The organism is Pelomonas parva, assembly GCF_043555835.1.
Taxonomy (GTDB): Bacteria; Pseudomonadota; Gammaproteobacteria; order Burkholderiales; family Burkholderiaceae_C; genus Pelomonas; species Pelomonas parva.
In genome coordinates, this window is record NZ_JBIGHV010000001.1 from 1 (window position 1) to 55,753 (window position 55,753).

51 protein-coding genes (1 of these 51 cut by a window edge) are annotated in these 55,753 nt (G+C 69.3%); 28 read left to right on the plus strand and 23 right to left on the minus strand.

Annotated features, from left to right (window positions below; all coding sequences use genetic code 11):
- Window positions 1-128: 128 nt before the first annotated feature.
- The 12 genes from pseC (at window position 129) to ACG00Y_RS00060 (ending at window position 13,487) form a co-directional block, all read left to right on the plus strand.
- Window positions 129-1,289: a UDP-4-amino-4,6-dideoxy-N-acetyl-beta-L-altrosamine transaminase gene (pseC, locus tag ACG00Y_RS00005; protein ID WP_394475200.1), complete on the plus strand. Its 1,161-nt coding sequence runs from the start codon at window positions 129-131 to the stop codon at window positions 1,287-1,289.
- A 1-nt stretch (window position 1,290) separates the two neighbouring features.
- A complete protein-coding gene (locus ACG00Y_RS00010) occupies window positions 1,291-2,145 on the plus strand; it encodes an aldo/keto reductase (protein ID WP_394475201.1) in 855 nt (284 codons plus the stop codon).
- 112 nt (window positions 2,146-2,257) lie between these two features.
- Window positions 2,258-3,028 carry a cytidylyltransferase domain-containing protein gene (locus tag ACG00Y_RS00015; RefSeq protein WP_394475202.1) on the plus strand — a complete coding sequence of 257 codons (771 nt, stop codon included), beginning with the start codon at window positions 2,258-2,260 and terminating at the stop codon, window positions 3,026-3,028.
- The gene (locus ACG00Y_RS00020; protein WP_394475203.1) at window positions 3,015-4,343 is read left to right on the plus strand and encodes an aminotransferase class III-fold pyridoxal phosphate-dependent enzyme; all 1,329 of its coding nucleotides are present in this window, start codon (window positions 3,015-3,017) and stop codon (window positions 4,341-4,343) included. The genes ACG00Y_RS00015 and ACG00Y_RS00020 overlap by 14 nt, the downstream gene beginning before the upstream one ends.
- Window positions 4,344-4,347: 4 nt before the next feature.
- A complete protein-coding gene (locus ACG00Y_RS00025; RefSeq protein ID WP_394475204.1) occupies window positions 4,348-5,325 on the plus strand; it encodes a class I SAM-dependent methyltransferase in 978 nt (325 codons plus the stop codon).
- Entirely contained in the window at window positions 5,322-6,737 is a 1,416-nt protein-coding gene (gene uxaC, locus ACG00Y_RS00030) for a glucuronate isomerase (protein WP_394475205.1), read from the plus strand. Before ACG00Y_RS00025 ends, uxaC begins: the two co-directional genes overlap by 4 nt.
- On the plus strand, window positions 6,731-7,567 hold the full coding sequence (locus tag ACG00Y_RS00035; protein WP_394475206.1) for an SDR family NAD(P)-dependent oxidoreductase: 837 nt from the start codon (window positions 6,731-6,733) through the stop codon (window positions 7,565-7,567). The genes uxaC and ACG00Y_RS00035 overlap by 7 nt, the downstream gene beginning before the upstream one ends.
- The gene (locus ACG00Y_RS00040; protein WP_394475208.1) at window positions 7,564-8,382 is read left to right on the plus strand and encodes a class I SAM-dependent methyltransferase; all 819 of its coding nucleotides are present in this window, start codon (window positions 7,564-7,566) and stop codon (window positions 8,380-8,382) included. Before ACG00Y_RS00035 ends, ACG00Y_RS00040 begins: the two co-directional genes overlap by 4 nt.
- Window positions 8,383-8,395: 13 nt before the next feature.
- Window positions 8,396-9,613, plus strand: a complete 1,218-nt coding sequence (locus tag ACG00Y_RS00045; protein ID WP_394475209.1) for an ATP-grasp domain-containing protein — start codon at window positions 8,396-8,398, stop codon at window positions 9,611-9,613.
- 42 nt (window positions 9,614-9,655) lie between these two features.
- Complete coding sequence (locus ACG00Y_RS00050; protein WP_394475210.1) at window positions 9,656-10,516, plus strand: N-acetylneuraminate synthase family protein; 861 nt, start codon at window positions 9,656-9,658, stop codon at window positions 10,514-10,516.
- Window positions 10,516-11,508, plus strand: coding sequence for a hypothetical protein (locus ACG00Y_RS00055; RefSeq protein WP_394475211.1), 993 nt, complete (start codon window positions 10,516-10,518; stop codon window positions 11,506-11,508). Before ACG00Y_RS00050 ends, ACG00Y_RS00055 begins: the two co-directional genes overlap by 1 nt.
- Before the next feature lie 2 nt (window positions 11,509-11,510).
- A complete protein-coding gene (locus ACG00Y_RS00060) occupies window positions 11,511-13,487 on the plus strand; it encodes a hypothetical protein (RefSeq protein WP_394475212.1) in 1,977 nt (658 codons plus the stop codon).
- 13 nt (window positions 13,488-13,500) lie between these two features.
- On the opposite strand, the gene ACG00Y_RS00065 is transcribed toward ACG00Y_RS00060, so the two are convergent.
- The 6 genes from ACG00Y_RS00065 to ACG00Y_RS00090 all read right to left on the minus strand — a co-directional run bounded on the left by ACG00Y_RS00065 (window position 13,501) and on the right by ACG00Y_RS00090 (window position 22,908).
- Window positions 13,501-15,192: a hypothetical protein gene (locus ACG00Y_RS00065; RefSeq protein WP_394475213.1), complete on the minus strand. Its 1,692-nt coding sequence runs from the start codon at window positions 15,190-15,192 to the stop codon at window positions 13,501-13,503.
- Window positions 15,193-15,310: 118 nt separating this feature from the next.
- A complete protein-coding gene (locus tag ACG00Y_RS00070) occupies window positions 15,311-16,651 on the minus strand; it encodes a TolC family protein (protein WP_394475214.1) in 1,341 nt (446 codons plus the stop codon).
- A 123-nt stretch (window positions 16,652-16,774) separates the two neighbouring features.
- Window positions 16,775-17,956, minus strand: coding sequence for an HlyD family type I secretion periplasmic adaptor subunit (locus ACG00Y_RS00075; protein ID WP_394475215.1), 1,182 nt, complete (start codon window positions 17,954-17,956; stop codon window positions 16,775-16,777).
- Between the two features lie 51 nt (window positions 17,957-18,007).
- A complete protein-coding gene (locus ACG00Y_RS00080; RefSeq protein ID WP_394475216.1) occupies window positions 18,008-20,350 on the minus strand; it encodes a type I secretion system permease/ATPase in 2,343 nt (780 codons plus the stop codon).
- A 22-nt stretch (window positions 20,351-20,372) separates the two neighbouring features.
- The gene (locus tag ACG00Y_RS00085) at window positions 20,373-22,235 is read right to left on the minus strand and encodes an O-linked N-acetylglucosamine transferase, SPINDLY family protein (RefSeq protein ID WP_394475217.1); all 1,863 of its coding nucleotides are present in this window, start codon (window positions 22,233-22,235) and stop codon (window positions 20,373-20,375) included.
- Between the two features lie 163 nt (window positions 22,236-22,398).
- A complete protein-coding gene (locus ACG00Y_RS00090) occupies window positions 22,399-22,908 on the minus strand; it encodes a DUF1993 domain-containing protein (protein ID WP_394475218.1) in 510 nt (169 codons plus the stop codon).
- 82 nt (window positions 22,909-22,990) lie between these two features.
- On the opposite strand from ACG00Y_RS00090, the gene ACG00Y_RS00095 reads away from it, so the two are divergent.
- From ACG00Y_RS00095 to ACG00Y_RS00105, 3 genes are read left to right on the plus strand one after another with little or no spacing between them, the layout of a single operon-like run.
- Window positions 22,991-23,998: a D-2-hydroxyacid dehydrogenase family protein gene (locus ACG00Y_RS00095; protein WP_394475219.1), complete on the plus strand. Its 1,008-nt coding sequence runs from the start codon at window positions 22,991-22,993 to the stop codon at window positions 23,996-23,998.
- Complete coding sequence (locus ACG00Y_RS00100; protein WP_394475220.1) at window positions 23,995-24,543, plus strand: chromate transporter; 549 nt, start codon at window positions 23,995-23,997, stop codon at window positions 24,541-24,543. The genes ACG00Y_RS00095 and ACG00Y_RS00100 overlap by 4 nt, the downstream gene beginning before the upstream one ends.
- Window positions 24,540-25,082, plus strand: coding sequence for a chromate transporter (locus ACG00Y_RS00105; RefSeq protein WP_394475221.1), 543 nt, complete (start codon window positions 24,540-24,542; stop codon window positions 25,080-25,082). Before ACG00Y_RS00100 ends, ACG00Y_RS00105 begins: the two co-directional genes overlap by 4 nt.
- Here the strand turns inward: ACG00Y_RS00105 and ACG00Y_RS00110 are convergent.
- Complete coding sequence (locus ACG00Y_RS00110; protein ID WP_394475222.1) at window positions 25,079-25,543, minus strand: hypothetical protein; 465 nt, start codon at window positions 25,541-25,543, stop codon at window positions 25,079-25,081. The genes ACG00Y_RS00105 and ACG00Y_RS00110 overlap by 4 nt on opposite strands.
- Window positions 25,544-25,647: 104 nt before the next feature.
- Window positions 25,648-26,625, minus strand: coding sequence for a GlxA family transcriptional regulator (locus tag ACG00Y_RS00115; RefSeq protein WP_394475223.1), 978 nt, complete (start codon window positions 26,623-26,625; stop codon window positions 25,648-25,650).
- A gap of 109 nt (window positions 26,626-26,734) precedes the next feature.
- Here ACG00Y_RS00115 and ACG00Y_RS00120 point away from each other — a divergent pair, with 109 nt between their 5' ends.
- Window positions 26,735-27,337: a DJ-1/PfpI family protein gene (locus tag ACG00Y_RS00120; RefSeq protein ID WP_394475224.1), complete on the plus strand. Its 603-nt coding sequence runs from the start codon at window positions 26,735-26,737 to the stop codon at window positions 27,335-27,337.
- Window positions 27,334-28,515: an acetylornithine transaminase gene (locus tag ACG00Y_RS00125; protein WP_394475225.1), complete on the plus strand. Its 1,182-nt coding sequence runs from the start codon at window positions 27,334-27,336 to the stop codon at window positions 28,513-28,515. Before ACG00Y_RS00120 ends, ACG00Y_RS00125 begins: the two co-directional genes overlap by 4 nt.
- 3 nt (window positions 28,516-28,518) lie before the next feature.
- Here the strand turns inward: ACG00Y_RS00125 and upp are convergent, their stop codons facing one another.
- The 5 genes from upp to ACG00Y_RS00150 all read right to left on the minus strand — a co-directional run bounded on the left by upp (window position 28,519) and on the right by ACG00Y_RS00150 (window position 32,237).
- A complete protein-coding gene (gene upp / locus ACG00Y_RS00130) occupies window positions 28,519-29,151 on the minus strand; it encodes a uracil phosphoribosyltransferase (protein ID WP_394475226.1) in 633 nt (210 codons plus the stop codon).
- 34 nt (window positions 29,152-29,185) lie between these two features.
- A complete protein-coding gene (rlmB, locus tag ACG00Y_RS00135; protein ID WP_394475227.1) occupies window positions 29,186-29,923 on the minus strand; it encodes a 23S rRNA (guanosine(2251)-2'-O)-methyltransferase RlmB in 738 nt (245 codons plus the stop codon).
- A 138-nt stretch (window positions 29,924-30,061) separates the two neighbouring features.
- Complete coding sequence (locus ACG00Y_RS00140; protein WP_394475228.1) at window positions 30,062-30,853, minus strand: polysaccharide deacetylase family protein; 792 nt, start codon at window positions 30,851-30,853, stop codon at window positions 30,062-30,064.
- Between the two features lie 10 nt (window positions 30,854-30,863).
- Complete coding sequence (locus tag ACG00Y_RS00145) at window positions 30,864-31,580, minus strand: acetyltransferase domain-containing protein (protein ID WP_394475229.1); 717 nt, start codon at window positions 31,578-31,580, stop codon at window positions 30,864-30,866.
- Window positions 31,581-31,583: 3 nt separating this feature from the next.
- A complete protein-coding gene (locus ACG00Y_RS00150) occupies window positions 31,584-32,237 on the minus strand; it encodes a hypothetical protein (RefSeq protein ID WP_394475230.1) in 654 nt (217 codons plus the stop codon).
- Window positions 32,238-32,261: 24 nt separating this feature from the next.
- Between ACG00Y_RS00150 and ACG00Y_RS00155 the strand changes: the two genes are divergently transcribed.
- From ACG00Y_RS00155 to ACG00Y_RS00185, 7 genes are all read left to right on the plus strand, one after another.
- Window positions 32,262-33,341 carry a S1C family serine protease gene (locus ACG00Y_RS00155; protein ID WP_394475231.1) on the plus strand — a complete coding sequence of 360 codons (1,080 nt, stop codon included), beginning with the start codon at window positions 32,262-32,264 and terminating at the stop codon, window positions 33,339-33,341.
- Window positions 33,341-33,670 carry a hypothetical protein gene (locus ACG00Y_RS00160; protein ID WP_394475232.1) on the plus strand — a complete coding sequence of 110 codons (330 nt, stop codon included), beginning with the start codon at window positions 33,341-33,343 and terminating at the stop codon, window positions 33,668-33,670. Before ACG00Y_RS00155 ends, ACG00Y_RS00160 begins: the two co-directional genes overlap by 1 nt.
- A gap of 43 nt (window positions 33,671-33,713) precedes the next feature.
- Window positions 33,714-34,427: a YebC/PmpR family DNA-binding transcriptional regulator gene (locus tag ACG00Y_RS00165; RefSeq protein ID WP_394475233.1), complete on the plus strand. Its 714-nt coding sequence runs from the start codon at window positions 33,714-33,716 to the stop codon at window positions 34,425-34,427.
- Between the two features lie 7 nt (window positions 34,428-34,434).
- Window positions 34,435-35,451, plus strand: coding sequence for a cupin-like domain-containing protein (locus ACG00Y_RS00170; protein ID WP_394475234.1), 1,017 nt, complete (start codon window positions 34,435-34,437; stop codon window positions 35,449-35,451).
- A gap of 142 nt (window positions 35,452-35,593) precedes the next feature.
- Window positions 35,594-36,952, plus strand: coding sequence for a type II toxin-antitoxin system HipA family toxin YjjJ (yjjJ, locus tag ACG00Y_RS00175; protein ID WP_394475235.1), 1,359 nt, complete (start codon window positions 35,594-35,596; stop codon window positions 36,950-36,952).
- A complete protein-coding gene (locus ACG00Y_RS00180) occupies window positions 36,949-37,854 on the plus strand; it encodes an alpha/beta hydrolase (RefSeq protein ID WP_394475236.1) in 906 nt (301 codons plus the stop codon). The genes yjjJ and ACG00Y_RS00180 overlap by 4 nt, the downstream gene beginning before the upstream one ends.
- Window positions 37,851-38,840, plus strand: a complete 990-nt coding sequence (locus ACG00Y_RS00185) for an LLM class flavin-dependent oxidoreductase (RefSeq protein ID WP_394475237.1) — start codon at window positions 37,851-37,853, stop codon at window positions 38,838-38,840. The genes ACG00Y_RS00180 and ACG00Y_RS00185 overlap by 4 nt, the downstream gene beginning before the upstream one ends.
- A gap of 85 nt (window positions 38,841-38,925) precedes the next feature.
- On the opposite strand, the gene bla is transcribed toward ACG00Y_RS00185, so the two are convergent.
- Window positions 38,926-39,825 carry a class A beta-lactamase gene (gene bla / locus ACG00Y_RS00190; RefSeq protein WP_394475238.1) on the minus strand — a complete coding sequence of 300 codons (900 nt, stop codon included), beginning with the start codon at window positions 39,823-39,825 and terminating at the stop codon, window positions 38,926-38,928.
- Between the two features lie 96 nt (window positions 39,826-39,921).
- On the opposite strand from bla, the gene ACG00Y_RS00195 reads away from it, so the two are divergent.
- Both ACG00Y_RS00195 and ACG00Y_RS00200 read left to right on the plus strand, forming a co-directional pair.
- Window positions 39,922-40,818, plus strand: coding sequence for a LysR family transcriptional regulator (locus ACG00Y_RS00195; RefSeq protein ID WP_394475239.1), 897 nt, complete (start codon window positions 39,922-39,924; stop codon window positions 40,816-40,818).
- Between the two features lie 11 nt (window positions 40,819-40,829).
- A complete protein-coding gene (locus ACG00Y_RS00200; protein ID WP_394475240.1) occupies window positions 40,830-42,122 on the plus strand; it encodes an NAD(P)/FAD-dependent oxidoreductase in 1,293 nt (430 codons plus the stop codon).
- On the opposite strand, the gene ACG00Y_RS00205 is transcribed toward ACG00Y_RS00200, so the two are convergent.
- Genes ACG00Y_RS00205 through cyoA form a run of 7 tightly spaced genes read right to left on the minus strand, consistent with a single transcriptional unit; the run spans window position 42,115 to window position 48,834 of the window.
- Window positions 42,115-42,669 (minus strand): response regulator transcription factor, encoded by a 555-nt coding sequence (locus tag ACG00Y_RS00205; RefSeq protein WP_394475241.1) that lies wholly within the window; start codon window positions 42,667-42,669, stop codon window positions 42,115-42,117. The two genes, ACG00Y_RS00200 and ACG00Y_RS00205, sit on opposite strands and share 8 nt — an antisense overlap.
- Window positions 42,662-44,002 (minus strand): ATP-binding protein, encoded by a 1,341-nt coding sequence (locus ACG00Y_RS00210; protein ID WP_394475242.1) that lies wholly within the window; start codon window positions 44,000-44,002, stop codon window positions 42,662-42,664. The genes ACG00Y_RS00205 and ACG00Y_RS00210 overlap by 8 nt, the downstream gene beginning before the upstream one ends.
- Entirely contained in the window at window positions 43,999-44,700 is a 702-nt protein-coding gene (locus ACG00Y_RS00215) for an SURF1 family protein (protein ID WP_394475243.1), read from the minus strand. The genes ACG00Y_RS00210 and ACG00Y_RS00215 overlap by 4 nt, the downstream gene beginning before the upstream one ends.
- Window positions 44,700-45,101, minus strand: coding sequence for a cytochrome o ubiquinol oxidase subunit IV (cyoD, locus tag ACG00Y_RS00220; protein WP_394475244.1), 402 nt, complete (start codon window positions 45,099-45,101; stop codon window positions 44,700-44,702). Before cyoD ends, ACG00Y_RS00215 begins: the two co-directional genes overlap by 1 nt.
- Window positions 45,101-45,724, minus strand: a complete 624-nt coding sequence (gene cyoC / locus ACG00Y_RS00225; protein ID WP_394475245.1) for a cytochrome o ubiquinol oxidase subunit III — start codon at window positions 45,722-45,724, stop codon at window positions 45,101-45,103. Before cyoC ends, cyoD begins: the two co-directional genes overlap by 1 nt.
- A 17-nt stretch (window positions 45,725-45,741) precedes the next feature.
- Complete coding sequence (gene cyoB / locus ACG00Y_RS00230; RefSeq protein WP_394475246.1) at window positions 45,742-47,745, minus strand: cytochrome o ubiquinol oxidase subunit I; 2,004 nt, start codon at window positions 47,743-47,745, stop codon at window positions 45,742-45,744.
- A 9-nt stretch (window positions 47,746-47,754) separates the two neighbouring features.
- Window positions 47,755-48,834, minus strand: coding sequence for a ubiquinol oxidase subunit II (gene cyoA, locus ACG00Y_RS00235; protein WP_394475247.1), 1,080 nt, complete (start codon window positions 48,832-48,834; stop codon window positions 47,755-47,757).
- Between the two features lie 114 nt (window positions 48,835-48,948).
- Between cyoA and ACG00Y_RS00240 the strand changes: the two genes are divergently transcribed.
- Window positions 48,949-50,277 (plus strand): MFS transporter, encoded by a 1,329-nt coding sequence (locus ACG00Y_RS00240; RefSeq protein ID WP_394475248.1) that lies wholly within the window; start codon window positions 48,949-48,951, stop codon window positions 50,275-50,277.
- Window positions 50,278-50,341: 64 nt separating this feature from the next.
- Window positions 50,342-51,010 (plus strand): glutathione S-transferase family protein, encoded by a 669-nt coding sequence (locus ACG00Y_RS00245; protein WP_394475249.1) that lies wholly within the window; start codon window positions 50,342-50,344, stop codon window positions 51,008-51,010.
- Here the strand turns inward: ACG00Y_RS00245 and purL are convergent.
- Both purL and ACG00Y_RS00255 read right to left on the minus strand, forming a co-directional pair.
- On the minus strand, window positions 51,007-54,960 hold the full coding sequence (gene purL / locus ACG00Y_RS00250) for a phosphoribosylformylglycinamidine synthase (protein WP_394475250.1): 3,954 nt from the start codon (window positions 54,958-54,960) through the stop codon (window positions 51,007-51,009). The genes ACG00Y_RS00245 and purL overlap by 4 nt on opposite strands.
- A gap of 91 nt (window positions 54,961-55,051) precedes the next feature.
- Window positions 55,052-55,753 carry the 3' portion of an ABC transporter permease gene (locus ACG00Y_RS00255; RefSeq protein WP_394475251.1) on the minus strand. Its footprint extends 246 nt past the window's final position, so only the last 702 of its 948 coding nucleotides appear in the window; its start codon lies beyond the right edge, outside the window — the gene reads right to left on this strand; its stop codon occupies window positions 55,052-55,054.

Below are 55,753 nucleotides of genomic sequence, written 5' to 3' on the forward strand. Positions count from 1 at the left end.
CGCGGGTCCAACTGAAATACGAGCTCGAAGCACCAAGTACGAACCGACCTCTGCGCCGGACGCCGCCCCTGAATTACACGCCCGTTTCATGGGTCGTGGGACGCGCGAAGCGCGGTGGAACAACTGAAATGAGCGTGCGCGCCCTGCCCTACAGCCGCCAGGACATTGACGACGACGACATCGCCGCCGTCACCGCGGTCCTGCGCTCCGACTTCCTGACGCAAGGCCAGCAACTGCCCGCCTTCGAGGCCGAGTTCGCCGCCGTGCACCAGGTGCCGCACGCACTCGCCGTGGGTAATGCGACGCAGGCGCTGCACATCGCCTGCCTGGCGCTGGGCGTGGGCCCCGGCAGCCGCGTGTGGACGTGCACCAACAGCTTCCTGGCGTCGGCCAACTGCGCACGCTACTGCGGCGCCGACGTGGACTTCGTCGACATCGACCCCGCCACGCGCCAGATCAGCCTGCCGGCGCTGGCCGCCAAGCTCGAAGCAGCGCAAGCCACCGGCACGCTGCCGCAGGTCGTCATCCCCATCGACTTCGCCGGCCTGCCCTGCGACTGGCCCGCGCTGCGCGCGCTGGCCGACCGCCACGGCTTCAAGCTGCTGCAGGACGGCTCGCACGCCACCGGCGCGACGCTGCACGGCCAGCCGATGGCGTCCGACTGGGCCGACATCAGCGTGTTCAGCTTCCACGCGGTGAAGGTGGTCACCACGGCCGAGGGCGGCATGGTCTGCACGCGCGACGCCGCGCTGGCGCGCACCATGGACAGGCTGCGCTCGCACGGCATGGTTCGCGACCCGGCGCAGATGCGGGCCGAGCCCGACGGCCCCTGGAGCTACGAGCAGCAGACGCTGGGCTACAACTACCGCATGACCGAGCTGCAAGCCGCGCTGGGCCGCTCGCAGCTGCGCCGCCTGCCCGGCATGCAGGCCCGCCGCGAGGCGCTGGCCACGCGCTACGACCAGATCCTTGCCGACCTGCCGCTGCGCCTGCCCCCGCGGCGCGACGGCGCGCAGTCGGCCTGGCACCTGTACGCCATCGAGCTGGACGACGCCACGCGCCGCAAGGCCGTCTTCGAAGGCCTGCGCGCGCAGGGCATCGGCGTGCAGGTGCACTACATCCCCATCCACACGCAGCCCTACTACCGCGCGCTGGGCTTCCAGCCGGGCGATTTCCCGGCTGCCGAGAACTACTATGCCAGCACGATCTCGCTCCCGCTGTTCCCGGCCATGAGCGACGCCGACCAGGACCGCGTCGCCGCCGCGCTGCGCGAACTGCTGAAGGACTGACGTGGAGCTGGCGCTCGGCACCGTCCAGTTCGGCCTGGCCTACGGCGCCGTGGGCAGCGGCCACATGGTGGAGCCCGCCACGGCCACCGCCATCCTGGAAGCTGCCTGGCAGGCCGGCGTGCGCTGCCTGGACACGGCCGCCGCCTATGGCGACATCGAGGCGCGGCTGGCTGCGCTGTGCGGGCCGCACCCGTTTCGCATCATCAGCAAGATCGCGCCGCTGGGCAGCATCCCTGCCGCCGACCGCGCGGAGGCGGTCACGGCCAGCGTGCAGCGCAGCATCGATCGGCTGGGCGACCGGCTGGACGGCCTGCTGTTCCACAGCGTGGCCGACCTGCAGGCCGAGGGCGGCGATGCGCTGTGGGCCACTGCCCGCGCGGCGCTGCGGGCAGCCGGCCGGCCGATGAAGCTGGGCGTGTCGGGCTACGCGCCCGAGGAGCTGCAGCGCCTGCGCCAGCGCCTGGACATCGAGCTGGCGCAACTGCCCGGCAATGCGCTGGACCAGCGGCTGGCCACCGGCCATGACTTCACCGGCATCGAGCTGCACCTGCGCTCGGCCTTCCTGCAGGGCCTGCTGCTGGCGCCCGAACGCGGCGCCCAGCGCGTGCCGGCGGCTGGGCCCGCCCTGGGCCGCTGGCGCCAGCGCTGCGACACGGCCGGCCTGGCGCCGGTGGAGGCGGCGCTCGGCGTCGTGCAAGGCCTGCCCGACGTGGCGGCCTGCGTCGTCGGCGTCGAGACCGTGGCGCAGTTCCAGGAGATTGCCGGCGCCTGGGCTCGCAGCCGGCCGCTGCACTGGCCCGAGGTGGCCAGCGCCGACCCCGACGCCTGGGACCCACGCCGCTGGCCGGCAGGCTGAACCACTGGCACGGCGCCGCATCGCAGCAAAACGGCGAGCTTTCGCCGTCAAATCCCGGCGCCCGGCGCGGCAAGGGCGGACATACTGGCCTTCCCGCCACTGTGTCCCCGCCATGAACGTCGTCGCCATCATCCAGGCCCGCATGAGTTCCACGCGCTTGCCCGGCAAGGTGCTGATGCCGCTGGCCGGCCGGCCGGTGCTGGCCCATGTCGTGGACCGGGTGCGCCACGCGCACCGCGTGAACGCCGTCGTCGTCGCGACCTCCACCGATGCCAGCGACGAGGCCATCCAGGCCTGGTGCGAATCGGCCGGCGTGGCCTGCTGGCGCGGCAGCCTGCACGATGTGCTGGACCGCTATCACCAGGCCGCCCAGGCCCACCACGCCGACGCCATCGTCCGCATCACCGCCGACTGCCCGGCGCTGGACCCGGCCATCGTCGACGAGGTGGTGGACGCCTTCATCGGCGGCGGCTTGGACTTTTGCAGCCTGGCCGGCGAGTTCCCCGACGGGCTGGACTGCTCGGTCTTCGCCGCCAGCGCCATCGCCCGCGCGCACCGCGAGGCCCGGCTGCCGTCCGAGCGCGAGCATGTCGGGCCCTACATCGAGCACCACCCCGAGTGGTTCAAGAACGGCGCCGTGCGCAAGTTCACCGGCCTGGCCCACCACCGCTGGACGCTGGACGAGCCGCGCGACTACGAGTTCCTGCAGGCCGTGTTCTCGCGGCTGTACCGCGACGGCGCCGCGCCCTTTGGCGCCGCCGACGTGCTGGCGCTGCTGGAGCGCGAGCCCGCGCTGGCCGGCATCAATGCCGACATCACCCGCAACGCGGGCTACCTGAAATCCCTGCAAGCCGACAAGCAACACGACCATGTTCAGCCTTGACGACCTGAAAAACAGCCGCGGCCCGGCTCTGTACCGCCACGCCAAGGAAATGATCCCGGGCGGCACGCAGCTGCTGTCCAAGCGACCCGAGATGTTCGCGCCGGACGTCTGGCCGTCCTACTACAGCAAGGCCAAGGGCTGCCGCGTCTGGGACCTGGACGGTCGAGAGTTCATCGACATGTCCATCATGGCCGTCGGCGCCTGCATCCTCGGCTATGCCGACGACGAGGTGGACGACGCCGTCGTGGCGGCCATCCGCAGCGGCGTCAACAGCTCGCTGAACTGCCCGGAGGAGGTGGAACTGGCCGAGGCGCTGATCGAGCTGCACCCCTGGGCCGGCATGGTGCGCTATGCGCGCAGCGGCGGCGAGGCCATGGGCATGGCCGTGCGCATCGCCCGCGCCCACACGCGGCGCGATGTGGTGCTGTTCAGCGGCTACCACGGCTGGAACGACTGGTACCTGGCCGCCAACCTCGGCGAGCGCGACGGCCTGGACGGCCAGCTCATGCCCGGCCTGCAGCCCAACGGCGTGCCGCGCGGCCTGACCGGCACGGCCATCCCCTTCCACTTCAACGACATCGACTCGCTGCGCGACACGATCAAGGGCAAGGAAGGGCAGATCGCCGCCATCGTCATCGAGCCTGCACGCGGCGAGGAGGCGCCCGGCGAGTACCTGCGCAAGCTGCGCGAGATCGCCGACGAGATCGGCGCCGTGCTCGTGTTCGACGAGATCACCAGCGGCTACCGCATGTGCGCCGGCGGTATCCACCGCCGTTACGGGCTGAACCCCGACATCGCGGTGTTCGCCAAGTCCATGGCCAACGGCTACGCCATGGCCGCCGTGCTCGGCACCGAACGCGTCATGCAGTCGGCGCAGACCACCTTCATCTCCAGCACCAACTGGACCGACCGTGTCGGCCCCGCAGCCGCACTGGCGACGCTGCGCAAGTACCGGCGCGAGCGCGCCGAGGAACGCCTCATCGCGATCGGCAACCAGACCAAGGCCATCTGGACCGCCGCTGCCGCCAAGGCCGGCCTGGCCATCAGCGTGTCCGGCCTGCCCACGCTGGCGGCCTTCGGCTTCCAGCACCCGCAGGCCGTCGCACTGAACACACGCTTCACGATCGAGATGCTGCAGCGCGGCTTCCTGGGCTTCCGCCAGTTCAAGGCCTCGCTGGCCCACGGCGACGCCGAGATGAGCGCCTACGCCCAGGCCTGCGACGAGGTCTTCGCGCGGCTGGCGACGCTGCCCGCCGAAGCCCTGCTGGAGACGCCGCCGCACCACGCCGGCTTCCAGCGCCTGACCAAGGAGTGAGGCCATGAGCGCCAGCTCGCCCCAAGAACTGCGCCAGTCCTGGCAGGACGCCCAGGGCTGCATCCATGCCGGGCCGGTGCGCCAGACGGCCAACGGCTTCACCGTGGTTGGCTGCGCGGCCTGCGGCTTCAGCCACACGCTGCCGCTGCCGACGCCGCAGGAGCTGGAGCACATCTATGCCCACGAGTACTACACCCAGGAAAAGCCGCTCTACATCGAGCGCTACCTGGAAGACAAGGCCTGGTGGGACGAGGTCTACGCCGAGCGCTACGAGCGCCTGGAGGCGGAACTGCCCGCCGGGCGCCGCCGCCTGCTGGACATCGGCTCCGGCCCCGGGCTGTTCCTGGCGGCCGGGCGCGAACGCGGCTGGGACGTGATGGGCGTGGAGCCCTCCGAGCGCGCCAGCAGCTACAGCCGCGACGTGCTGAAGCTCGATGTCCGTTCGATGTTCCTGACCGACGAGACGGCCGCAACGCTGGGGCAGTTCGACGTGATCAATCTCGGCGAAGTGCTGGAGCACCTGCCCGACCCTGCCGGCATGCTGCGGCTGGTGCATGGCCTGCTCGCACCGGGCGGCATGCTCGTGGTGCTGGTGCCCAACGATTTCAACCCGTTCCAGCGTGTGCTCAACGAGAGCATGGGCGTCGCACCGTGGTGGGTGGCGCCGCCCCACCACCTGAACTACTTCGACACCGACACCCTGCCCCGGCTGGTGGCGCGCTGCGGCTTCGAGGTGCGCCATGTCGAGACCACCTTCCCCATCGACATGTTCCTGCTCATGGGCCACCACTACATCGGCAACGACACGCTGGGCCGTCAGGCCCACGCCATGCGCAAGACTTTGGAGATGAACCTGCGCGCCGCAGGCGCCAGCGGGCGGGCGCTGAAGTCGCAGCTGCACCAGGCGTTCGCTGGCCTGGGCCTGGGCCGCGAGGTGCTAGCCTTCGCGCGCAAGACCGACGACACCTCTTCCCCAGCATGAGCGACACCTCCGACGACGACTTCCTGCTCGCCAGCCCGCTGGCCCGAGAGCTCTTCGCGCGCGTGCGGCACCTGCCCATCATCGACTACCACAGCCATCTGCCCGTGGATGTGCTGGCCGCTGACAAGCCGTTCAGCAACCTGACGGATCTGTGGATACGCGGCGACCACTACAAGTGGCGGGCCATGCGGCTCAACGGCATGCCCGAGGCCACCTGCAGCGGCGACGCCAGCGATGTCGACAAGTTCCAGGCCTGGGCGGCCACCGCCCCGCTGACGCTGCGCAACCCGCTCTACCACTGGACGCGGCTGGAGCTGCGCCATGCCTTCGGCATCACGCGCGAGCTCACGCCCGCCACCGCCCAGGGCATCTGGGAAGAGGCCAATGCCAAGCTGCAGACCCCGGCCTGCAGCCCGCGCGGCCTGCTGGCGCGCAGCGGCGTGCGGGTGCTGTGCACCACGGACGATCCGGCAGACTCGCTGACCCACCACCAGGCGCTGAGTGCTGACGCCAGCGTCGGCACGGCCGTCTATCCGACGTTCAGGCCCGATGCCGCATGTGCACTGCATGGCCCCGAGGCCTTCAACGCCTGGCTGGCTCGCCTGCGCGCGGCCACGGACCTGCCGGTCACCAGCCTGCAAGGTCTGCTCGACGCGCTGCTGCAGCGCCACGCTGACTTCCATGCGCAGGGCTGCCGGGTCTCGGACCACGGCCTGGAATCGGTGGACGCCATCGCCTGCAGCGAGGCCGAAGCCGCATCGCTTTTCGAGCGCCTGCTGCAAGGCCAGCCCTTGACGGGCGCGCAACTCGCGCAATGGCGCAGCTTCCTGATGCAGCGCTTCGGTGAGTGGAACCACCAGCGCGGCTGGGTGATGATGCTGCACCTGGGCGCCTTGCGGAACAACAACAGCCGCATCTTCGGCCGCGTCGGCCTGGACACCGGCTGCGACTCCATCGGCGACTTCGACCAAGCGCGCGGCCTGAACCGCTTCCTGGACGCGCTGGACCGCCGGGGCTGCCTGCCCAAGACCATCCTGTTCAACTCCAACCCGCGCGACAACCTGCTGTTCGCCACCATCGCCGGCAACTTCTTCGAAGACGGCGTGCCGGGCAAGGTGCAGTACGGCCCGGCCTGGTGGTTCCTGGATACCGCAGGCGGCATGCTGGCCCAGCTGGACGCCTTGTCGGCCGTGGGGCTGGCCCAGCACTTCGTGGGCATGGTGACCGACTCGCGCAGCTTCCTGTCGTTCTCGCGGCACGACTACTTCCGCCGGCTGATGTGCAACCTGTACGCCAGCGAGGCCCTGGCCGGCCTGATGCCGGACGACGCCGACCGGCTGGGCGGCGTGCTGCAGGCCATCTGCCACGGCAACGCGGCGAGCTACTTCCACTGGGCGCACCCGACGTGCTGAGCGACATGAACATGGTGCTGATCGGCGCCAGCGGCGCCATCGGCGGCAACTTTGTCGCGGCAGCCCTCGCGCACAAGGCAAGAGTGATCAATCTCGGCCGCCACGCGCCCACCGAAGCCGAGGTGCGTCACCTCTACGCCGACATCGGTTCACTGGCCTCGCTGCAGCAGGCCGCCGACCAGGCGAAGGCCGAGCTTGGCCGCGTCGATGTCGTCATCAATTTCGCGGGCACTCACCACAAGCCCATGGACTTCCTGCGGGATGACGCCGAAGCCCTGCTGAGCGAGTTCGACCGCGTCATCGCCGTCAACCTGCGCGGCGCCTTCGTGGTGACGCAGGTGTTCGGCCAGCGCCTGCTCGCACAGCGCCATGGGCATCTCATCCATCTTGCGTCCAACGCGTCGCGGCTGTCGCTGTACGGCTCCTACGGCTACAACGCCTCCAAGCACGGGCTCGAAGGCCTGATCAAGACCGCTGCCGCGCAGTTCGCACCCTATGGCGTGCGCGTCAACGGCGTGGCTCCCGGCACGGTCGAGACCGCGCTGAACCGGCACCTGCTGCGCAACCCGGACGACGGCCGCCCGACACCGCGCGCCGCCTCCATCCTGGCGCACACGCCCACCAAGCGGTTCGCGTCGCTGGACGGCATCACCGAAACCCTGCTGGCCACCTGCGTGCCGCAGCGCCACCTGACCGGCAACCTGATCTTCTGCGACGACGGCTACAACGTCGAAGGCCACTCCTGGCCCGAAGGCAACCGCGCCGTGTACGACAGCAGCGCGGCGGTCGATGCGCTGTACCAGCGGCTGAACGACGAGGAGCGGCCATGAGCGAGCATGACGCCTGGGCCTGCGCGCTTTGCGGGAGCGGCGACCACCGCGCGGTCTGTGAGAAGGCCGGCGCACGCTACGTGCAGTGCGCACGCTGCCAGGTGGTGCGTCAGCAGCCCTACCCGTCTGCCGCCGACATCGATGCCTACTACGCGAACTACCAATCGCACAAGAACGCGCAGTCCGACTACCTCAGCGACGCCGGCTACGCCGCGTTCAGCCGCGACAAGCGCTTCACCTTCGCCGACCTGGGGCTGCCCGCTGACGCTTTCACCGGCAAGACGGTGCTGGACGTCGGCTGCGCGACGGGGCAGTTCCTCACGCTGATGGCCGACAGCGGCGCTGCGAGGGTGCGCGGCATCGACGCCAGTGCCGAATGCATCGCCACCGCCAAGGCGCGTGGGCTGGATTGCGAAAGCATCGACTTCCTGGACGTCCAGGGCCAGCACGACGTCATCACGATGTGGCACCTCATCGAGCATCTGCCCCAGCCGCTCGACTACCTGCGCCACGCCCATGCACTGCTCGCGCCAGGCGGCTGGCTGTTGATCGAGACGCCCGTCATCGGCATGGTGTCGGAAGCCTTCGGCGCGAACTGGCGCTACTTCATGCCCACCGAACACATCAATCTGTTCACCATGGACGCCTTGGTGCGTCATGCCGCCGGCGTGGGCTTTTCGCTGCGCAGCCACATCCGCTTCGGCAGCGGCAACGACAGCGAGGCCGTACCCGCCCCCAACAAGCGGGCCATGGACCTCATCGCCAAGAAGGCCGGTTTCGGTGACACGCTGGCCCTGTGGCTGATCAAGAACTGACACATCGCAATCCATGACGACCCAACAGCAAGAAAGCATCCTCATCGTCAGCGCGGGGATGATGCAGATCCCCGCAATCAAGACCGCCAAGGCCCTGGGCCTGCGTGTGGTGGCCACCGACCGCAGCGCCGACGCGCCCGGCTTCGCGCTGTGCGACGAAGCCGTGGTGCTGGACTCCAAGGACGTCGACGGCCACGTGCGCTTCGCGCTGGCCGAGCGCGACCGGCTCAACCTGCGTGCCGCCTTCGCCGGCTCCGACATCGCCGTCACCGTCGCCGCCGTGACCAACGCGCTCGGCCTGCCGGGCATCCCGCTGGACGTGGCGCAACGCTCCAACAACAAGGGTCTGATGAAGGAGCGCTGGCTGCGCGACAACATCCCCACGCCCTTCGGCGCCGAGGTGCAGACGCTGGAAGAAGCCCGCCAGGTGCTGCGGCGCACGGGCTTCCCGGCCATCGTCAAGGCGGTCGACAACGCCGCCTCGCGCGGCAGCATGAAGATCGAATCGGATGCCGAACTGCCGCAGGCGCTGGAGCAGGCCCGCGCCGCCTCGCGCACCGGCACGGCCATCGTCGAGGAATACGTGGTGGGCGCCGAGCAGAGCGTTGAGACCATCGTCTGGCAGGGCCGCCACTACCACGTCGGCATGGCCGACCGCGAGTTCGGCTACCACCCCTTCCACATCGAGACCGCCCACGTCGACCCCTCGCTGCTGGGCAGCGACGCGCAACGCCGCATCTACGACGTCGTCGACGCGGCAGCCGACTCGCTGGGCATCGACTTCGGCCCGGCCAAGGCCGACATGATCATGACGGCGCGCGGCCCGATGATCCTGGAGATGCCCGCCCGCCTCAGCGGCGGCTTCCATTCGCAGTACACGACGCCGCTGTCCACCGGGCAGGACCCCATCCGCGCCGTGATGGAGATTTCGCTGGGCCGACCGCTGGACGAATCGCTGATCCGCCCACGCCAGCACCGCACGGCCGTCTGCGCCGGCATCTTCCCGCCGCCGGGCCGCATCCGCGCCATCCACGGCGTGGAGGAGGCCCGTGCGCTGCCGGGCATCGAGCAAGTCATCGTGACGCGCAAGCCGGGCGACGCCGTCACCGACTACATCGACAACGGTTGCCGCTTCTGCTGGGTCATCGGTGTCGGTGACGACAAGGCCCAAGCCCTGGCCGCCATCGAACGCGCCCGCGCCACCATCCGCATCGAGGTCGATCCGGCCTGACCGGCGCGCTTCGCCACCCCAACCGCCGCATCGGAGAGCCCCATGACCGTCTCTTTCATCGCCGAAGTCTCCAGCAACCACGCGCAAGACCTGCAGCGCTCCTTCGACTTCATCGACCGCGCTGCCGACGTGGGCTGCGCGGTCGTCAAATTCCAGCTGTTCAAGGTCGAGTCACTGTTCTCGCCGGAAGCGCTCAAGAGCAAGCCCGACCTGCTCAAGCGCAAGGCCTGGGAGCTGCCGCTCGACTTCCTGCCCCAGCTCGCCCAACGCTGCCAGCAGCGCGGCATCGCCTTCAGCTGCACCCCCTTCTACCTGGAAGCGGTGGCCGAGCTGGCACCCTACGTGGACTTCTACAAGATCGCCTCCTACGAGCTGATGTGGGACGCACTGCTCGCCGCCTGCGCTGCCACCGGCAAGGGCGTGGTGCTGTCCACCGGCATGGCCACGATGGACGAGATCGTGCACGCCACCGGCGTGCTGAAGAAGAACGGCTGCGCCAACCCGACGCTGCTGCACTGCACCTCGGCCTACCCGACGCCCTACGAGGAGGCCAACCTGGCGGCGATCCAGACGCTGCGTGAGGCCACCGGCTGCGCGGTCGGCTGGTCCGATCACACGGTGCAGCCCGGCGTCATCCACCGTGCGGTGCACCGCTGGGGCGCCAGCATGGTGGAGTTCCACCTCGACCTGGACGGCCAGGGCGACGAGTACGCCGCCGGCCATTGCTGGCTGCCCGAGCAGATCGGCCCGGTCATCCGCGATCTGAGCATCGGCTTCGGTGCCGATGGTGACGGCGTGAAGGTGCCCGTGGCCTCGGAGTTGCCCGACCGGCTCTGGCGCGCTGACCCGAGCGACGGCCTGCGCCCGCTGCTGGAGATGCGGGCGCGGCTTCAGGCCGCCTGATGCCGACGGCCGGTCCGCTGCGCGTGCTGCTGGCCTGCCATGCCGGCAGCGGCGTGGGCCTGGGCCATCTGAGTCGCGTTCTGGTGGCGGCGCGCGCGATGCGCCGGCATCTGCAGGCCGAGGTGGCGCTGCTGGTGCAGGCCGACCCCATCGCGCATGCCGGCCTCGCCGCCTTCGAGCACCGCTTCATCGCACCGGGCGACGACCTGCTCCAGGCCATCGACAGCGCACGCGCCGACGTGCTGGTGCTGGATCTGCAAGCCCAGCGCCTGCCGGCGCTGCTGCCGCAGGCGCTGCGCCGCTGGCGCGCAGCCGGCCGCCTGGCTGTCGGCATCGATGCCCTGCTGCCGCTGCGCGCCGAGCTGGACCTGGTGCTGATGCCGACCTTCCACTTCGTGCCGCCTGCAGGGCTGCCCGAGGGCGCGCCCATCCTGCACGGCTGGGACTGCTACCTGATTGACGACAGCGGCCCGGCGCCGGCCTGGCGGCCTGGCTCGCGCGCGCTGGTGCTGACTGGCGGCAGCGACGCGACCCAGCTCGGCCAGCACTGGCCGGCACTGCTCGATCAGCAGCTGCCCGCCGACGCCGAACTGCACTGGGTGACCGGCCCCTACGCCCGCTCGCCGGCCCTGCCCATGCAGCCCCGGCTGACCTGGCGGCAACACCTGGCACCCAGCGGCCTGGATGCGCTGATGCGCGACTGCCAGTTTGCTGCCACGGTGTACGGCGTCAGCTTCTACGAGCTGCTGGCCCTGGGCGTGCCCACCGTGGTGTTCTCGCCCTACGGCAGCAAGGACGACGCCGAGCTGGCCGGCATCGCGGCCCTGGACATCGCTCTCGTGGCGCACGACGAATACGAGGCCACGCACTTGCTCGCCGCCCTCATGCAAGACCCGGCACGTGCCGCCGCGCTGTCGCGCAACGCGGCCCGGCAGCTCCATACTCCCGGCGGCGAGCGGCTGGCTCGTGCCATCCAGGACCTGCTCCACTGACCATGCCCCAAGGCTATTTGCTGTTCCACCTGAACCTGGCGTTCTCGTCCATCAAGACGGAGCTGCGCCCGCAGGTCATCGAGAAGTGCTACTGGCCGCTGCTGCGGCTGGCCGAGAAACGGACGCTGCCCGTGGGCATCGAGCTGACCGGCTGGACGCTGACGCAGATTGCCGCGCTGGACCCGCAGTGGGTGGTGAAGTTCGCCGCGCTGCTGAAGGCCGGCCGCTGCGAGCTCATCGGCAGTGGCTGGACGCAGATGATCGGCCCGCTGGCGGCGCACGAGGCCAACCGCTGGAACCAGCGCCTGGGCCTGCAGGCCTACCGCGAGCTGCTGGACGCGACGCCCGCCATCGTGCTGGTCAACGAGATGGCCTTCTCCACCGGCATGGTGGACGTCTATGCCGAGGCCGGCTACCAGGGCCTCGTCATGGACCGCGACAACGTGCGCCTGGCCCTGGGCCTGGCCGGCGCACCGCTGAGCGCCACGCCCACCCATGCGCTGGGCTGCGGCGATGCAGCCCAGGCCAGCACGCTGCCGGTGCTGTGGGGCGACTCCATCCTCTTCCAGAGCCTGCAGCGCGTCGTGCATGGCGACAAGCCCATGGCCGAGTACCTGGCCTATGTCGCCCGCCGCGCCGAACGCGACGGCACGGTGCTGCCCATCTACTGCAACGACGCCGAGATCTTCGACTTCCGGCCGGGCCGCTTCACCACCGAGGCGGTGCTGACGGGCGAGAGCGAATGGCGCAAGCTCGCGCAGCTGTGCGACCGGCTGGAGGCCGACCTGGGCCTGCAGTGGCTCAGCCCGTCGGCCGCGCTGGCCACAGTGCAGGCCAGCCTGCCGCGCCAGGCGCGGGTGCTGTCGTCCGTGGCCCACCCCATCCCGGTCAAGAAGCAGGCCAAGTACAACATCAACCGCTGGGCCGTCACCGGCCGGGACGACCTGGCGCTGAACAGCGACTGCCACCGCCTCTGCACAGCGCTGCAGGCCGCGGGCAACACGACGCCCGAGGACTGGCGCACGCTGTGCGAGTTGTGGGCCAGCGATCTGCGCACCCACATCACCGACCCGCGCTGGGCCGAGGCCCAGGCCCGGCGCCAGGCCTTGTTGCAGCGCCTGGGCCTGAGCGATGCGCCCACAGGCACGGCCCCGATCACCTGGCAGCCGCTGGCGTCCTTCGCAGCGCCGGCCGGCGTGCAGCTGGACAGCGACGACTCCGGCATCCTGCTCAACCTGCGCACTGCGCACACCGCGCTGACGCTGAACCAGCGCCGCGGGCTGACGCTGCAGTCGCTGGGCTTCGCGACCAACGATTGGCGCCCGGTGGTCGGCACGCTGGCCCAGGGGCACTTCGACAGCATTGAGCTGGGCGCGGACTTCTACTCCGGCGGCGTGTTGCTGGAGTCCCCGGTCAACCGGGCCAGGCTGACCGACCTGGAATGGGTGCAGCCCGAGGCGGCCCTGCACGATGGCGACCTGATGCTGCGCGCACGGCTACCGTTCGCGGGCGGCGTGCTGGAAAAGCGCCTGGCCATCTCGCTGCAGACCGCCTCCGTGCGGTTGGGCTACCACTTCGAGGCGATCGAGCGGCCGCTGGGCAGCCTGCGTGTGGGCGTGCTGACGCTGCTGCACGAGCACCTCGTGGAGCCGCTGACGCTGCACTGCCACCAGGGTGGCGGCGAAGAACATTTCACGCTGAACCAGCTCAGCACCCATGCTGCAGCGGCGTCCACGCTCGTGTCCAGCACCGCCGCGTTCGGCGCCACCGACGGCCGGCTGCGCCTGACCGATGCGCGCGGGCCGGTGCTGACCCTGCAATGGGACCCGACGCGCTGCGCCGCCGCGCCCATGCTGACGCACCAGGACGCCAGCCCCACGCCGTTCACGCGGCTGAAGTTCTCGCTCGCGGAGCTGGACGACACCACCCGCCCTGGCGGCACGCTGCGGGATTTCGAGCTGACGCTGACGCCGGGCTGAACCGGGCCTCAGCTCAGTCGGCCAGCCAGGCGCGCAGCGGCCGGGCGCCGGCCTGGCTGTCCCGCGCGCGCTGTTGCTGCGTGCGCAGGAAGTCGTGCAGGCAGGCGGGGTTGTCCGCCATCACCCGCAGGCGGTCCAGCAACTCGGCCAGATTCATGCGCGGCGCCACCGCGCGGTCGACGATCTTCCATTCGTCGCTGGCCAGCGGCCGGATCTCGGCCTGCATCACGCCCACGCCCGCGCGCAGCACCTCGTGCAGGCCGGAGGTGGGCATGTCATAGCCCAGCAGCAGGTCGCAGCCGCCCGCAAAGTCCACCAGCGTGCCCTGGGTGTCCGCCAGCAGCGGCTCCAGCGGCAGCGCCAGGCGCTGCGCCAGCATCTGCAAGGGCGTCTCGGCCAGGCGGGCACGCAGCCGCAGATGCAGGCCCAGCGCCTGACAGCCCGCCAGCAGTTGGGCCAGGCCGGCGGCGTAGTCCTCGAAGCTCAGCAGGCTCACGCCATTGGCGCTCAGGCCGTTGAGCACGACGCCCACCGTCTTCAGCGCAGCCGGCAGCGGCGGCGGCTCGGGCCAGCCGCCCGGGTAGGCCAGGCGCCCGGCGGGCAGTTGGCGCCCTCCAAGGTCCAGGCAGGGCCCGTCCTGCAATCCGTGATGCAGGCACAGCGCGTCCAGCCCGTCGCTGTTGAACACCGGCTGGTTGAACACCTTGGAATGCGGCAGCAGCGTGACCGGAATGGCGTGCCCGGCCGCAAAGCTGAGCAGCGCGCCATGGATGGTGGCGTCGTGGTTGGAGAGCAGCAGCCGGCGCGGCAGGCGGCCGGCGAAATGCTGCTCCAGCCAGAAGCACAGCAGCGCCTGCGCCTCCAGCGCCTGCCACAGCGCCGTGACCTGCACGTCGCGGAAGCCCTGGTGCACGATCACCGGCTGCAGGTGCTCGCGCAGCACCTCGCAGACCGGCCCGGCCAGCGCCTCCAGCGCCGCCAGCCGCTCGGGTGGTAGCAGGCCGCGCACCTCGCGGGCGTCCACCAGCCCGGTGGACGGCAGCCCGTCCAGCGGCACGTCGTACACCTCGGCGCTGAGCAGGCCGCAGCGCAGCCCGCTGGCCAGGATTTCCTCGCTGAAATGGGCGGCGTCGTGGAAGCAGGTCGGCAGGTGGGCCAGCAGCTCGACATCGGCCGGCAGCTGCCGCAGGTCGGGCAGTTGCCCCCAGTCCAACGTCGGCACGTCGACGAGGTAGGCCGCATGCGGTTTGCCGCGCGCGACCAGCTGCTCCATCAGCATCAGGCCGGGCAGGAAAGAGTGCGAGCCGTAGCGGTGCGGCTGGCGCGGCAGGATGACGTGCCAGCGCTCGGGGTCGTGCGCCGCCAGCACCTGCTGCCAGACCGCGCGGTAACCCAGCGCCGTCCAGAATAGTTGCTGGAAGCGGTGCACCGACCAAGGCACCGTGCGGCTGCCCGGCACCAGTTGCGCCAGCCAGGGCGTCAGCGCGCGTCCCAGCGCGCGGGCCCGCGCCAGCGCCTCGGCCACCACCGGGCGCATCACACCAGCGTCCACGTGCGTGAAAACCTGCGGTTCGGGCAGCGGAAAGCTGATCACGCGCACGCTCAGCAGCGGGTCGGCGACCAGCAGTTCGGCCTGCTGCTGCTCGCGCAGCGCGGCGGCGCTAGGCAGGTCCAGCCGATGGCTGACGGCGATCAGCCCGGCCATCGCGCGCCCTCGCGTCGCTGCGCGGCCGGTTGGGGCCGCCTGTGTCCCTGGCTCACTGGGCGCAATTGTTGTTCCAGACAAGCATCCACGTTCCTGCACGCCCTCGCGGCGGCGGCCCTCAACGCAACGCCGCCATCACGCCTGGCCCCATGGACCACAGCATGGCCAGCGACTGCTGCGCCTCGAACAGCGTGCTGAGCTGGGCGACGCGCAAGGAATAGTAGTCGGACTCCGCGCCCATCACGTCGAACAGCGAGCGCCGGCCCATCTGCTGCCACTGCACCAGAGTCGCGGCGCGCAGCCGCTCGCTGTTGCGCAGAATTTCGACGATGCGGCGTGAGCGGTCCAGCGCAGCCTCGGCCGAGCCGTAGAGGTCGCTCATCTGGTAGACCTTGGCGTTCAGCATGTCGCGCACCTGCGCCTCGGCTGCTGCGGCGCGCTTGGTGGCGGCCTGCTCGGCGGCCTGCTGGCCGGGCTGCAGGATGGGCACGGTCAGGCTGACGCCCGCGTTCCATTCGCCGACGCGGCTGCCCTTGTTCGTGGCGGTGGCGATGCCCGCACCGCCCAGGCTGACCTGCGGCTTGCCCTGGGCCGCGACGCTCTCGGCGTAGCGGCGCTGCGCGCGCGAATTGGCCTGCAGCGACAGCACGTCGGCGGACTGCGCCGCAGCGCGCTTCAGGCCCTCCATGTCGGGCAACTGGTTCAGCACCGCCGCGTAGCTGGCGCTGGGCGGCAGGTCGTCGCCCACCAGGCGCTTCAGGCGGAACTCGGTGGAGCGCAGCGCGCTGATGGTCTGCTCCATCGACAGCTCGGCCGTCATCTGGCTCTTCTGCGCCTGGATCAGCTCGCTGGCCCGGCCCTTGTCGACCTTGACGACGCCTTCCAGCGCCTCGACGAGACAGGCCATGCGACGCATGTACTGGCGGTAGATCTGGGCCTGCAGCAGCAGGCGGCCGCGGTCCAGCGAGTAGTTGACGACCTGGATGGAAATCTGCTGCTCGGCATTGAACAGGCCTTGCCGCGAGGCCTCGGCCAGTTGCGCGCGCCAGGCGCTGTTGGCCGCCGTGCGGCCGGCATCCCACAGCGGCATGTTGAAGCCCAGCGTCAGCTGCGACTGCACTTGCTGCTGGCGCAGGCCGCTGACGTGCTGGCCGGCAGCGGCGGCCGTGACAGTGGCACTGACGCTGGGCTTGTTGGCCTCGCTGGCCTGCACCCAGTCGTCACGCGCGGCCTGGGCCAGCAGCGTGGCAGCACCGATCTGCTCGCTGCGGCGCAGCGCCGTGTCCACCAGGGCCACCAGTTGGCCGCGCGGGTCGCTGGAGGCGATGGACAGATCCACGCCCCTGGACTTGTCGGCAACGATGACCGCATCGTCCTCGCCGCAGCGCAGCTGCGCCCAGGCAGGCGCGGCAATGCCGCAGGCCAGGGCCAAGGGCAGGAGGCGGTGAAGGGCACGCATGGTCGGAGCAACGGCAGGAGACAGCACGGGCTCCACTAGACCATGTGACCCCGCCTGCGAAAGGCAAGAGAAAGGCGGGGCCAGCCCGCCTATTCCGCACGCACGCCGCATCGCGTGACTAGCTCAGCGCTCTTTCAGCGCCTCCTGGCTCTTCAGCAGCGGGCGCAGCAGGAAGCTCAGCACCGTGCGCTCGCCGGTCTTGATCTCGACCGTGGCGCTCATGCCCGGGATGACGGGCAGCGGTTCGCCGTTGCGCATCAGGTTGTTCTCGTCGGCACGCACCAGCGCGCGGTAGTAGCGCGCGTCGCCACCGGGCGTGAGCTTCTCGTTGTCGCCCAGCGTGTCTGCGCTGATCATCTCGATCGCGCCCTTCAGCCCCCCGTTGACGTTGTAGTCGTAGCCGGAGATCTTCATGATGGCGCGCTGGCCAACCTGGATGAAGCCCACCTCGCGGGGCGGCACGCGCGCCTCGATCAGCACCGTGGGGCCCAGCGGCACGATCTCCATGATGGGCGAGCCGCTGGTGACCACGCCGCCCAGCGTCGTGATGCGGATGTTCTTGACGATGCCGTGCACCGGCGAACGCAGCACGGTGCGCTTCATCGCGTCCTTGCGCACCACCTGCTGCTCGGCCAGCGCAGCCAGCTCGTTCTCCAGGCGGGTCAGCTCCTGGCTGGCCTCCTGGCGGAAGCGGCTGACGCGCTCCTGGCGCTGCTGGCGCAGGTCGTTGATCTGGCGATTCACACGCATCACCTCGACCTCGGACATCAGGCCCTTGGCCGACAGTTCCTGCGCCACCTTCAGCTCGCGCGCCAGCAGGCCGACACTGCGGTCCAGGCTGGACACCGCCTCGTCCAACAGGCGCTGGCGGGCCTGGTAGGCCTGCTTCTCCAGCGCCACGGCTTCGGACTCGGGCGGTACGTCGGCCGGCAGCTCGAACCTAGCGCCATAGGCCTCGGCACGCAGCCGCGCCACGGCCACGCGCATCGCGGTGCGGCGCAGTGCACCCTCGTTCTCCTGCGCCTCCACGCGGGTCGGGTCCAGCCGCGCCAGCTCCTGGCCGGCTTGCACCTCCTCGCCCTCGCGCACCTTCAGCTCGGCCAGCAGGCCGCTGTCCAGGCTGGCGATGACCTGCTCGCGCGCCTCCGGCACGACACGGCCCTGCACGCGGCTGACCTGGTCGACCTTGGCGAAGCTGGCCCAGGCGATGGCCGCAACCAACGCCGCGGCCAGCAGGTACAGCGCCCACATCGAGCGCGGCAAGGGCTCGTCGGCGAGGGCATTCGCCAACGCGCTCGTGAACATGCCGTCTTGTCGACCGCCAGCCATCGCGCTCACCTGCCCCCGTGCATCAGCTCAGACCGAAGCCTGGCGCTGCACCGGCTGGGTGCTCGGGTGCATGTGCACCGGCGTGCCCTGCGGCTCGGCTGCGGGGCGCACGCCCGACAGCGCGGCCAGCACCTTGTCGCGCGGGCCGTCCAACACGACCTTGCCGTTGTCCATGACGACGACGCGGCTCACCAGCTCCAGCACCGCCGGGCGGTGCGTCACCGCCACCAGTGTGACGCCTTCGGACGCCTGCTTCAGCTGGCGCAGGAAGCTGGTCTCGGACTGCGCATCCATCGAGCTGGTGGGCTCGTCCATCAGCAGGATCTTGGGCTTGTTGACCAGCGCGCGCGCCAGCGCCACCAGCTGCCGCTGGCCGCCGGACAGCAGGCCGCCCATCTCGCCGACCTGCAGGTCCCAGCCCTGTGGGTGGCTGGCCACCAGGCGGTCCAGCCCGGTCAGCTTGGCCACTTCCACCAGCCGCGCCGCGTCCACGTCGCCGCGGCCCATCAGCACGTTGTCGCGCAGCGTGCCGTGGAACAGCCGCGGCTCCTGGGACACGAAGCCCACGTGGGCGCGGTATTCGGCCGGGTCGACCTGGCGCAGGTCGATGCCCTCCACTTCCACCAGGCCCTCGGTGGGCTGGTACAGCCCGCCCAGCAGCCGCAGCACGGTGGACTTGCCACTGCCGATGCGGCCCAGGATGGCGACGCGCTCGCCGGCCTCGATGCGCAGCGACACGCCGTTCAGCACCTTGGGTGCCGCCTGGTCGGGCACCGGCGGCGGGTAGCTGAAGCCCACGTCGTTCAGGCCCACACGGCCCGTCACCTGGTTCAGCGGCACGTACTGCTGGCCGGGCTGGCGTTCGGTGGGCTTGCTCATCAGCACGTCCAGGCTCTGCATCGCGGCGCGCGCGCCCTGGTAGCGCGTGACCAGGCCCACCAGCGCGCCCAGCGGCGCCAGCGCGCGCATCGAGAACATGATGGCGCCGATCAGCGCGCCCTGCGTGAGGCTGCCCTCGCGGATCAGGTAGACGCCCACCAGCAGCATGACCAGCGTGTTGACCTGGTACATGGACTGCGACAAGTGGTTGATCAGGCCGTGCATGCTGCGCATGCGGTGGCCCGACTCGGCCGCGATGGCATTGCTCATCTCGTAGCGGTGCTGGAACTGCGGCGCCGCGCCCGAGGTCTTGACGTCCTCCAGCCCTTCCAGCGCCTCGACCAGGTTGCCCTGCAGCTCAGCGTGCTCGGCCATGCCGGTGCGCACGGAGCGCCGCACCAGTTGCTGCAGCACGATGATGCCGATCAGCATGATGGGCACGGTCAGCGCGACCACCCAGCCCAGCGGGCCGCCGACGACGAACACCATGCCGACAAAGATGAAGATGAACGGCACGTCGCTGATGACCGACATGGACGCCGACGCGAAGAAGTCGCGCACCGTCTCCACCTGGCCCATGTAGTGCGCGCAGGAGCCGGCCGATGCGGGCCGGTGCTCCATGCGGATGGACAGGATGTGCTTGAACAGCCGCGAGCCGATGATGAGGTCAGCCTTGCGGCCGGCCATGTCGATCAGGTCCGCGCGCAGATGCTTGGCGAACAGGTCGAAGACCACGCACAGCGCGCCGCCGATGACCAGCGTCCACAGCGTGGCGATCGCGTCCTGGTGCGGGATCACCTTGTCGTAGATGACCGCCGTGACCATGCCGGTGCCCAGCATCAGCACGTTGCTGAGCAGCGCCGCCAGCATCGCGCCGCGGTAATAGGGCATGAAGCGCTTGAGCGTGCCCCACAGCCAGTGGTCGGTGCGGTCCAGCTCGATCAGGTGGTGGTGGGCGCGCGCCTGCGAGCGCGGCCCCTCGGCCGGGCTCGCCAGCAGGCAGAAGCCGCTGTACTCACCTTGCAGTTCTGCCAGCGACGCCTCGACGGCCTTGGCGTCGGCACCGGGGAAGACCACCTCGAAGCGGTCGCTGCCCTCGGCCAGCGGCCGCACCAGCAGGCAGGCATCGCCGCCCTTGAGCAGCAGCACGGCCGGCAGCATCAGCCCGTTGATCTGGGCCAGCGGGCGGCGCTGCATGGCGGCGTCGTAGCCAGCCTCACGCATCAGGCGCACGGCCTGGTCGGGTGCCAGCGCGCCGTCGGCGGCGCCGTCGGCGCGCAGCGAGGCGGCCGAGCGCGGGCGGCCGTGGTGCTGTGTCAGCCAGACCAGCGCATGCAGCAGCGGGTCGCCCAGATCGGCGCCGGCACCCGGCGTGTCCTCTGCCTCGGGCCGGCGCGGCGGTGCGGGCGGGGCCTCGGCCAGGTGCAGGCCGCGCCGACCCTCACCGCCACCCGGCGGGTCGAAGAAGTCGTCACGGCGTGATTGCGGCACCTGGGTGGCTCCGGTTCAGTCTTCAGCGGCGCGCCAGCGCGAGTGGCTCGAACTGGTCTTCCATGTCGCGCACCAGCGCGGGCATGTCGAACAGCGGGGACGAGCGGCCATGCTCGGCCAGGTAGCGTCTATAGGACCGCGAGCGCGCCGGGTTCAAGCCGATCTGGATGGCCATGCGCTCGTACTCGGCCAGCGAAGTGACGGCCAGCTCGGGCAGGCCCACGGCGGTCAGCAGGCTGCCGGCCATGCGCGAGATGTAGCTGCGGCCGCTCAAGGAGAGGATGGGCGTGCCCATCCACAGGCAATCGTTGGCGGTGGTGCCGGCGTTGAACGGGAAGGTGTCCAGAACCAGGTCGGCCAGCTGGAAGCGGGCCAGGTAGTCCGGCGGCGCGGCACGCGGCGCGAAATACAAGCGGTCGGCCGACACGCCCATGCGCTCGGCGTTGGCCAGCATGTTCTCGCGCGCCTTGTCGTTGTCCGCCAGCAGCCACAGCACCGAACCGGGTACGGCCGCCAGGATGCGCATCCAGGCGTCGAACATCTGCTGCGTGTACTTGTGGTTGTTGTTGAACGAGCAGAACACGAAGCCCTGCTCCGGAAGCCCGACCTGCGCACGCGTGGGTGTGGCGCCGACGGGGCGCTTGCGGTCGCTGGACTGGTAGCAGTGCTTCAGATAGATCGGGCGCTCGGTGCAGTACGGCAGGTACTCGTGCGGCATCACGTAACGGTCCGCGATGATCCAGTCCACGCCCGGCAGCGCGGAGGTCGCCGGCAGGCCCAGGTAGCCGACCTGCACCGGCGCCGGCCGGTGGGCCAGGATGTCGGGGCGGGCGCCGTTGGTCAGGCCTTGCAGGTCCACCAGCACGTCGATGCCGGCGGCGGCAATCAGCTGCGCGGCCTGCTCGTCCGTGCGGCCCTGCAGCGGGATGACATGGTCCATGGCGGCGCGGATGCGGGCCTGCTGCGCGCTGCCGTCATCGCCGCTCCAGCAGAAGGCGAAGACCTCGAAGCGCGAGCGGTCGTGCAGCTCGAAGATCTCGGGCGTCAGGAAGCCCACCGCGTGCATGCGCAGGTCGCCGGACAGGTAGCCGATGCGCACCTTGCCCTCGCGCTTCACGCGGGTGTGCAGCGGCGCAGCCTTGATCTTGGCGACCTTCTCGGCGACGAAGCGCTGCGCGCACATCAGCTGCAGCGCCGGGTCGTCGCTGTAGCTCAGCATGGCCAGCAACGAGGTGTTGGACAGCAACTGGTTGGGCGTGACCTCGCCCACCGGCTCGTAGACGGGCCAGGCGCACTGCTTCTGGCGGATATGCACGTAGTGCTGCAGCACGTCGGGCTGGTCGGGCTTGAGTTCCAGCGCGCGGCGCATCAGCGCCTCGGCCTCGGGGAAGCGGCGCTCCTGCTCCAGCAGGCGGGCCATGTTCTTCAGCGCATGCAGCCGCATTTCCTGCGGAGCGGCCCCCAGCACCTCTGCAGTGGTGTCGCTGTCGGCCACCTCGCGCCAGGTCTGCAGCGCCTCGTCCTTGCGGCCCTGGTTCTCCAGCTGGTGGCCCAGGTTGACGCGGGCCTGCAGGAAATCGGGCTTCAGTGCCAGCGCGTCGCGGTAGACGCGCTCGGCATCCGCGTGGCGGCGCAGCGACGCCCAGACCGTGCCGAGGTTGTACAGCGCCACCAGGCGCATCGGGCCTTCGCTGTGGTCCAGCCAGGCTTGGTAGAGCTGCGCCGCCAGCTCGGCATGGCCGTCGCCCTGCAACTGGTTGGCGCGCGACATCAGTTCCGGCAGCGACAGGCTGCGCGCCAGGATGGCGGCCATCAGCCCGTCCCACTCGGGCTGCAGGGCTTGCGGGACGCTCAGGGTCTGCATGCTCGGACTGGCGATGTCCATGGTGTCGGCGGCGTTGGGGTTCCGGTATGTACGGCACACCACCTGGCAAGACGCGAGATGGCGGCACCTATCCGGATTTTGCGCCGCCCCACCCGTCGCGATCCGTGCAATTGGACCGTCCCACGCGCACTATTCGCGGCCCTGCCGCAGGTTTTGAAGAGCCTCAACCGCCCAGATAGTCCAGCTTGCCCAGCGGCACACCCGCGTGACGCAGCAGCGCGTAGGTCGTCGTCGCGTGGAAATAGAAGTTGGGCAGCGCGAAATGCCGCAGATAGTCCGCGCCGTCGAACTTCAACGGGTCGCCGCTGCGACGGGGGATGGTGATCTCGCGGCCCTCGCTGCCCACCAAGGCCTCGGCCGGCACCGACAGCACGAAGTCGCGCGTCTTGCGGATGCGCTCGGCCAGCTCGTCCAGCGTGGCCTCGTTGTCCTCGTAGCTCGGCACGGATTGACCGGCCAGGCGCGCCATGCAGCCCTTGGCGGCGTCGCTGGCGATCTGGATCTGCTTGGGCAACGGCAACATGTCCGGCGCCAGGCGCAGCGTCAGGTAGACGTCGGTCGAGAACTTCTTCGCCTCGGCATGGGCCTTGGCGGCCTCCAGCCAGTTGAGCATGTTGCCCAGCATCTTGGCGAAGGCGGGCGCGCTGGCGGCGTGCATGGAAATGGGGGTCATCGGCTGGGTCTCCTGTGAGGGAAAGCGATGGTAGCGATGCCGCCGTAAGCCCTGCAGCGCACGCGGCACAATGAACCGAGCTATGAACGTCATCATCCTGGACGACTACCAAGACGCCGTGCGCAAACTCCGTTGCGCGGCGAAGTTGGAACCCCTGAACGCCAAGGTGTTCACCAACACCGTCAAGGGCATCGGCCAGCTGTCCGTGCGGCTGCGCGACGCCGAGGTGCTGGTGCTGATCCGCGAGCGCACCGCCTTCCCGCGCCAGCTGCTCGAAAAGCTGCCCAAGCTCAAGCTCATCTCACAGACCGGCCGCGTCGGCAGCCACATCGACGTGGACGCCTGCACGCGGCTGGGCATCGCCGTGGCCGAGGGCGGCGGCAACGCGGTGGCGCCGGCCGAGCTGACCTGGGCGCTGATCATGGCCTCCATGCGCCGCCTGCCGCAGTACATCGGCAACCTCAAGCACGGCGCCTGGCAGCAGGCCGGGCTGAAGGCGGCATCCATGCCGGCCAACTTCGGCGTCGGCATGGTGCTCAAGGGCAAGACGCTGGGCATCTGGGGCTACGGCAAGATCGGCCAGATCGTGGCCGGCTACGGCCGCGCCTTCGGCATGAATGTGCTGGTGTGGGGCAGCGAGGCCTCGCGCCTGCGCGCCGAGGCCGATGGCTACCAGGCGGCGGCCAACCGCGAGACGGTGTTCGCGGAGTCCGACGTGCTGTCCGTACACCTGCGGCTGTGCGATGCGACGCGCGGCATCGTCAAGCCCGAGGATCTGGCGCAGATGAAGCCCACGGCGCTGTTCGTCAACACGTCACGGGCGGAGCTGGTGGTGGAAGGCGCGCTGGTGTCGGCACTCAACCGCGGCCGGCCCGGCATGGCGGCCATCGACGTGTTCGAAAGCGAGCCCATCCTGCAAGGCCACCCGCTGCTGCGGCTGGAGAACGCCGTCTGCACGCCGCATATCGGCTATGTGGAGCAGGACAGCTACGAGCTGTACTTCGACGCCGCCTTCGACAACGTGCTGAACTTCATCAAGGCGCAGCCGACCAACCTCGTCAACCCAGAGGCCTTGAAAGTCCACAGGTGAACCGCCCCGAGTCCTTGAGCGCGCTCTTCGTCGCGTTCACGCGGCTGGCGCTGCAGGGCTTCGGCGGCGTGCTGGCAGTAGCGCAGCGGGAGCTGGTCGAGCGCCTGGGGTGGCTGACGAAGGAAGAGTTCGTCGAGATGCTGGCCGTTGCCCAGGTGCTGCCGGGGCCCAACATCGTGAACCTGTCGCTGATGGTGGGCGACCGCTTCTTCGGCCTGCGCGGCGCCATGGCCGCGGTGGCGGGCATGCTGGTGGTGCCGGCGGTCCTCGTGCTGGGCCTGGCCATGGCCTATGGCGAGCTGTCCCGCTTTCCCGTGGCCGTCGACGCGCTGCGCGGCATGGGCGCCGTGTCGGCGGGGCTCATCCTGGCCACCGGCGTGAAGCTGCTGCCGGCGCTGCAGACCAGCGCGCTAGGCCGGCCGCTGGCCGTGGGCCTGGCGTTGCTGGCCTTCGTGCTGATCGGCCTGCTGCGCTGGCCGCTGCTCACGGTGCTGGCCTTGATCGGCGGCGCCGGCATGGTGGTCGCGTGGTGGAGGCTGAAGTGAGCGCGCCGGTCGACCTGGGCAGCTTGTTCCTGCACTTCCTGTCGCTGTCGCTGCTGTCCATCGGCGGCGCCATCTCGACCGTGCCCGAGATGCATCGCTACCTCGTCGAGCGGACCGGCTGGCTGACCGACACCGGCTTCACGGCGTCCATCGCGCTGGCCCAGGCCGCGCCCGGGCCCAACATCCTGTTCGTGGCCGTGCTGGGCTGGAACGTGGCCGGCCTGCAGGGCGCGGCGGCGGCCATGGCCGGCATCATGTTGCCGTCCACGGTGCTGACGCTGACGGCCACGCGCTGGATGCGCGCCCACCGCAGCCACATCGCGGTGCGCGCCTTCTCGGCCGGCATGATGCCGCTGACGCTCGGGCTGATCTTCGCCACGGGCTGGCTGCTGGCCCAGCCCTTCCTGCGTGAAGAGGCGCACCGCTGGGGCCCGCTGGTGCTGATCACCGCCACCATCGTGCTGACGCTGAAGACGAGGCTGGGCCTCGTCTGGATGGTTCTGGGCGGCGGCGTGCTCGGCGCCTTGGGCTTCGTCTAGACGCCGATGCCGGCCTGCACGGTGGCCGAGCGCTTGGTGACCGGCGCCATGCCCAGCGTGACCTGGGCATAGACCTCGTCGGCGCGCGGCATGAAGATGGGTGTGTTGATGTCGGCCATGCCCACCTTCACCTTGCCGGCATCCTCGTCGAGCTTGGAGGTCTCGATGGCGCGCTTCTCGCTGTAGTTGACCGTGCCCGCCGCCACGACGGTGATGGCCTTGTAAGGCCGCAGGAACACGCCGCCGCTGACCCAGGTGTAGGTGCTGATCAGGTCGTCGGCGCCGCCGTCGTCCGAGGGCAGCGAGTCGCCGGTGAGATCCTCGCCGTAGAGCTTGATCTCCAGGCGGTAGGTGCGGCCGACGTCGCTGGCGTCGAAGCTCATCGTGCCGGCGACGGTCACGTCGCGCTTGTCGCCGCTGGTGCTGCCGAGGGTGACGGTGGGAGTGGAAAGTGTGGCCATGGTGGGCTCCTGGATCAGGTGGGGTGGCACACCAGGACTTGGTCTGCCTGCCTGTACTGACGCAAGCGCGCACCGGCAGGGATCAGCGCATCGAGGGTGAATGTTCACCCTGCGCCAATGCCGCCCGGCCGGAACGCCGCCGGCGGCCGGCCCAGCAGCCGCAGGAAAGCGCGCCGCATGCGCTCGGTACTGCCGAAGCCGCAGTCCAGCGACACCCGCAGCACCGATGCCGAACCGCCCTCCAGCGCCGCGCGCGCCGCGTCCACGCGCAGCCGCTCGACCGCCTGCGCGGGCGTGGTGCCCGTCTCGGCGTGAAAGCAGCGAGCGAAGTGGCGCGGGCTCATGCAGGCCTGGGCGGCCAGGTCCTCCACGCGGTGGTCGCGCGCCAGGTCGCGCCGCACCTCGTCCAGCAGCGCGCCGAAGCGGCCGTCGGGCCGCTGCAGGTCCAGCAGCGGCGAGAACTGCGACTGCCCGCCGGGTCGCCGCCGCTCCACGACGAGCTGGCGCGCGGCCTCACGCGCGATGTCCTCGCCATGGTCGTGGGCCAGCAGCGCCAGGCAGAGGTCGATGCCGGCCGTCATGCCGGCACTCGTCCAGAGTTCCGGCAGGCCTTGCTGGCGGACTTCAGGCTCGCGCACGTAGATGCGGTCGGGCTGCAGGCGCACAGCGGGGAAGTCGGTGGCGAACTGCCGGCTGCGGGACCAGTGCGTCGTGGCCGTGCGCTCGTCCAGCAGGCCTGCTGCCGCCAGCAGCAGACTGCCGCTGCAGATGCTGGTGATGCGCGCCCCCGAGCGCGCCGCCCGGCGCAGCCAGGCCACCAGCGCTGCATCCTGGCAGGCGGCGTCCACGCCATCGCCACCGATCACCATGACCAGGTCGAGATCACCCAGCCGGCGCGGCAGCCCCTGCACCGGCCAGTCCACGCCCGCCGAGCTGCGCACCGCCGGCCCTGCGCTGGCCACGAGCCGCCAGTCATAGCTGCCGGGCCGCGCCAGCCGCGCCACCTCAAACACGGCCATGGGCCCGGCCAGGTCCAGCTGCTGGAAGCCGGGGAAGAGGACAAAGGCGATGCGGCAGGTCATGGGTGCGCATGTTGGCAGAAAAGGTGGGAACTGCGTCATGGCGGCCAAACGCGTAGCGCCGCAAACTGCCCGCCATCGACAAGCGTTGGCGGCAGGAGGCCGCATCACCATGAACGTTGGCATCCTGGTTTTCGACGAGATGGAGCTGCTGGACATGGCCGGCCCCTACGAGGTGTTCACCACGGCGGCTCGTGTCCATGCACGCACCCAGCCGGTGGGCGCTGCACCGCTGTTCACCGTGACCACGGTGGCGCGCAGCGCGGCGCCGGTGCGGGCACGCGCTGGCCTGCAGGTCCAGCCCGACGCCACGCTGGGCAAGCACCCGCCATTCGGCTGCGTGATCGTGCCAGGCGGCGTGGTGGACGCCGAACTGCGGCAGCCCGAGCTGCTGGCGTGGATCGCCGCCCAGCGGCGCACGGCGAGCGTGCTTGCCTCGGTCTGCACCGGCGCCCTGCTGCTGGCCGAGGCCGGCGTGCTGGATGGCCTGGCCGCCACCACCCACTGGGAAGACCTCGACGCCCTGCGCGCGCTGCGACCGGCGGTGACGGTGCGCGAAGGCCTGCGCTGGGTGGACGAGGGCGCGGTGGTCACGTCCGCCGGCATCTCGGCGGGCATCGACATGTGCCTGCACCTCGTGCAGCGCCTGCACAGCCACGAGCTGGCCCTTGCCGCCGCCCGGCAGATGGACTACGCCTGGAGCGGCACGCCATGAGCGACATCGGCCAAGACCTCATCACCATCACCCACCGCCCCGACACGATCTTTGTCGAAGGCCAGGGCGCCTGGCTGGTCGACGAGGGCGGCAAGCGCCACCTGGACCTCGTGCAGGGCTGGGCCGTCAACAGCCTGGGCCACAGCCCGGCCCTCATCACGCAGGCCTTGCTGGCGCAGTCGCAGCGGCTGCTGAACCCCAGCCCCGCCTACTACAACCGGCCGCTGCTGGACCTGGCCGCGCGGCTGGTCGACCTGAGCTGCTTCGACCGCGTCTTCCTCGCCAGCTCGGGCGCCGAGGCCAACGAGGGTGCGGTGAAGCTGGCGCGGCGCTGGGGCAGCCGCATGCGCGGCGGTGCGCACGAGATCATCGGCTTCGAGCAGGGTTTCCATGGCCGCACGCTGGCCATGATGAGCGCCTCGGGCAAGCCAGGCTGGGGGGACCTCTACCCGCCCATGCCCGGCGGCTTCGTGAAGGCGCGGCTCAACGACATCGCCTCGGTGGAGCGCGCCATGACGCCACGCACGGTGGCCGTGATGATCGAGTTCGTGCAGGGCGAGGCCGGCGTCGTCGTCGCCGACCCGGGCTTCGTGCGCGACCTGCGCGCGCTGACCGCCGAACGCGGCGTGCTGCTGATCGCCGACGAGGTGCAGACCGGCATCGGCCGCTGCGGCCATGCCTTCGCCTACGAGCATTACGGCATCGAACCGGACGTGATGACGCTGGCCAAGGGCCTGGGCGGCGGCGTGCCGCTGGCGGCGCTGCTGTGCAAGGAGGATTTCAACTGCTTCGAGCCGGGCGACCAGGGCGGCACCTTCTGCGGCAACCCGCTGATGGCGGCCGTGGGGCTGGCCGTGGTGAACGAGGTCTGCCGGTCAGACTTCCTTGCAGGCGTACGCGCGCGCTCGGAACAGCTCTCTGTCGGCCTGCAGTCCATCGCGCGCGACCACGGCCTGGTCGGCGAGCGGGGCCTGGGGCTGCTGCGGGCGCTGGTGCTGCCGACGGACGATGCGGCCGAGGTCGTCGCCGCCGCACAGGCGCTGGCGCCGGTCGGCCTGCTGCTCAATGCGCCTCGCCCTCACCTGCTGCGCCTGATGCCGGCGCTGAACATCAGCGCGGCTGAGGTGGACGAAGGTTTGGCGCTGCTGCGCCGGGCGCTGCGGGAGGTGCTGGGCTGAAGCCTAGCCTTGCGTCGTGCCGAAGATCTTGTCGCCCGCGTCGCCCAGGCCCGGGATGATGTAGCCGACATCGTTCAAGTGGCTGTCGATGGCCGCCGTCCAGCAGCGCACATCCGGGTGGGCGGCTTCCAGCGCCTTCACACCCTCGGGCGCGGCCACCAGCACCAGGGCGCGCACGTCCTTGCAGCCACGCGCCTTGAGCAGGTCCACCGTCGCGATCATGCTGCCGGCCGTGGCCAGCATCGGGTCGATGATCAGTGCCGTGCGGGAGTCCAGGTTGCCGACGAACTTGTCGAAGTAGTTCACCGGCTTGAGCGTCTCGTGGTCGCGGGCCAGGCCGACAACCGACACCTTGGCGTTGGGCAGGATGTCCAGCACGCCGTCCAGCATGCCCAGACCCGCACGCAGGATGGGCACGACGGTGACCTTGCGGCCGGCGATCTGGTCGATCTCGGCGGGGCCGCTCCAGCAGTTGATCGTCGTCTTCTCCAGCGGGAAGTCGGCCGTCGCCTCGTAGCACAGCAGCCGCGCCACCTCGCCGGTCAGCTCGCGGAATTTCTTCGTCGAGATGTCCGCCTCGCGCATCAGGCCGATCTTGTGCTTGACCAGCGGGTGCTTGACTTCGATGACGGCCATGACGGGAACTCCCAGTTTTTCTAAACAGTCAGAATTATCTGCGCTGGCGCAGCGCCTCATAAAGGCAGACACCCGAGGCCACCGACACATTCAGGCTCTCGACCGCGCCGGCCATGGGGATGCGCACCAGCTCATCACAGGTCTTGGCCGTCAGTTGCCGCATGCCCTCGCCCTCGGCGCCCATCACGAAGGCTGTTGCGCGCTTGAAGTCAATGTCGTAGACGGAGCGCTCGGCCTGGTCCGACAGGCCGACCACCCAGATGTCGCGCTCCTTCAGCTCATTCAAGGTCCGTGCCAGGTTGGTGACCATCAGATAGGGCACGGTCTCGGCCGCGCCGCTGGCGACCTTGGCCACCGTGGCGTTCAGGCCCACGGCGCGGTCCTTGGGCGCGACGACGGCATGCACCCCCGCGCCATCGGCCACGCGCAGGCAGGCACCCAGGTTGTGCGGGTCGGTCACGCCGTCCAGCACCAGCACCAGCGGCGGGCCCTCCACCGCGTCGAGCACGTCGTCCAGCGAATGCGGCTGGGCGATGGCCGCCACGCGGGCGACGACGCCCTGGTGGCGCGGGCTGCCGGCGATCTGGCTCAGGCGCTCGTCGTTGCTCTCGACGAGCTTGGCGCCGGCCTCCTTGGCGCGCTCGACGAAGGCACGCATGCGCTGGTCGCGGCGCGCAGGGTCGAAATGGACCTCGGCAACCGACGTGGGGTGGGTCTTGAGGCGGACGGTGACGGCGTGGAAGCCGAACAGGACGGACTTGGCAGAGCTCATGAATGCATTGTCGGGCCGAGCGCCGGGCCACCCCAAGCCGGCCCGTCCTGGCGATGTGCTTGGCGGTCAATCCGGCAAGCATCGCCGTCCCCCTGGGGGACCGGCCGAGGTACACCTGGGACGAGGGGCGCCATCTTGTCAGCGCCCGGCTTGCTTGCGGGCGTTCTCCATGACGTTGACCATTGTGTCGGTCCACAAGCGCGCCTTGTTCTTGGCCAGGTGGTCCAGCAGTTGGTCGTGGGCCTCGCGCGTGACGCTCAGGTGCTCGGCGCCCACGCCGTGGAAGAGCAGCGACACCACCGCGCGCTGGGCAGCCGCCTTCTCCACCAGCGCGATCAGTTGCTCGCCGGTCCAGCCTTCGACGAAGTAGACCGGCATGGCGTAAGGGTCCATCGCCGCCGTGTCCGTCACCATGGCAGGGTTGGCGGCCCGGTAGGCGACGAAATGCGGCTGCAAGGCCTTCACGAAATCCTGGCCGCCGGCCTTCAGGTCCAGGCAGGGCGGCGTGAAGGTCCGCCTGGTCTTGCCATCCAGCGACTGCAGCCAGGTGTTGGCCGCGAGGATGTGCTCCTGCACCTGGGCCGGGGTCTGCTTGTCCAGGTCACGGTGCGGCAGCACCCATTCGCGGCCCGGCGCCTTGGCCGAGCAGCTGTGGAAGAGGCTGTGGTTGCCCAGCTCATGGCCGGCTGCGGCGGCGGCCTTCCATTCGTCCTGGCGGGCCGGCAGCGTGGGGCCGTTGATGGGGATGTAGAAGCTGCCGCGCAGGCCGCGCTTGTTCAGCGCCGGGATGACATGGTCCAGCTGGCTGGCCAGCGCGTCGTCATAGCCCAGCGTGACGGCCGCCTGGGCGCCGTTGGGCCACACAAACGGTGCCGCCGTGGCGGCCACCGAAGCGAACAGGCCGAGCGCGGCCAGCATCATTCTTTTCATCTTTGTCTCCTCAGCGAATGGATTGGATCGCCATCAGCGCGCCGATGAGCACCGGCTGATGAACCATGTAGAAACTCAGCGACCAGCGCCCCAGCACGGCCAGCGGCTGCGGTGCGCTGCCCTGCCAGAGCCGGGGCCGTGCACGCGTGGAGACGAAGCCCAGCAGCATGGCGCCCAGCCAGGGCAGCACGGGCACGTAGTCCTCCGTGATGGGCTTGCGCGTGACGAGGCCCAGCCAGTTCGTCCAGCGCGTGTCGAACACCGGGTGCTGCACGACATGCGGCAGCACGATGGCCGCCGCCGCCAGCGCCAGTAGCGCCAAGTCGGGCAGCCGTGCCAGGCCCACGCGCAGCAGCAACAGCATGGCGGCGATGCCATGCAGCACGCCGAAGCTGATCCAGCTGTTCGGGAACATGAACCACGAGCCCGCCGTCACCAGCAGCGCGCAGCCTGCCACCTGGCCCCAGCGCTTCCAGAACCGGCCGTTGCTCTGCCCGGCCAACACCGCCAGCGCCTGCCCGGCACCGGCACAGAACAGGAAGAGGCTGACGATGGCCGTGCGCTGCCAGGTCCAGACCGGGTCGCGGTAGAAGTCCTGGCGTATCCAGCCGAAGTGGTTCAGGTCGAAGCCGAAGTGGAAGGCGGCCATCCAGACGATGGCGGCGCCGCGCAGCGCGTCGAGGCGGTCGCAGCGATGGGGCTGTTGATCGGCGGCGGCCGGCGGCATGGGTCAACGAACGGGCGTGGAGGCGCCGGGATTCTGACCGCTGTGCAACTGCCGCTGCTGGCGCCGCGCCAAGCGCTCCTCAGCGATGCGGCGGCGGGCGATGCGGTCGCCCTCTTCCGGGTCGGCCGCGCTGTGCATGGCCTCGGCGCGCTGCCGGGCGGCGTCGCGCACGCGGTCGCTCAGCTGCGTCTGCGCGGCCTGGGCCTCGCGGCTGATGTCCCAGTCGGCCTCGCGGTAGCGGCCCTGGCCGCTGCGGCACTGGCGCACGCGGCGCACTTCGTCCTGCAGGAACTGCCGCTCGGCGTCGCCCAGCGTGGTCGAGCTGGCGCGCGTCTCCATGCCGCGCAGCTCGCCGTCGCCCGGACAGGCATTGCCCGGTGTCGACGTCGGCGCCGGCACGGACGCTGCCGGCGGCCGGCCCATGGCCGCGTCGACGACCTCGGGCTTCATCGCCTCCACCACATTCGGCTGCAGGCTGCGCCCGGGCACCGGCTGGCCGGTCTGCGGGCAGGGCTTGTCGCTGAAGACCACCTTGCCCGCCACCTCGCACTTCCACACCTGCTGCGCCCAGGCGCTGGAGAGCGCCAGGCACAGCCCGAAGGCCACGCCCACGCGCTTCATCGCCACACCGCTGTCTCCGACCAAAATGCGTGCCATCGCAACCGCTCCTTCGCTCGCTTCATGTCCAAGCGTCTGCTCGCCCTGGCCCTGATCGTATGGCTCGGCGCCGTGTCCGCCGAGGCCCAGAACAAGGCCGCCCAACCCCGCGCCGTCAGCGCCCGCGGCGCGCTGGACGCCGAGGAGATGAACAACATCGGCGTCTTCAAACGCGTCAGCCCGTCGGTGGTGCACATCACGACGCTGTCCGTGCAAAGAGATTTCTTCTCGCTGCGCACCAGCGAACAGCCGCGCGGCACGGGCACCGGCTTCGTGTGGGACGAGGCCGGCCACATCGTCACCAACTTCCACGTCATCCAGGGCGGCGACCGCGCCACCGTCACGCTCGCCGACCAGAGCAGCTACCCAGCCAAGCTGGTGGGCGCCTTCCCCGACCGCGACATCGCCGTGCTGCGCATCGAGGCGCCGCGCGACAAGCTGCCGGCCATCGCGGTCGGCGCCAGCCGCGACCTGCAGGTGGGCCAGAAGGTCTACGCCATCGGCAACCCCTTCGGGCTGGACCAGACGCTGACCACCGGCATCGTCTCGGCGCTGAACCGCGAGATCGAGTCGGTCACGCGGCGCACGATCAAAGGTGCGATCCAGACCGACGCCGCCATCAACCCGGGCAACTCGGGCGGGCCGCTGCTGGATTCGGCGGGGCGGCTGATCGGCGTCAACACGTCGATCTACAGCCCAAGCGGGGCGAGCGCAGGCATCGGGTTTGCGATTCCGGTGGACGAGGTGAACCGCATCGTGCCGCGGCTGATCCGAGACGGGCGCTTCATCCGACCGGCATTGGGGGTCACGTCGGGCCCGGAGAACCTGACCCGGGCGCTGGGCGCGCCCAAGGGCGTGCTGCTCGTCAACGTGGCGGATGGCAGCCCGGCGGCGGCGGCAGGGCTCAAGCCGTTCGGCCGCGACCGCAGCGGGCGCATCGTGCAGGGGGATGTCATCACCGCCGTCGACGGGCAGGCGGTGGCGGACCTGGACGACATGCTGTCGCTGCTGGAGACGCGGCAGATTGGGGAGAAAGTGACGCTGACTGTGTGGCGCAGCGGGCAGACGAGGAAGGTGGTGGCGACGTTGGGGAGTTCGGATTGATGCAACAGCGCGAATCCCACAGTACGACAAACACTTTGAATGACGTGCTCGCTCTTATGGATCGCCTCGACGGAAATGCAATCTCCGTGGGCGAGTTCTGTTCGGCCTACGAGCACATGTGGAATTTCCAAGTCGACAAAGAGAGTCTTCCGAAGGTCTCATTGACTCTGCTCGAAACCCTTTTCGACGAGGTGGTTTGGTTCTGCCCTCTGCCGAGAGCGCTGTGGGAGTATCCGAAGTATCGAGATGAGGGCGAAATCCGCCTCGCAGTGGCATCTGCTCTCCATGCGCTCACTGGCAAGCTGCCAACCAACGACCTCGTACAGTAGCGCCCCGCCCCAAAGGGCTTAAGCCAGACGAACAGGACACCCCATGGGCGCGCAATGGAAAGCCAAACACAAAGACATCGCCGCCAATGCCAAGGGCCGGCTGTTCGGCAAGCTGTCCAAGGACATCATGATTGCGGCGCGCCACGGCGCCGACCCCAAGGACAACGCGCGGCTGCGGCTGGTGGTGGAGCAGGCGCGCAAGGTGTCCATGCCCAAGGAGACGCTGGACCGCGCCATCAAGAAGGGCGCCGGGCTGACCGGGGAAGTCGTCCACTTCGAGCAGGCCATCTACGAGGGCTTCGCTCCGCACCGCGTGCCGGTGATGGTGGAGGTGCTGACCGATAACGTGAACCGCGCCGCGTCGGACATGCGCGTGCTGTTCCGCAAGGGCCAGCTCGGCACGTCGGGCTCGGTGAGCTGGGATTACGACCACCTCGGCATGATCGAAGCCGAGCCCGCCGCACCCGGCGCCGACGCCGACACCGCCGCCATCGAGGCCGGCGCGCAAGACCTGCTGCCGGCGGACGAAGAAGGCGTCACCGTCTTCCTGACCGACCCGGCCGACCTCGACCTCGTCAGCCGCGCCCTGCCCGCGCAAGGCTTCACGGTGCTGAGCGCCAAGCTGGGCTACCGGCCCAAGAACCCGGTGGACCCGGCCACGCTCAACGCCGAGCAGTTGGAAGAGGTGGAGAGCTTCCTGGCCGCGCTGGACGCCAATGACGACGTGCAGCATGTGTACGCCGGGCTGGCCGGCTGAGACGCGCATGCCAGAGCACTCATTTGCCCGAACCCTGGAGCGGCGCGGCGTCACCGCAGCCGTGTTCCGGGACGAAATCGTCCCCGCCAACCGCCCCGTCATCCTGCGCGGGCTGGTCGAGGACTGGCCCGTGGTGCAACAGGGGAAGGCATCGCCCCAGGCCACCTGCGAGTCCCTGCTGCAGTTCTATCGCGGCAAGCCCGTGCCGTTGGCGCTGGGCGACCCGGCGAGCCAGCGCCACCTCTTCTATCGGCCCGACATGGAGCGGCTCAATTTCGTGCGCCGCCCCGAATCGCTGCTGGACTGCCTGCGCTTGATGCTCAGCCAGGTGGACAACACGCAGGCACCCGCGATCTACATCGACGCGCAACCGCTGCCCGACTGCCTGCCTGGCTTCACGGACGAGCACAGCATCCCGATGCTGGATGCAACGGTCGTGCCGAACATCTGGATCGGCAATGCGGTCAAGGTGCAGACCCACTTCGACCTGAAGAGCAACATCGCCTGCATCGTCGCGGGCCGGCGGCGCTTCACGCTGTTCCCGCCCGACCAACTGCCCAACCTCTACCCGGGCCCGATCGATTTCGCCCCCGGCGGCACGCCGGTGAGCATGGTGCCGCTGGACAACCCGGACTTCGACCGCTTCCCGAAGTTCCGGCAGGCGCTGGCGGTAGCGGAGGTGGCCGATCTGGAGGCGGGCGACGCGCTGTACATCCCTTACGCCTGGTGGCACAACGTTGAATCGCTGGCGGGGTTCAATGTGCTGGTCAACTACTGGTGGAACGAGGCCCAGCCGGCCACGCCGCTTTACGACGCGCTGCTGCACGCGGTGCTGGCGTTCCGCGATCTGCCGGCCGATCAGCGGCGGTTCTGGCAGCGCATGCTCGACTACTTCGTGTTCGAGACCGGCGGCGAAGCGCTGGGCCACCTGGCGCCGCAGCATCGCGGCCTGATGGGCCGCGCGTCGCCGGAGCGTGCGTCGGCCATCAAGGCCATCCTGGCCGAGGCGCTCAACAAGCCATAGCCAGGCCGGTGACCGGCAGGGCTGGCGCCATTAACCTTCCAATTCAGGACTTCAGATGGCCTGCAAAGATTGCAAGTGCTTGTCCCATATTTGATTTTCAGAACGTATTCAGGACAAAATTCAGGACACAACTCCTGAACCAATGTCCGCCGACCTGTCCAGCCTCGAACGCCTGCTCCGCCCGCGCGGCCCCGTGGGGCTGGCGGAGATCGCCGCGAGCCTGGGTTGCTCCACCAAGACCGCGCAGCGGCTGATCGGCTCGGCCGGTGACGCGGTGGTGGCCGCCGGCCAGACGCGGCGGCGGCGCATGGCCTGGCGGCGCGACGTGCGCGGCCAGCGGGTGGAAGCGCCGGTCTACCGCATCGACGCCGAGGGCCGGCCCCAGCGCATCGGCCTGCTGCGGCCGATCTGGCCGTTCGGTTGCCATGTCGACATCGAAGCGCCCGCCTGGCCCGCGCCCGAGGAGGCGCGCGACGGCTGGTATGGCGGCCTGCCCTACCCTCTTTACGACCTGCGGCCGCAGGGCTTTCTCGGCCGCGCCTTTGCGCGCCGGCATGCGCCAGGCCTGAGCCTGCCGCTCGACCCGCGCGACTGGGATGACGACGCGCTGCTGCTGGGGTTGAGCGCCTTCGGTGACGATCTGCCGGGCGAACTGCTGGTGGGCGACGCCGCGCTGCGCCGCTTTCTCGACACGCGGCTGGCTGCGGGCCAACCATTGAGCGAAGCCGAGCTGCCCGCCGCCTACGCCGCGCTAGCCACCCAGGCGATGGACGGCGCCCTGCCTGGCTCCTCGGCGGGCGGCGAGTTCCCGAAGTTCACCGTGGCGCGCGAACGGCCCGGCATGGCCACGCCGCACTGCGTCGTCAAGTTCAGCGGCGCCGACGACTCGGCCACCGTGCAGCGCTGGCGCGACCTGCTGGTCTGCGAGCACCTGGCCGCAGGGGCCTTGGGCGAGCAGGCGGCGGGCACGCGGCTGCTGGCGCACGCGGGCCGGCTGTTCCTGGAGAGCGAGCGCTTCGACCGCATCGGCCCGCACGGCCGGCGCGGCGTGGTCAGCCTGGAGAGCGTCAATGCCGGCCTGGTCGGCGAGGCGACCAACGACTGGGGCCGCGTGGCCCGCGCACTCGCGGCGCAAGGCCTGCTGAGCGCGGGCGACGCCGAGCGCGTGGCCGAGCGCCAGCTGTTCGGCCAGCTCATCGGCAACAGCGACATGCACGGCGGCAATCTCGGCTTCTTCCACGAGGCGACCGGCCTGCGCCTGGCGCCCAGCTACGACCAACTGCCCATGCGCTATGCGCCGCAGGCCGGCGGCGAGGTGTTGTCGCCAGCGCTGGCGCCCGGCCTGCCGCTGCCGGCGGAGCGCGAGCGCTGGCAGCGAGTGGCGCCGCAGGCCATGGACTTCTGGCTCGCGGCGGCTGCCGATGTGCGCATCAGCCAGCCCTTCCGCGGCCTGTGTGCCGACAACGCTGCGGCACTCGAACGGGCAATGGCCCTGGCATGAAACGACTGCTCATCGCCCTGTCGACGCTGGCCCTTGTGCTGGCCGGGCTGAGCCTGGCCGCAGGCGAACACCTGAGGCGCCCCGTCCGCACGACCATCGGCGCGCCGCCCCAGGGGCTGAACGCAGCGACCGTCGCCATACCTTACGGCGAAGGCCAGCACCTCGCCGGCTGGTTCCTGCCCGGCCGCGCGCACGAAGGTGCGGTGCTGATGCTGCACGGCGTGCGCGGCAATCGCCTGCAGATGCTGGCGCGCGCCCGCTGGCTGCAACGGGAAGGTGTCGCCAGCCTGATCGTCGACCTGCCCTCGCACGGCGAAAGCAGCGGCGAGCGCATCAGCTTTGGCCGGCACGAGTCCAAGGGCACCGAGGCCGCGCTGGCCTGGCTGCGCATGCGGCTGCCGGGCGAGAAGGTCGGCGCCATCGGCGTGTCGCTCGGTGGCGCGTCACTGCTGTTTGCGCAGCGCCAGCCCGAGCTCGATGCGCTGGTGCTGGAGTCGGTCTACCCGACCATCGACGCCGCCGTGCAGAACCGGCTCGCGATGCACCTGGGGCCCGTGGCCGGCCAGGCGCTGGCGCCGCTGCTGCTGGTGCAGATCCCGCTGCGCCTGGGCTTTGGCACGGACCAACTGCGCCCGGTCGACGCCATTGCCAACGTGCGCGCACCGCTGATCGTGGCCTCAGGCACCGAGGACCTGCACACGCGCTTGCCAGAGACCGAAGCGCTGTTCGCCGCTGCGCGCGAGCCGAAGGCGCTATGGCCTGTCGAAGGCGCCGCACACATCGACCTCCATGACTTCGACGCGGCGGCCTACGAAGCGCGGCTTGGCCCCTGGCTGCACGCACAACTGCGCAAGTCCTCGCCCCGACAGGGTCAAGCCGTGGCCGGCAAGATGCCGCCATGAGTTCCCTGCCCCCGCTCTCCATCCTCGACCTGGCGCCCGTCGTCGAAGGCGCCACGACCCGCGAGGCGCTGCTGAACAGCCTGGACCTCGTCAAGCTCGCCGACGAGCTGGGCTACACGCGCTACTGGGTGGCCGAGCACCACAACATGGAAGGCGTGGCCAGTTCGGCCACGGCCGTGCTGATCGGCCAGCTCGCGGCCGCGTCCCGGCGTATCCGGGTCGGCGCGGGCGGCATCATGCTGCCCAACCATGCGCCGCTGACCATTGCCGAGCAGTTCGGCACGCTGGCCGAGCTGTTCCCGGGCCGCATCGACCTTGGCCTGGGTCGCGCCCCGGGCACCGACCGGCCGACGATGCGCGCGCTACGCCGCAGCCTGGAGTCCACCGGGGAGGATGCCTTTCCTAACGACGTGGTTGAGCTGCAGAGCTACCTCGCCCCTGTCCGGGATGACGCCGTTGTGCGTGCAGTCCCTGGCCAGGGCACCGAGGTGCCGATCTGGCTGCTCGGCTCCAGCCTCTACAGCGCGCAGTTGGCGGCCTACCTGGGCCTGCCGTTCGCGTTCGCGTCGCACTTTGCGCCGGAGATGCTGATGCAGGCGCTGCAGATCTACCGCGCGACCTACAAGCCCAGCGTGCGGCACTCGAAGCCGCACGCGATGGCGGGGCTGAACGTCATCGTCGCGCCGACCGACGAGGAGGCTCAGCACCTGTTCACGTCGTACCAACAGCGCTTCCTCGGCATGGTGCGTGGCCAGCGCGGCAAGCTGCCGGCGCCGGTGCAGAGCATGGATGCACTGTGGTCACCGACCGAGCGGATGCAGGTGGAGCGCATGCTCAGCGAGTCCATCATCGGCTCGCCGGAGACGGTGCGCGCGGGCCTGGCCGAGACGCGGGAGCGCACGCAGGCGGACGAGTTCATCGTTGCCTGCGCGGTGCATGACCATGCGTTGCGGCGAAGGTCGTACGAGTTGCTGGCTGCGCTTTGAGCCCGCAGACGCTGCAGCGCATCAAGCGGCAGTTCGAGCAACTGGGCCTGAATGAATTCTTGAGCGGCACTCGTCACGGCGGCGGTTAGCCAATCGCCCATTCGGTCGCAATCCTTGCCACTTCAGCGAGGACCGCCTGATGCCGAGCCTCGATCTGCCCGGTGTACTCGCCGCTGTCAAAGTAGGCAGCAATGATGATCGGGCTTCTGCCGGGCGGAAACGTAATGGCGACGTCGTTGCACTTGTTGGTCGTTCCCTCGGCGCGCCCGCTTCCGGTCTTGTTGCCGCTGCGCCACTCGGCGGGGAGCCCGGCGCGAAGCCGCATGGGGCCCGTCTTCGTGTTCTCCATCCAGCCCAGCAGGCGTTCACGTGAATCACGCTTCAGCAGGTCGCCGGTCGTGATCCGACGGACGAGTTGCGCCATGGCCAGTGGCGAGGTGGTATCGCGGAGGTCAGCCGAAAGCACCATGCCCAGATCAGGCTCATAGCGGTCGAGCCGGGTCACCGTGTCGCCCATCTCGCGAAACTTCGCGGTGACGGCAGCCGGCCCGCCCAGGCGTTTGACCAACAGGTTGGCTGCGACGCCATCGCTGCGCTCCTGGGCCGCCTGCGCCAGCGCGGCAATGCTCATGCCGCCCGTGGCGACGTTCTTGCGCGTCACAGGCGCCCAAGGCAGGAGATCGGCTTCGGAATAAGCCAGGACTTCATCAAGATTGATCCGCCCACGGTCCGCCTCGCGCAAGTAGGCGGCGATGAGGGCGAGCTTGAACGTCGAGCACATCGCGAAGTGCTCACCCATGCGGTTGCCGCTGGCTTCACCAGTCGCGGCGTCAAGGAAGCAGACGCCCAGGCGCGCGTGACCCACTTCGAGCGCTTGAAGCCGTGCGGCGGCGTCGAAGCGGCGCGTGGCCGCTTCGACGCCGACCGGGCTGGCCAGCAATGCGGCCGTGCTGGCCGACAGGACGGTTCTACGGGTCAAGGGCATAGCAAATCTCATGGAGTTGATGAACTGCGATGATTCTTTCAAGGGGGCGGGACGGGCGCCAACGAAATCACTTCAGCGTTGACATTAGGATTACTCATGAGTCTTGCCCGCTACTCGTTGAACCACCTCCATGCTTTTGCTGTGGCGTCGCGACACCTGAACATGACGCGCGCCGCCAACGAGCTGTGCGTCACCCAGGCCGCCGTCAGCCATCAGATCAAGGCGTTGGAGGCGCAGCTCGGCAAGCCGCTGTTCCTGCGCACGGCCCGTGGCCTTCAGCTCAGCGATGACGGTGAACGCATCGCACCCGCGGTGCAGAAGGCCTTCGCGCAGCTCGATGCTGCGCTGTCCCTGCTGGACGAGGGCACGCCGCCACAGCGCTTCACGCTCGCGGTCGTCGGCACTTACCTGCACGGCCATCTGCTCGAACGCCTGCAGGACTTCCAGCTGCGCCATCCCGGCATCGACCTGCGCATCCAGACGCACAACAACAAGCTCGACCTGGCGACGGAAACGGTCGATGCGGCGATCCGCTTCGGCGACGGCGCCTGGCGGCGCGTGGAAGCGGTGCCTTTGCAGGCGGCACCGGTGACCGTGCTGTGTGCGCCCGAACTGGGGCTGAAGTCCCTGCAGGATCTGCGGCGCTGCACGCTGCTGCGGTCCTACCGCAGCGACGAGTGGGTCGCGTGGGCTCAGGCCGCCGGCTGCCCGCCGTTGAATCCCCGGGGGCCGCAGTTCGATGCGTCGGTGCTGATGGTGCAGGCGGCCATGGCCGGCGCTGGCGTGGCACTGGCGCCGGCCGTGATGTTCCGGCGCGAACTGGCTTCCGGCCGGCTGGTACAGCCCTTCGCCGTCGAGATCGACGCCGGCCGCTATTGGCTCACGCGCAGCCTGGGGCGCGATCCCTCGCCCGCCTTCGACATGCTGAAGGATTGGCTGGTCGGCACCTTGGCTGAGCGGCCGCCGGCATTGGATTCAGATCGCATGAACTGATACACCAACGCATGCCAACGCAGACCTACTACGCCGCCACGGCACCCCGCCTGCGCTTTGCGCCGCTGGCCGGCTCGACCTGCGATGTCGAGGTCGCCATCTTGGGCGCCGGCTTTGCCGGGTTGGCGGCCGCGCGCGGGTTGCAGGAGCGCGGCATCGCCAGCGTGGCGGTGCTGGAGGCGCAGACCATCGGCCATGGCGCGTCCGGCCGCAACGGCGGCTTCGTCTTTGGCGGCTACAGCCGCGATGCGGCGGACCTGGTGAGCGACCTGGGTCTGGCACAGGCGCGCGAGTTTTATGCCCACAGCCGCGAGGCCGTCGCGCTGATCCGCTCGCGCATAGACCGCCATGCGATTGACTGCGACAAGGTGGAAGGCGGCGCGCTGCTGCTCAACTGGTTCAGGCACAGCCCACGGGCCGAGCGCCAGTTGCGCGACCAGGCTCGTTGGTTGCGCGAGAACTTCGGTGTCACCTGGGACGAGATCGAGCCCGCGCAGGTGCGCCAGTGGCTGGACACAGAACGTTATGGCATCGCGCTGCTGGAGCGGGACGCGTTCCACTTCCACCCGCTGAAGTACGCGCTGGGCCTGGCCCGCGTTATCGAACAGACGGGCGGCCGGGTGCACGAACACAGCGCCGTCATGAGCATCGACCGCCTGCCTGCGGGCGGTTTCGTGTTGCGCACCGCACAGGAGGCCACGATCCGCGCGGCCCAGGTCGTCGTGGCGGGCGGCGCCTATCTGCAGACACTGCTGCCCACGTTGACCGGCGCGCGCCTGCCAATCGCGACCTACGTCATCGCGACCGAACCATTGCCGGCATCGCTGCAGCCAATCCGCACACCCGCAGCCCTCTACGACAACCGCTTCGCCTTCGACTACTACCGCGCGCTGCCCGACCACCGGCTGCTGTGGGGCGGCCGCATCTCCATCCAGGAGCGCGATGCGGCGCGCATTGCCCAGCTGCTGCAGGCGGACCTGCTCAAGGTCTACCCCCAGCTTGCGGCCGTGCGCATCGAGCATGCCTGGGGTGGCCTGATGAGCTATGCCCGGCACAAGATGCCGCAGATCGGTCGGCTGGCGCCGGGTTTGTGGTTCGCCCAGGCCTTTGGCGGCCATGGCGTGGCGCCGACGACGGCGGCCGGCGAGTGGCTGGCCGAGGCCATCAGCGGAGGCGCCGAGCTGCCCGCTGCGTTGCAGCGTTATGGCCTGACGCCGGTATTCGGCCAGGCCGGGCTGCTGGCAGCCCAGGCCAGCTACAGCTGGGCCGAGCTGCGCGACGCCTTGCGCGAACGGCTCACTTGATCCGCTGCTTCTCCAGCTTGCGCGCCAGCGTGCGCCGGTGCATGCCTAAGCGCCGCGCCGTCTCGCTGATGTTGAAGTCGGTCTCGGCCAGCACCTCGTGGATGCGCTCCCACTCCAGCGTCTTGATGGATGCGGTCTGGCGCTCCGTCACCTCCACGTCGGCATCACCCTGCCGGCGCGCGAACGCGGCCTCGATGTCATCGGTGTTGGCCGGTTTGGCGAGGTAGTGGCAGGCGCCGAGCTTGATGGCCTCGACCGCCGTGGCGATGCTGGCGTAGCCTGTCAGCACGACGATCAACACCTCCGGGTCCCAGCCGTGCAGGTGCTGCACGCAGGTCAGGCCCGAGGCGCCGCCGGCGAGCTTGAGGTCCACCACGGCGTGGCCCAGTTCCTCGTCGTCGGAGAGACCGTCCAGCAAGGCCTTCATGTCGTCCAACCCAGTGGCACGCACGACGCGCCAGCCGCGCCGCTCGAAGGAGCGGGTCAGCGTGCGGGCAAAGCTGTCATCGTCTTCGACGATGAGCAGCAGGCGGTCGTCTTCAGGCATCGGTGCGGGATTGTCTGGGTAAGAGTGAAGCCAGCGGCAGCGTGAGGGTGACGGCGGCGCCGCCCTCCTCCCGGTTGCGCGCCTCCAGCCGACCGCCCAGCGTGCGCGCCACGTTGACCGACAGGAACAGGCCCATGCCGCGGCCGGGCTGGCCCTTGCTGCTCCGGTAGGGTTCGCCGAAGTGCTTGAGCTGCACGGCGTCGAAGCCGGGACCGTCGTCCAGCACGCTGAGAGTCAGCATGCCGTCATCGGAACATGCGGCCACCAACGCCAGCCGCGCACTCGGCGCGGCCTCCGCAGCGTTGTCCAGCAGGTTGGCCACGACCTGCTGCAGCGCGGTGTCGGAAATGATCTCGACCTCGGGCAAGGCTTCGCAGCGCAAGGCCAGCGTGGCGTTCGGATGGGCGCGGCGCCAGGCGGCGGCCAGCTGGTCGATGAAGTCCTGCAGGCGGGTCAGCCCGGGTGCCTCGCCGCGCATCTCGCCGGCCGACATCAGGATGCCGGTAACGATGGCCTTGCAGCGCAAGACCTGGCGCTGCATTTCCTCGATCTCCTCGCGCAGCTCGGGTTCCGCAGCAAACGGCGCCATGTGGGCCCAGTCACCGAGGATGACGCTGAGCGTGGCCAGCGGCGTGCCCAGCTCATGCGCGGCGCCACTGGCCAGCAAGCCCATGCGCACGATGTGCACCTCCTCGGCGGCACGTTGGCGCAGCTCGGCCAGCTCGGCGTCGCGCTGGCGCAGGTTGCGGTTGATGCGCACGATGAAGACGCTGAGCAAGCCCACGTTGAGCAGGAAGCACAGCAGCAGGCCGCCCAGGTAGGTGGGCGACAGCGTGGTGGCGGCGTCCGCGTCCAGCAGCAGCGGACGGTGCCATTGCGTCAGCACGACGAAGCCGGTCAGCGTGCTGAGCACGATGGCCATCAGGTAGGCCGGCCGCAGCAGCACGGAGGCCACCGCCACTTGCAGCAGGTAGAGGTAGATGAAGGGGTTGTCGCTGCCGCCGGCGAGATACAGCTGGCCGGTCAGCACGCCCACGTCGACGAGCAGCGCGACGCAAAGCTCGATCTGCGACACCGGCTGCGTGAGCCGGTTGCGCCAGATGCTGAAGAGGTTGAAGGCGACGAGCACGCCCAACAGCGTGAGCATCTCGGCCCAGGGCAGCGCGATGTCCAGGCCGGCATGCACGACCAGCACCGTGGCCAGTTGGCCGCCCACGGCCAGCCAGCGCAGCTCGATGAGCTGGCGCAGGTTGGCACGGCCGGCGCGGCGCTCGGGCGCAACGACGACGGACTCAGCGACGGGTTCGGGCGTAGAGGACAGCAGAGGATTCACGAGGATGCGCGCCGACGCTCCTCGCGGACGAGGTAGGCCGCCGCAGCGGCCGCCATGGCCGCGAGCGCCAGCCAGGTGGCGGCGTAGACCGCGTGATTGTTGGCGAAACGGATCACCGTCAAGCCGGGGCGTGGATAGCGCTGTGGCTGGGCGGGGTCGGCGGCTTCGTCGACGAAGTACGGCGCGGCCTTGTCGGCCACGCCCAGTTGAGCGGCGATGCCGGCCACATCACGCGAGTACCAGCGGCCTTCTTCTGGCACGTTCGCGCGCAACGGGCCGCCACCTGTCTCGGTCAGGCGCAGCAGGCCGGTCAGCTCGACCGGGCCGTCAGGCACCGCATGCTGCCCGGGCGCGCGCTGTGCTGCGGGCGGCACGAAGCCGCGGTTGACGAGCACGGCGCGGCCGTCGTCCAGCCGCAGCGGCGCGATGACCCAATGGCCACCGCCCAGCGCGGTCGTGGCCTGCACCAGTGCCTCACGGGGCTCGAAACGGCCGCGCAGGCGGACACGGCGGTACTCGTCGGCCTTGGACGCCACCGGCGGCGGAGCGACCGGCTCGGCCTGCAACTGCTGCTCGACGCGGGCGATCAGGTCCTGCTTCCAGCCCAGGCGCTGGAGCTGCCAGGCGGCCAGTGCGAGGAAGCCCAGGCTGGCCAGCGCGGAAGCAACGATCAGTGCGATCCGCGCGGCACGACCCATCACATGTTCCGCATCGCGGCGGGGTCTGGGGTCGGCATCATGTTCGTGTTCATGTGATACATGACCCACACCGAGCCGGCCAGCATGATGACCACCAGCGCGACCGTGAACAACAGGGCCAGCATGGACCAGCCGCCCTCGACCTTGGTGTTCATGTGCAGGAAGTAAATCATGTGCACGACCATCTGCACGGCCGCGAAGCCGAGGATGACCAGGCCGGTCGTCTGCGGGCTGGGCAGGACCTTGCCCATGACCAGCCAGAACGGGATGGCCGTCAGGATGACCGACAGGATGAAGCCGGTGGCGTAGCCCTTGACGCTGACGTGGAAGTCGGCCTCTCCGTCCAAATGATCGTCGAGGTGGTCGTCGTGACCGTGCGAATCGTGAGCGTGGCCGGCCATCACATCACTCCCATGAGATAGACGAACGTGAAGACGCCGATCCAGACGACGTCCAGGAAGTGCCAGAACATCGACAGGCACATGAGCCGCCGGCGGTTGGCGGGCGTGAGGCCGAGCTTTTGCACCTGCATCATCAGCGTGACCAGCCAGATGCAGCCGAAGGTGACGTGCAGGCCGTGCGTGCCCACCAGCGCGAAGAAGCTGGACAGGAAGGCGCTGCGCTGCGGGCCGGCACCCTGGGCGATGAGGTGGTGGAACTCGTACAGCTCGATAGCCAGGAACCCCAGGCCCAGCACGCCCGTGACGGCCAGCCAGGCCAGCACCTGGCTCTTCCTGCGCGCCTGCATCGCGATCATCGCGAAGCCGTAGGTGATGGACGAGAACAGCAGCAGCGCCGTGTTGGCGGCTACCAGCTGCAGGTCGAACAGGTCGGCCCCCGACGGGCCGGCCGCGTAACTGCGGCCCAGCACGGCGTAGACGGCGAAGAGCACCGCAAAGATGAGGCAGTCGCTCATCAGGTAGAGCCAGAAGCCCAGCATGGTGCTGTTGGGCGGATGGTGGGCGCCGGCCCGGTCGTAGTAGACCGGGGCGCCGTCCACATGGGTGGCAACAGTGGCAGTCATGTTTCTCAGTCTCCCGATCACGCGCCAGCGGCAAGGGCACGCGTGCGCGCGTCCTCGGTGCGGGCCACCACGTCGGCCGCGATGTGATAGTCGCGGCTGTAGTTGAAGGTGTGGACGATCGCAGCGATGACGGTGGCGGCGAAGGTCAGGCCAGCGAACCACCACATGTGCCAGATCAGCGCGAAGCCCATGGCCGTGGCGAGCATGGAGATGACGAAGCCGGCACCGGTGTTGCGCGGCATGTGGATGTCGACGAAGCCCTGGACCGGGCGCTCGGCGCCGCGCTGCTTCATGTCGTGCCAGGCGTCCATCTCGTGGGCGATGGGCGTGAAGGCGAAGTTGTAGTCCGGCGGCGGCGAGGAGGTGGACCACTCCAGCGTGCGGCCGCCCCAGATGTCGCCCGTGGTGTCGCGCAGCTGCTCGCGGCGCAGGATGCTGACGCCAATCTGCACCAGGAAGGCCGCGATGCCCACCGCGATGATGCCCGCGCCGACGGCGGCGATGACGAACCAGATCTGCAGCGACGGGTCGTCGAAGTGGCTGACGCGGCGCGTGATGCCCATCAGGCCCAGCACGTACAGCGGCGTGAACGCGACCCAGAAGCCGATGAACCAGCACCAGAACGAGACCTTGCCCCAGAAGGCGTCGAGGCGGAAACCGAAGGCCTTGGGGAACCAATAGTTGATGCCGGCGAAGACGCCGAACACCACGCCGCCGATGATGACGTTGTGGAAGTGGGCGATCAGGAACAGGCTGTTGTGTAGCACGAAGTCCGCCGCCGGCACGGCCAGCAGCACGCCTGTCATGCCGCCCACCGTGAAGGTGATCATGAAGCCCACCGTCCACAGCATCGGCACCTCGAACTGGATGCGCCCGCGGTACATCGTGAACAGCCAGTTGAAGATCTTCGCGCCCGTCGGGATCGAGATGATCATCGTCGTGATGCCGAAGAACGAGTTCACGCTGGCGCCCGAGCCCATCGTGAAGAAGTGGTGCAGCCAGACGAGGTAGGACAGGATGGTGATGACGACCGTGGCATAGACCATGGACGCATAGCCGAACAGCTTCTTGCGGCTGAAGGTGGACACCACCTCCGAGAAGATGCCGAAGATGGGCAGGATCAGGATGTAGACCTCGGGGTGGCCCCAGATCCAGATCAGGTTCACGTAGAGCATGGCGTTGCCGCCGAGGTCGTTGGTGAAGAAGTTGGTGCCCAGGTAGCGATCGGCGGTCAGCAGCGTCAGCGTGGCGGCCAGCACGGGGAAGCTGGCGACGATGAGCACGTTGGTGCACAGCGAGGTCCACGTGAAGACGGGCATCTTCATCATCGTCATGCCCGGCGCGCGCATCTTGATGATGGTGGCGATCAGGTTGATGCCCGACAGCGTCGTGCCCACCCCCGCGATCTGCAGTGACCACAGGTAGTAGTCCACGCCGGGGTCAGGGCTTGCCAGGATGCCCGACAGCGGCGGGAAGGCCAGCCAGCCGGTCTTGGCGAACTCGCCGACGAACAGCGAGATCATGACCAGGATGGCGCCGCCGGCCGTCATCCAGAAGCTGAAGTTGTTCAGGAAGGGGAAGGCCACGTCGCGCGCGCCGATCTGCAGCGGCACGACGTAGTTCATCAGGCCCGTCACGAAGGGCATCGCGACGAAGAAGATCATGATGACGCCGTGCGCCGTGAAGATCTGGTCGTAGTGATGCGGCGGCAGGAAGCCGGCGTTGTCACCGAAGGCCATGGCCTGGTGCAGGCGCATCATGATGGCGTCGGCAAAACCGCGCAGCAGCATGACGATGCCCAGCAGCATGTACATGATGCCGATCTTCTTGTGGTCGATGCTGGTGATCCAGTCGCGCCACAGCGTGCCCCAGAGGCGGTACTTCGTGATCAGCGCGAAGACGAAGAGACCGCCGAGGACGACGGCGATGAAGGTCGCGACGAGGATGGGCTCATGGATGGGCAGTGCATGCAGGCCCAGCCGGCCGAAGACCGGGTGGAGCTCTTCAGGGTAGACGGTCATCGACTTCTCTCAGTTCTTCGGCGCAACGCCCGTGGTGGTGGCGTCGATCTCGATGGGCAGACCCAGCGGGTTGGTCGGCGTGCACAGGGCCGCGACGACGATGCGCTCGCGCTTCGCGCCGTCCGCGTCACGCCAGGGGCTGCGCATCGTGCTGGCCAGGCCGCCCTTGCCGGCGCCACCGGCGGCGTCGATGGCCATCATCTGGCTCACGCACATCTTCCGGTCGTCGACGCAGCGGTCGACGATGGCGCCCCACAGGCCCGGCTCGACGCTGGCGAAGCGCTGGACGGGGTCCTTGGTGCTGGGCTGTTCGAGCTTCATGTAGTCGGCGCGCGTCAACGTGTTGCCGCCGGCCTTGTTCTTCCCGACCCAGGCCGCGAAGTCCTCGTTGCTCAGGCCGTGGAACTTGAAGCGCATGTCCGAGAAGCCGGCGCCGCTGTAGTGGGCGGAGAGGCCGTCGTAGATGCCGGCCTTGTTGATGACGGCGTTGAGCTGCGTCTCCATGCCCGGCATCGTGTAGATCATGCCGGCCAGCGCGGGCACGTAGAAGGTGTTCATCACCGTCGTCGACGTGAAGCGGAAGCGGATGGGCCGATCCACCGGCGCCGCCAGTTCGTTGACCGTCGCGATGCCTTGCTCGGGGTAGATGAACAGCCACTTCCAGTCCATGGAGACGGCGTAGACCTCCATCGGCTTCACGTCGGCGGGCAGCGGCTTGTTCTCGGAGATGCGGTCCAGCGGGCGAAAGGGGTCCAGCTTGTGAGTGCTGATCCAGGTGATCGCGCCCAGCGCGATGATGATCAGCAGCGGCGCGCCCCAGATGACCAGCTCCAGCCGGGTGGAGTGGTCCCAGTCCGGGTCATAGGTGGCCTCGGTGTTGGACTGGCGGTAGCGGAAGGCGAAGTACAGCGTCAGCGCAATCACCGGCACGATGATCAGCAGCATCAGCAGCGTCGACGTGACAATCAGCTGCGCCTGTTGTTGCGCGATGTCGCCGTGAGGCTTCATCACGATCCAATCGCAACCAGACAAAGCGATGCTGGCCGACAAGACCAGGACGCTGTTGAGGAGAGACTTTTTGGGATACATCCTGAGTCGCCCGCAAGGGTTAACGATCTTGCACGCTGCGACGGAATGTAAGTTGATTGAGGCAAATCAACGAGTGGACATTTTGTCCTAGGCAAACACGGAGACAGGCCCTAAATGGCGATGAGCAGTACCTTCCCAACACCCCAGTCCGGCCCCGTGGCCAAGCGCAGCGACGAGGACCTGGCGCCCGGCGATATCGCCGTCGGCGTCATCATCGGCCGCGCTTCGGAGTACTTCGACTTCTTCGTTTTCGGCATCGCCGCGGTGCTGGTCTTCCCGCAGGTGTTCTTCCCCTTTGAAGACCGCCTGACCGGCACGCTCTACGCGTTCCTGGTGTTTGCGCTCGCCTTTGTCGTGCGCCCGATCGGCACGCTGATCGGCATGGAGATCCAGCGGCGCTACGGCCGCTCCGCCAAGCTGACCGCTGCGCTCTTCCTGCTCGGCTGCTCCACCGTCGCCATGGGCCTGCTGCCCAGCTTTGCCGAAGTCGGCAGCACGGCCATCGTGCTGCTGGCGCTGTGCCGTGTCGGCCAGGGTCTGGCGCTGGGTGGCTCCTGGGACGGCCTGCCCTCGCTGCTGGCGCTAAACGCACCCCCGCACCGCCGCGGCTGGTACGCCATGCTGGGTCAACTTGGCGCGCCGCTGGGCTTCTTCGTTGCCTCCGGCGTGTTCCTGTACGTCTACAGCAGCCTCGACAGCAAGGACTTCCTCTCCTGGGGCTGGCGCTTCCCCTTCTTCACGGCATTCACGATCAACGTCGTTGCGCTGTTCGCCCGCCTGCGCCTGGTCGTCACGCACGAGTACGAGAAGCGCATGGAAGAGCATGAGCTGGACCCGGCCTATCTGCACCAGCTGCTGCCCGCACAAGGCCACCACATCGTCATCGGCGCCTTCGTGGCCCTGGCCAGCTACGCCCTCTTCCACCTGGTGACGGTGTTCCCGCTGTCCTGGGTCGCGTTGTCTGACGCGGACGGCATCGAGGGCTTCATGAAGATGGAGCTGCTGGGTGCCGCCTTTGCCGCTGCGGCCATGCCCATGTCCGGCCTCATCGCCGACAAGGTCGGCCGCCGCAACTTCCTGGGCACGCTGGCCATCGCCATCGGCGTGTTCGCGCTGTTCGCCCCGCTGATGCTGGGCGGCGGCAAGCCCGGCCAGGCGGCGTTCATCCTGATCGGCTTCGTGCTGCTGGGCCTGTCCTATGGCCAGTCGGCCGGATCGGTCACGTCCAACTTCCTGCCGCACTTCCGCTACACCGGCGCGGCGCTGACGGCCGACATGGCCTGGCTGCTGGGTGCGGCCTTCGCGCCCGTCATCGCGCTCTACCTGTCGTCGCGCTTCGGGCTGGTGTCGCTGAGCGTCTATCTGCTGTCGGGCGTGGTCTGCACGCTGCTGGCGCTGCGGGTGAACAAGCGGCTGCGGGCGGCGGCGGTCGTGCAGGACTGACGCTTGCCTTCATGCACAGAGCGGGCTTCGGCCCGCTTTTGCTTTATCGGACAGAGAACCCACCATGGCCCTGACGCTGCACTACCACCCGCTGTCTTCCCACTGCTGGAAGCTGCTGATTGCGCTCGACGAACTGGGGGCTCCCTACCAGCCCCAGATCGTCAACCTCGGGGACCCGACTGCTCGCGCGGCCTACGCCGTGCTGTGGCCCACCGCGAAGATCCCGCTGCTGGTGGACGGTGACCGCGTCGTGCCCGAGACGGCCATCCAGATCGAGTACCTGAACCGTCTCATGGCGGGCAAGCTGCTGCCGGTCGACTTTGATGCGCAGCTGCAGGTGCGCCTGTGGGACCGCCTGTTCGACTGCTACGTAATGGACCCGATGCAGCGCTACATCGCCCAGCTGCTGCGCCCCGAGGCCGAGCGGGATGCCAAGGCCATGTCGGCTGCAGTCGACGCTCTCGGCATGGCCTACGACATGATCGAAAGCCGCATGGGCGACCACGACTGGGCGGCGGGCAGCGACTTCAGCATGGCCGACTGCACGGCAGCGCCGGCACTCTTCTACGCGGCCACCATCCGGCCGTTTTCAGCCGGGCACACCCGGCTGGGCGCCTACTTCGAGCGCCTGCTGGCCCGCACGTCGGTCTGGCAGGCCATCGTGCAGGCGCGGCCCTGGTTCCAGTACTACCCGCACCGGCAGGCGCTGCCGGCGCGCTTTCTTGGTAGTTAGCCCAGCACCTTCCGTGCGTTCTGGAACATCCGCAGCCACGGGCTGCGAGCGCTCTTGTCGCCCGACGTCCAGCTGATCTGCACATTACGGAACACGCGCTCCGGGTGCGGCATCAGCGCCGTGAAGCGGCCATCCGGCGTCGTCACCGAGGTCAGTCCGCCCGGGCTGCCGTTCGGGTTGAACGGGTAGGCCTCGGTCGCCGCACCGTGGTTGTCGACAAAGCGCATCGCCTGGATAACCTTGGCCGCGTCACCCTGACGCGCAAAGTTGGCGAAACCCTCGCCGTGCGCGACGGCGATCGGCAGGCGGCTGCCTGCCATGCCCTGGAAGAACACGCTGGGGGACTCCAGCACCTCGACCAGCGACAGGCGGGCCTCGAACTGCTCGCTCTGGTTGCGCGTGAAGCGCGGCCAGGCATCGGCGCCCGGGATGATGGGCGCCAGCGCGGCCAGCATCTGGCAGCCGTTGCAGACGCCCAGCGCCAGCGTGTCCTTGCGGGCGAAGAAGGCGCGGAACTGCTCGGCCAGCACGGGGTTGAACATGATCGACCGCGCCCAGCCTTCGCCAGCGCCCAGCGTGTCGCCATAGCTGAAGCCGCCGCAGGCGACGAAGGCTGCGAAACCGTCGAGCTTGACCGCGCCGGATTGCAGGTCGCTCATGTGCACATCGAAGCTGTCGAAGCCGCCTTGCGCCATCGCGTAGGACATCTCGACATGCGAGTTGACGCCCTGCTCGCGCAGGATGGCGACCTTGGGGCGGGCGCCGGTGGACACGAACGGCGCCTCGGGCGTGAAAGACAGGTGCACATGCAGGCCCGGGTCGTCGGCCTTGCCGGCCGCCGCGTGCTCGGCATCGGCGCAGGCCGGGTTGTCGCGCAGCTGGGCAATGCGCCAGCTCACCTCGTCCCAGGTCTGCTGCAGCGTCGTCAGGTCGGCCGCAAACACCTTCTTCGCATCGCGCCACACCTCCATCTGCCGCGCCGCATTCGGCTTGGCGACGACGTGTGAATGCTTCGACAGCCCGTGCGCGCGCAGCACCTGCATGACGGCATCGCGGTCGGCCGCGCGGACTTGAATCAGCGCGCCCAGTTCCTCGCTGAACAGCGCCCTCAGCGTCAGTTCCTCGCGACGGGCGCCGACCTGGCCGGCCCAGTTCTTCGAGTCCCCGATGTCGGCGCGGCTGTCGCTGATGCCGTCGCCTTCCGTGACCAGCATGTCCACGTTCAGGCTCAGGCCGGTCTGGCCGGCAAAGGCCATCTCGCAGGCAGCCGCCCACAGGCCGCCGTCCGAACGGTCGTGATACGCGAGTAGCTTGTCGGCCGCACGCAACTCGTTGATCGCGTTGACCAGCGAGACCAGCAGCTGAGGTTCATCCAGGTCCGGCACGTCGCTGCCGAACTGGTTCAACGTCTGCGCCAGGATGGAGCCCGCCATGCGGTGCTTGCCTTGGCCCAGGTCGACGAGGATGGCGCACGAGTCCTCGCGCTGCCACTGCGGCGTCAACGTGCCGCGCACGTCGGCGATGCTGGCGAAGGCCGTGACGATCAGCGACACCGGCGCGGTGACCTGCTGGCCCTCCCACTTGGTACGCATCGACAGCGAATCCTTGCCGACGGGAATCGAGATGCCCAGCGCCGGGCACAGCTCCATGCCCACGGCCTTGACGGTGTCGAACAGCGCGGCGTCCTCGCCCGGCTCGCCGCAGGCGGCCATCCAGTTGGCGCTGAGCTTGACGCGGGGAAGTTCGATGGGCGCGGCCAGCAGATTTGTAAGCGCTTCGGCCACGGCCATGCGGCCCGAGGCCGGCGCGTTGACGGCAGCCAGCGGCGTGCGCTCGCCCATGCTCATCGCCTCGCCGGCAAAGCCGTTGAAGTCGGCCAGCGTGACGGCGCAGTCCGCCACCGGCACCTGCCAGGGGCCGACCATCTGGTCGCGGTGGTTCAAGCCGCCCACCGTGCGGTCGCCGATGGTGACGAGGAAGCGCTTGCTGGCCACGGTCGGGTGGCGCAGTACGTTCAGCGCTGCCTCTTCCAGCTTCACGCCAGTCAGGTCCAGCGTGCCGCCATCATGCGCCACGCGGGTCACGTTGCGCGAGGTCTTGGGTGGCTTGCCGAGCAGTACGTCCATGGGCATGTCGATGGGGAGGTCCTCACCATCGGCAAGCTTCAGTTCACGCGCCTCCGTCGTCACGCCGACGACGGCGAACGGACAGCGCTCGCGCTCGCACAGCGACTTGAACAGCTCCAGGCTCTCCGGCCCGATGGCCAGCACGTAGCGCTCCTGGCTCTCGTTGCACCAGATTTCCTTGGGCGCCAGGCCCGACTCTTCCAGCGGCACCTTGCGCAGGTCAAACCGCGCGCCACGGCCGGCGTCGTTCACCAGCTCGGGGAAGGCATTGGAGATGCCGCCCGCGCCGACGTCATGAATCGCCAGCACCGGGTTCTCGGCGCCCAGGCCCCAGCAATGGTTGATCACCTCCTGCGCGCGCCGCTCGATCTCGGGGTTGCCACGCTGCACGGAGTCGAAGTCCAGGTCGGCCGTGTTCGTGCCCGCCGCCATCGACGACGCGGCGCTGCCGCCCATGCCGATGCGCATGCCGGGGCCGCCGAGCTGGATCAGCAGCGAGCCGGCGGGGAATTCGATCTTCTTCGTCAGGTCCGAGCGGATCGTGCCCAGTCCGCCGGCAATCATGATGGGCTTGTGATAGCCGCGGCGCAGGCCGGCGACGGTCTGCTCGAACACGCGGAAATAGCCCGCCAGGTTGGGCCGGCCGAACTCGTTGTTGAAGGCAGCGCCACCGAGCGGGCCTTCGATCATGATCTGCAGCGCCGAGGCGATATGCGCCGGCTTGCCGACCGGGTTCTGCTCCCACGGCTCGCTCAGGCCCGGCAGGTGCAGGTTGGACACCGAGAAGCCCGTCAGCCCCGCCTTGGGTTTCGATCCGCGCCCCGTTGCCCCCTCGTCACGAATTTCGCCGCCCGCGCCGGTCGAGGCGCCCGGGAAGGGCGAGATGGCCGTCGGGTGGTTGTGCGTCTCCACCTTCATCAACACCTCGGCCTGCTCCGTGCGGGCCACATAGGCGGCGCCGGCCTGGGGCGCGGGGATCCAGCGCTCGATGGCATGGCCTTGCATGACGGCCGCGTTGTCCGAGTAGGCGATGACCGTGTGCTGCGGGTTCAGCTTCTCGGTGTTGCGGATCATGCCGAACAGGCTCAGCGGCTGCTGCTCGCCATCAACCGTGAACGACGCGTTGAAGATCTTGTGCCGGCAGTGCTCGCTGTTGGCCTGCGCGAACATCATCAGCTCGACGTCGCTGGGGTTGCGGCCCAGCTTCGTGAAGTTGGTTTCCAGGTAGTCGATCTCGTCGCTGGAGAGCGCCAGACCGAACTCCACATTGGCCTTTTCCAGCGCGGCACGGCCGGCGCCCAGCACGTCCACATGGGCCAGCGGCTCGGCGGTGCGTTCATCAAACAGATGCGCCGTGTCTTCGCGGCTGAAGCAGGCTGACTCGGTCATGCGGTCATGCAGCAGCGCGGCGCAGGCGTTCAGCTCGTCCTGGTTCAAAGGCTTGGCGCCGCCCAGCAGCCCGCTCTTGGTCGCCACGCGGTACTCAACGACGCGCTCCACGCGCTTGAGCGTGAAGCCACAGTTGCGGGCGATGTCGGTCGCCTTGGACGCCCAGGGGCTGACCGTGCCGAAGCGCGGCGTGACGACGACCAGGTCACCTGCCGCGCCTTCAAGGGCCGGCTCGCCATAGGTCAGCAGCGCGGCGAAGCGCTGGCGCGTCTCGGCGTCCAGCGGCGAGTCCGTCCAGACCCAGTGCACGGCGCGGGCGCTGATGCCCGTGATGCGCGCATTGACCTCTTGCAGCCGGGCCAGCAAGGCCTGGGCGCGGAAATCGGAAAGAGCGTTGCCGCCCTCGAAATGGGTCAGATGCGGGGTCAGGGCCATGAAATCCGGGGAGGCTGGGCGCGGGCGGGCGCGCGGTTCTCGGAAGGGCACGCGCCCTTGGGCGAGCGGCGGCGTGCGGAAGCGCGGGATTCTACTGAGCGCGCAGCTTCGGCAGCAGCATCGCGCCAATCAGCAACCCACCCACCACCATCGCCATCACGATCCCCGGCACATTCAGCATGCCCAGTGCAAACGTGAACGCGCCCAGCAGCACGGCCGCCAGCACGACGCCCACCATGCTGCCCCGCCCGCCCTGGATGGCCACGCCGCCCAGCAGCGCGATGGTGATGGCGTCCAGTTCCCAGCCGGCCGCCAGGTTGGGCCGGGTGCTGCCGATGCGGCCCGTCAGCAGCACGGCCGCAAGGGCTGCGGCGATGCCGGCGAAGACGAACAGGCCCAGCCGGTAGCGGTCCGCCGCGATGCCACTGAAGCGCGCGGCGACCGGGTTGGAGCCGACGGCGTAGACGCGCCGGCCGTGCACGGTGCGGTGCATCCACACCGCCACGCCCGCAGCAAACAACAGCGCGACGGTGAACTCGATGGGCACGATGAGCCACTCGACGCCTATCAGGTCGCCCAGCGTGCCATTGCCCAGCACGCTCAATGCCTCGGGGTAACCAGTGACGGCCTGGTCGCCCAGCAGCACCAGCGCCAGGCCGCGATACAGCGACAAGGTGCCGATGGTGACGACGATGGACGGTAGGCCCCGCTTCGTGACCAGCCAGCCGTTCAACAGCCCGCAGGCAGCACCCGTAGCGACGGCCGCGAGCAGCATCAGCGGCAGCGGCGCCCC

Excerpts from the sequence above, each read along its gene's own strand:
- uxaC (WP_394475205.1), top strand. The coding sequence starts at position 5,322 with ATGAGCGACACCTCCGACGACGACTTCCTGCTCGCCAGCCCGCTGGCC.
- ACG00Y_RS00205 (WP_394475241.1), bottom strand. The coding sequence starts at position 42,669 with ATGCCTGAAGACGACCGCCTGCTGCTCATCGTCGAAGACGATGACAGC.
- pseC (WP_394475200.1), top strand. The coding sequence starts at position 129 with ATGAGCGTGCGCGCCCTGCCCTACAGCCGCCAGGACATTGACGACGAC.
- ACG00Y_RS00090 (WP_394475218.1), bottom strand. The coding sequence starts at position 22,908 with ATGACCCCCATTTCCATGCACGCCGCCAGCGCGCCCGCCTTCGCCAAG.
- ACG00Y_RS00025 (WP_394475204.1), top strand. The coding sequence starts at position 4,348 with ATGAGCGCCAGCTCGCCCCAAGAACTGCGCCAGTCCTGGCAGGACGCC.
- ACG00Y_RS00185 (WP_394475237.1), top strand. The coding sequence starts at position 37,851 with ATGAGTTCCCTGCCCCCGCTCTCCATCCTCGACCTGGCGCCCGTCGTC.
- ACG00Y_RS00120 (WP_394475224.1), top strand. The coding sequence starts at position 26,735 with ATGAACGTTGGCATCCTGGTTTTCGACGAGATGGAGCTGCTGGACATG.
- ACG00Y_RS00085 (WP_394475217.1), bottom strand. The coding sequence starts at position 22,235 with ATGGACATCGCCAGTCCGAGCATGCAGACCCTGAGCGTCCCGCAAGCC.
- ACG00Y_RS00075 (WP_394475215.1), bottom strand. The coding sequence starts at position 17,956 with ATGTTCACGAGCGCGTTGGCGAATGCCCTCGCCGACGAGCCCTTGCCG.
- ACG00Y_RS00245 (WP_394475249.1), top strand. The coding sequence starts at position 50,342 with ATGGCCCTGACGCTGCACTACCACCCGCTGTCTTCCCACTGCTGGAAG.
- ACG00Y_RS00060 (WP_394475212.1), top strand. The coding sequence starts at position 11,511 with ATGCCCCAAGGCTATTTGCTGTTCCACCTGAACCTGGCGTTCTCGTCC.
- ACG00Y_RS00195 (WP_394475239.1), top strand. The coding sequence starts at position 39,922 with ATGAGTCTTGCCCGCTACTCGTTGAACCACCTCCATGCTTTTGCTGTG.
- ACG00Y_RS00180 (WP_394475236.1), top strand. The coding sequence starts at position 36,949 with ATGAAACGACTGCTCATCGCCCTGTCGACGCTGGCCCTTGTGCTGGCC.
- ACG00Y_RS00055 (WP_394475211.1), top strand. The coding sequence starts at position 10,516 with ATGCCGACGGCCGGTCCGCTGCGCGTGCTGCTGGCCTGCCATGCCGGC.
- ACG00Y_RS00125 (WP_394475225.1), top strand. The coding sequence starts at position 27,334 with ATGAGCGACATCGGCCAAGACCTCATCACCATCACCCACCGCCCCGAC.
- ACG00Y_RS00200 (WP_394475240.1), top strand. The coding sequence starts at position 40,830 with ATGCCAACGCAGACCTACTACGCCGCCACGGCACCCCGCCTGCGCTTT.
- rlmB (WP_394475227.1), bottom strand. The coding sequence starts at position 29,923 with ATGAGCTCTGCCAAGTCCGTCCTGTTCGGCTTCCACGCCGTCACCGTC.
- ACG00Y_RS00215 (WP_394475243.1), bottom strand. The coding sequence starts at position 44,700 with ATGGGTCGTGCCGCGCGGATCGCACTGATCGTTGCTTCCGCGCTGGCC.
- ACG00Y_RS00240 (WP_394475248.1), top strand. The coding sequence starts at position 48,949 with ATGGCGATGAGCAGTACCTTCCCAACACCCCAGTCCGGCCCCGTGGCC.
- ACG00Y_RS00115 (WP_394475223.1), bottom strand. The coding sequence starts at position 26,625 with ATGACCTGCCGCATCGCCTTTGTCCTCTTCCCCGGCTTCCAGCAGCTG.
- ACG00Y_RS00145 (WP_394475229.1), bottom strand. The coding sequence starts at position 31,580 with ATGCCGCCGGCCGCCGCCGATCAACAGCCCCATCGCTGCGACCGCCTC.
- ACG00Y_RS00140 (WP_394475228.1), bottom strand. The coding sequence starts at position 30,853 with ATGAAAAGAATGATGCTGGCCGCGCTCGGCCTGTTCGCTTCGGTGGCC.
- upp (WP_394475226.1), bottom strand. The coding sequence starts at position 29,151 with ATGGCCGTCATCGAAGTCAAGCACCCGCTGGTCAAGCACAAGATCGGC.
- purL (WP_394475250.1), bottom strand. The coding sequence starts at position 54,960 with ATGGCCCTGACCCCGCATCTGACCCATTTCGAGGGCGGCAACGCTCTT.
- ACG00Y_RS00065 (WP_394475213.1), bottom strand. The coding sequence starts at position 15,192 with ATGGCCGGGCTGATCGCCGTCAGCCATCGGCTGGACCTGCCTAGCGCC.
- ACG00Y_RS00110 (WP_394475222.1), bottom strand. The coding sequence starts at position 25,543 with ATGGCCACACTTTCCACTCCCACCGTCACCCTCGGCAGCACCAGCGGC.
- cyoC (WP_394475245.1), bottom strand. The coding sequence starts at position 45,724 with ATGACTGCCACTGTTGCCACCCATGTGGACGGCGCCCCGGTCTACTAC.
- cyoD (WP_394475244.1), bottom strand. The coding sequence starts at position 45,101 with ATGGCCGGCCACGCTCACGATTCGCACGGTCACGACGACCACCTCGAC.
- ACG00Y_RS00165 (WP_394475233.1), top strand. The coding sequence starts at position 33,714 with ATGGGCGCGCAATGGAAAGCCAAACACAAAGACATCGCCGCCAATGCC.
- ACG00Y_RS00045 (WP_394475209.1), top strand. The coding sequence starts at position 8,396 with ATGACGACCCAACAGCAAGAAAGCATCCTCATCGTCAGCGCGGGGATG.
- ACG00Y_RS00160 (WP_394475232.1), top strand. The coding sequence starts at position 33,341 with ATGCAACAGCGCGAATCCCACAGTACGACAAACACTTTGAATGACGTG.
- ACG00Y_RS00070 (WP_394475214.1), bottom strand. The coding sequence starts at position 16,651 with ATGCGTGCCCTTCACCGCCTCCTGCCCTTGGCCCTGGCCTGCGGCATT.
- yjjJ (WP_394475235.1), top strand. The coding sequence starts at position 35,594 with ATGTCCGCCGACCTGTCCAGCCTCGAACGCCTGCTCCGCCCGCGCGGC.
- bla (WP_394475238.1), bottom strand. The coding sequence starts at position 39,825 with ATGCCCTTGACCCGTAGAACCGTCCTGTCGGCCAGCACGGCCGCATTG.
- cyoB (WP_394475246.1), bottom strand. The coding sequence starts at position 47,745 with ATGACCGTCTACCCTGAAGAGCTCCACCCGGTCTTCGGCCGGCTGGGC.
- ACG00Y_RS00015 (WP_394475202.1), top strand. The coding sequence starts at position 2,258 with ATGAACGTCGTCGCCATCATCCAGGCCCGCATGAGTTCCACGCGCTTG.
- ACG00Y_RS00020 (WP_394475203.1), top strand. The coding sequence starts at position 3,015 with ATGTTCAGCCTTGACGACCTGAAAAACAGCCGCGGCCCGGCTCTGTAC.
- ACG00Y_RS00050 (WP_394475210.1), top strand. The coding sequence starts at position 9,656 with ATGACCGTCTCTTTCATCGCCGAAGTCTCCAGCAACCACGCGCAAGAC.
- cyoA (WP_394475247.1), bottom strand. The coding sequence starts at position 48,834 with ATGTATCCCAAAAAGTCTCTCCTCAACAGCGTCCTGGTCTTGTCGGCC.
- ACG00Y_RS00155 (WP_394475231.1), top strand. The coding sequence starts at position 32,262 with ATGTCCAAGCGTCTGCTCGCCCTGGCCCTGATCGTATGGCTCGGCGCC.
- ACG00Y_RS00095 (WP_394475219.1), top strand. The coding sequence starts at position 22,991 with ATGAACGTCATCATCCTGGACGACTACCAAGACGCCGTGCGCAAACTC.
- ACG00Y_RS00040 (WP_394475208.1), top strand. The coding sequence starts at position 7,564 with ATGAGCGAGCATGACGCCTGGGCCTGCGCGCTTTGCGGGAGCGGCGAC.
- ACG00Y_RS00170 (WP_394475234.1), top strand. The coding sequence starts at position 34,435 with ATGCCAGAGCACTCATTTGCCCGAACCCTGGAGCGGCGCGGCGTCACC.
- ACG00Y_RS00150 (WP_394475230.1), bottom strand. The coding sequence starts at position 32,237 with ATGGCACGCATTTTGGTCGGAGACAGCGGTGTGGCGATGAAGCGCGTG.